General features: G+C 57.8%; 57 protein-coding genes, 1 tRNA gene and 1 pseudogene (1 of these 59 only partly in view). 34 read left to right on the top strand and 25 right to left on the bottom strand.

The features are described 5' to 3' along the window. Window positions 1-70: 70 nt before the first annotated feature. From B9P63_RS13235 to B9P63_RS13210, 6 genes and pseudogenes are all read right to left on the bottom strand, one after another. Complete coding sequence (locus tag B9P63_RS13235) at window positions 71-1,063, bottom strand: nuclear transport factor 2 family protein (RefSeq protein WP_085309554.1); 993 nt, start codon at window positions 1,061-1,063, stop codon at window positions 71-73. Beyond that, complete coding sequence (locus B9P63_RS13230; RefSeq protein WP_245830670.1) at window positions 1,060-2,064, bottom strand: ester cyclase; 1,005 nt, start codon at window positions 2,062-2,064, stop codon at window positions 1,060-1,062. The genes B9P63_RS13235 and B9P63_RS13230 overlap by 4 nt, the downstream gene beginning before the upstream one ends. A 4-nt stretch (window positions 2,065-2,068) precedes the next feature. After that, the gene (locus B9P63_RS13225) at window positions 2,069-3,037 is read right to left on the bottom strand and encodes a nuclear transport factor 2 family protein (RefSeq protein ID WP_085309549.1); all 969 of its coding nucleotides are present in this window, start codon (window positions 3,035-3,037) and stop codon (window positions 2,069-2,071) included. Window positions 3,038-3,042: 5 nt separating this feature from the next. Continuing rightward, window positions 3,043-3,927 (bottom strand): carbohydrate ABC transporter permease, encoded by an 885-nt coding sequence (locus tag B9P63_RS13220; protein ID WP_085309547.1) that lies wholly within the window; start codon window positions 3,925-3,927, stop codon window positions 3,043-3,045. A gap of 4 nt (window positions 3,928-3,931) precedes the next feature. Next, window positions 3,932-4,957 carry a carbohydrate ABC transporter permease gene (locus tag B9P63_RS13215; RefSeq protein ID WP_085309545.1) on the bottom strand — a complete coding sequence of 342 codons (1,026 nt, stop codon included), beginning with the start codon at window positions 4,955-4,957 and terminating at the stop codon, window positions 3,932-3,934. A gap of 123 nt (window positions 4,958-5,080) precedes the next feature. Beyond that, a pseudogene (locus tag B9P63_RS13210) lies at window positions 5,081-6,328 on the bottom strand (ABC transporter substrate-binding protein). A 264-nt stretch (window positions 6,329-6,592) separates the two neighbouring features. On the opposite strand from B9P63_RS13210, the gene B9P63_RS13205 reads away from it, so the two are divergent. Together B9P63_RS13205 and B9P63_RS13200 are read left to right on the top strand one after the other, a co-directional pair. Beyond that, window positions 6,593-7,645, top strand: a complete 1,053-nt coding sequence (locus B9P63_RS13205; RefSeq protein ID WP_085309608.1) for an ABC transporter ATP-binding protein — start codon at window positions 6,593-6,595, stop codon at window positions 7,643-7,645. 189 nt (window positions 7,646-7,834) lie between these two features. Next, entirely contained in the window at window positions 7,835-8,668 is an 834-nt protein-coding gene (locus tag B9P63_RS13200; protein ID WP_085309606.1) for a 3-oxoadipate:acetyl-CoA acetyltransferase, read from the top strand. An 81-nt stretch (window positions 8,669-8,749) separates the two neighbouring features. Here the strand turns inward: B9P63_RS13200 and B9P63_RS13195 are convergent. The 4 genes from B9P63_RS13195 to modA all read right to left on the bottom strand — a co-directional run bounded on the left by B9P63_RS13195 (window position 8,750) and on the right by modA (window position 11,416). After that, window positions 8,750-8,826, bottom strand: a tRNA-Met gene (locus tag B9P63_RS13195). A 69-nt stretch (window positions 8,827-8,895) separates the two neighbouring features. Next, window positions 8,896-10,011, bottom strand: a complete 1,116-nt coding sequence (gene modC / locus B9P63_RS13190; protein WP_085309543.1) for a molybdenum ABC transporter ATP-binding protein — start codon at window positions 10,009-10,011, stop codon at window positions 8,896-8,898. Next, window positions 10,008-10,700 carry a molybdate ABC transporter permease subunit gene (gene modB / locus B9P63_RS13185; protein WP_085309540.1) on the bottom strand — a complete coding sequence of 231 codons (693 nt, stop codon included), beginning with the start codon at window positions 10,698-10,700 and terminating at the stop codon, window positions 10,008-10,010. Before modB ends, modC begins: the two co-directional genes overlap by 4 nt. Beyond that, window positions 10,697-11,416 carry a molybdate ABC transporter substrate-binding protein gene (gene modA, locus B9P63_RS13180; protein ID WP_176219161.1) on the bottom strand — a complete coding sequence of 240 codons (720 nt, stop codon included), beginning with the start codon at window positions 11,414-11,416 and terminating at the stop codon, window positions 10,697-10,699. Before modA ends, modB begins: the two co-directional genes overlap by 4 nt. A gap of 157 nt (window positions 11,417-11,573) precedes the next feature. Here modA and B9P63_RS13175 point away from each other — a divergent pair, with 157 nt between their 5' ends. From B9P63_RS13175 to ptsP, 6 genes are all read left to right on the top strand, one after another. Then, complete coding sequence (locus tag B9P63_RS13175) at window positions 11,574-12,809, top strand: 3-deoxy-D-manno-octulosonic acid transferase (protein WP_139816260.1); 1,236 nt, start codon at window positions 11,574-11,576, stop codon at window positions 12,807-12,809. Between the two features lie 4 nt (window positions 12,810-12,813). Next, window positions 12,814-13,356 (top strand): NUDIX hydrolase, encoded by a 543-nt coding sequence (locus tag B9P63_RS13170; RefSeq protein ID WP_245830668.1) that lies wholly within the window; start codon window positions 12,814-12,816, stop codon window positions 13,354-13,356. 58 nt (window positions 13,357-13,414) lie between these two features. Beyond that, a complete protein-coding gene (locus tag B9P63_RS13165; RefSeq protein WP_085309600.1) occupies window positions 13,415-13,888 on the top strand; it encodes a DUF1178 family protein in 474 nt (157 codons plus the stop codon). Further along, window positions 13,888-14,532, top strand: coding sequence for an SDR family oxidoreductase (locus B9P63_RS13160; RefSeq protein WP_085309536.1), 645 nt, complete (start codon window positions 13,888-13,890; stop codon window positions 14,530-14,532). The genes B9P63_RS13165 and B9P63_RS13160 overlap by 1 nt, the downstream gene beginning before the upstream one ends. 90 nt (window positions 14,533-14,622) lie before the next feature. After that, window positions 14,623-15,861 carry an aspartate kinase gene (locus B9P63_RS13155; protein ID WP_085309534.1) on the top strand — a complete coding sequence of 413 codons (1,239 nt, stop codon included), beginning with the start codon at window positions 14,623-14,625 and terminating at the stop codon, window positions 15,859-15,861. Window positions 15,862-16,148: 287 nt separating this feature from the next. Further along, complete coding sequence (gene ptsP, locus B9P63_RS13150; RefSeq protein ID WP_085309532.1) at window positions 16,149-18,395, top strand: phosphoenolpyruvate--protein phosphotransferase; 2,247 nt, start codon at window positions 16,149-16,151, stop codon at window positions 18,393-18,395. Here the strand turns inward: ptsP and B9P63_RS13145 are convergent. Beyond that, on the bottom strand, window positions 18,392-19,135 hold the full coding sequence (locus tag B9P63_RS13145) for an EcsC family protein (protein ID WP_085309530.1): 744 nt from the start codon (window positions 19,133-19,135) through the stop codon (window positions 18,392-18,394). The genes ptsP and B9P63_RS13145 overlap by 4 nt on opposite strands. Window positions 19,136-19,166: 31 nt before the next feature. Beyond that, a complete protein-coding gene (locus tag B9P63_RS13140; RefSeq protein WP_085309528.1) occupies window positions 19,167-19,652 on the bottom strand; it encodes a GNAT family N-acetyltransferase in 486 nt (161 codons plus the stop codon). Window positions 19,653-19,727: 75 nt separating this feature from the next. Between B9P63_RS13140 and B9P63_RS13135 the strand changes: the two genes are divergently transcribed. Further along, window positions 19,728-20,333, top strand: coding sequence for a flavin reductase family protein (locus B9P63_RS13135; RefSeq protein WP_085309525.1), 606 nt, complete (start codon window positions 19,728-19,730; stop codon window positions 20,331-20,333). Between the two features lie 86 nt (window positions 20,334-20,419). Here B9P63_RS13135 and B9P63_RS13130 read toward each other — a convergent pair whose 3' ends face one another. Beyond that, window positions 20,420-22,054, bottom strand: coding sequence for a SulP family inorganic anion transporter (locus tag B9P63_RS13130; protein WP_085309523.1), 1,635 nt, complete (start codon window positions 22,052-22,054; stop codon window positions 20,420-20,422). 174 nt (window positions 22,055-22,228) lie between these two features. Between B9P63_RS13130 and B9P63_RS13125 the strand changes: the two genes are divergently transcribed. From B9P63_RS13125 to B9P63_RS13110, 4 genes are read left to right on the top strand one after another with little or no spacing between them, the layout of a single operon-like run. After that, entirely contained in the window at window positions 22,229-23,104 is an 876-nt protein-coding gene (locus tag B9P63_RS13125; protein WP_085309521.1) for an S-methyl-5'-thioadenosine phosphorylase, read from the top strand. Further along, complete coding sequence (locus tag B9P63_RS13120) at window positions 23,104-23,730, top strand: LysE family translocator (RefSeq protein WP_085309519.1); 627 nt, start codon at window positions 23,104-23,106, stop codon at window positions 23,728-23,730. Before B9P63_RS13125 ends, B9P63_RS13120 begins: the two co-directional genes overlap by 1 nt. Further along, complete coding sequence (locus tag B9P63_RS13115; protein WP_085309517.1) at window positions 23,727-24,380, top strand: DUF2927 domain-containing protein; 654 nt, start codon at window positions 23,727-23,729, stop codon at window positions 24,378-24,380. The genes B9P63_RS13120 and B9P63_RS13115 overlap by 4 nt, the downstream gene beginning before the upstream one ends. A 28-nt stretch (window positions 24,381-24,408) precedes the next feature. Continuing rightward, a complete protein-coding gene (locus B9P63_RS13110) occupies window positions 24,409-24,939 on the top strand; it encodes an adenine phosphoribosyltransferase (RefSeq protein ID WP_085309515.1) in 531 nt (176 codons plus the stop codon). Between the two features lie 136 nt (window positions 24,940-25,075). On the opposite strand, the gene B9P63_RS13105 is transcribed toward B9P63_RS13110, so the two are convergent. The 10 genes from B9P63_RS13105 to coxB all read right to left on the bottom strand — a co-directional run bounded on the left by B9P63_RS13105 (window position 25,076) and on the right by coxB (window position 34,844). After that, entirely contained in the window at window positions 25,076-26,494 is a 1,419-nt protein-coding gene (locus B9P63_RS13105) for an FAD-binding oxidoreductase (protein WP_085309513.1), read from the bottom strand. Window positions 26,495-26,517: 23 nt separating this feature from the next. Next, the gene (locus B9P63_RS13100; RefSeq protein WP_085309511.1) at window positions 26,518-27,342 is read right to left on the bottom strand and encodes an MBL fold metallo-hydrolase; all 825 of its coding nucleotides are present in this window, start codon (window positions 27,340-27,342) and stop codon (window positions 26,518-26,520) included. A 49-nt stretch (window positions 27,343-27,391) separates the two neighbouring features. After that, window positions 27,392-27,976 carry a GNAT family N-acetyltransferase gene (locus tag B9P63_RS13095; protein WP_085309508.1) on the bottom strand — a complete coding sequence of 195 codons (585 nt, stop codon included), beginning with the start codon at window positions 27,974-27,976 and terminating at the stop codon, window positions 27,392-27,394. After that, complete coding sequence (locus B9P63_RS13090) at window positions 27,976-29,238, bottom strand: M16 family metallopeptidase (protein WP_085309506.1); 1,263 nt, start codon at window positions 29,236-29,238, stop codon at window positions 27,976-27,978. Before B9P63_RS13090 ends, B9P63_RS13095 begins: the two co-directional genes overlap by 1 nt. Beyond that, the gene (thrC, locus tag B9P63_RS13085) at window positions 29,235-30,629 is read right to left on the bottom strand and encodes a threonine synthase (RefSeq protein ID WP_085309598.1); all 1,395 of its coding nucleotides are present in this window, start codon (window positions 30,627-30,629) and stop codon (window positions 29,235-29,237) included. The genes B9P63_RS13090 and thrC overlap by 4 nt, the downstream gene beginning before the upstream one ends. Continuing rightward, complete coding sequence (locus tag B9P63_RS13080) at window positions 30,629-31,309, bottom strand: SURF1 family protein (protein WP_095533046.1); 681 nt, start codon at window positions 31,307-31,309, stop codon at window positions 30,629-30,631. The genes thrC and B9P63_RS13080 overlap by 1 nt, the downstream gene beginning before the upstream one ends. A gap of 115 nt (window positions 31,310-31,424) precedes the next feature. Next, a complete protein-coding gene (locus B9P63_RS13075) occupies window positions 31,425-32,225 on the bottom strand; it encodes a cytochrome c oxidase subunit 3 (protein WP_085309503.1) in 801 nt (266 codons plus the stop codon). Between the two features lie 20 nt (window positions 32,226-32,245). Further along, window positions 32,246-32,827, bottom strand: coding sequence for a cytochrome c oxidase assembly protein (locus tag B9P63_RS13070; protein WP_085309501.1), 582 nt, complete (start codon window positions 32,825-32,827; stop codon window positions 32,246-32,248). 160 nt (window positions 32,828-32,987) lie between these two features. Beyond that, window positions 32,988-33,926 (bottom strand): heme o synthase, encoded by a 939-nt coding sequence (gene cyoE / locus B9P63_RS13065; protein ID WP_085309500.1) that lies wholly within the window; start codon window positions 33,924-33,926, stop codon window positions 32,988-32,990. Window positions 33,927-34,001: 75 nt separating this feature from the next. Continuing rightward, window positions 34,002-34,844, bottom strand: a complete 843-nt coding sequence (gene coxB / locus B9P63_RS13060; RefSeq protein ID WP_085309498.1) for a cytochrome c oxidase subunit II — start codon at window positions 34,842-34,844, stop codon at window positions 34,002-34,004. A gap of 209 nt (window positions 34,845-35,053) precedes the next feature. Here coxB and tldD point away from each other — a divergent pair, with 209 nt between their 5' ends. Together tldD and dprA are read left to right on the top strand one after the other, a co-directional pair. Further along, complete coding sequence (gene tldD, locus B9P63_RS13055) at window positions 35,054-36,475, top strand: metalloprotease TldD (protein WP_085309496.1); 1,422 nt, start codon at window positions 35,054-35,056, stop codon at window positions 36,473-36,475. An 89-nt stretch (window positions 36,476-36,564) separates the two neighbouring features. Then, window positions 36,565-37,728: a DNA-processing protein DprA gene (gene dprA, locus B9P63_RS13050; RefSeq protein WP_085309596.1), complete on the top strand. Its 1,164-nt coding sequence runs from the start codon at window positions 36,565-36,567 to the stop codon at window positions 37,726-37,728. A gap of 25 nt (window positions 37,729-37,753) precedes the next feature. On the opposite strand, the gene B9P63_RS13045 is transcribed toward dprA, so the two are convergent. Further along, the gene (locus B9P63_RS13045) at window positions 37,754-38,197 is read right to left on the bottom strand and encodes a hypothetical protein (RefSeq protein WP_085309494.1); all 444 of its coding nucleotides are present in this window, start codon (window positions 38,195-38,197) and stop codon (window positions 37,754-37,756) included. A 184-nt stretch (window positions 38,198-38,381) separates the two neighbouring features. Between B9P63_RS13045 and topA the strand changes: the two genes are divergently transcribed. From topA to B9P63_RS13025, 4 genes are all read left to right on the top strand, one after another. Further along, window positions 38,382-41,006 (top strand): type I DNA topoisomerase, encoded by a 2,625-nt coding sequence (topA, locus tag B9P63_RS13040; protein WP_085309492.1) that lies wholly within the window; start codon window positions 38,382-38,384, stop codon window positions 41,004-41,006. Window positions 41,007-41,094: 88 nt separating this feature from the next. Next, window positions 41,095-41,667 (top strand): L,D-transpeptidase, encoded by a 573-nt coding sequence (locus B9P63_RS13035; protein WP_085309489.1) that lies wholly within the window; start codon window positions 41,095-41,097, stop codon window positions 41,665-41,667. Between the two features lie 86 nt (window positions 41,668-41,753). After that, a complete protein-coding gene (locus B9P63_RS13030; protein WP_085309487.1) occupies window positions 41,754-42,467 on the top strand; it encodes a CoA transferase subunit A in 714 nt (237 codons plus the stop codon). Next, window positions 42,468-43,094: a 3-oxoacid CoA-transferase subunit B gene (locus B9P63_RS13025; RefSeq protein WP_085309485.1), complete on the top strand. Its 627-nt coding sequence runs from the start codon at window positions 42,468-42,470 to the stop codon at window positions 43,092-43,094. 39 nt (window positions 43,095-43,133) lie between these two features. Here the strand turns inward: B9P63_RS13025 and B9P63_RS13020 are convergent, their stop codons facing one another. Next, a complete protein-coding gene (locus B9P63_RS13020; protein ID WP_095533044.1) occupies window positions 43,134-43,970 on the bottom strand; it encodes a lytic transglycosylase domain-containing protein in 837 nt (278 codons plus the stop codon). A 258-nt stretch (window positions 43,971-44,228) separates the two neighbouring features. On the opposite strand from B9P63_RS13020, the gene B9P63_RS13015 reads away from it, so the two are divergent. From B9P63_RS13015 to B9P63_RS12945, 15 genes are all read left to right on the top strand, one after another. After that, a complete protein-coding gene (locus B9P63_RS13015; RefSeq protein ID WP_085309480.1) occupies window positions 44,229-44,411 on the top strand; it encodes a hypothetical protein in 183 nt (60 codons plus the stop codon). A gap of 311 nt (window positions 44,412-44,722) precedes the next feature. Next, window positions 44,723-44,926 (top strand): hypothetical protein, encoded by a 204-nt coding sequence (locus tag B9P63_RS13010; RefSeq protein WP_085309478.1) that lies wholly within the window; start codon window positions 44,723-44,725, stop codon window positions 44,924-44,926. Between the two features lie 265 nt (window positions 44,927-45,191). Next, window positions 45,192-45,395, top strand: a complete 204-nt coding sequence (locus B9P63_RS13005; RefSeq protein ID WP_085309476.1) for a hypothetical protein — start codon at window positions 45,192-45,194, stop codon at window positions 45,393-45,395. 310 nt (window positions 45,396-45,705) lie between these two features. Then, entirely contained in the window at window positions 45,706-45,909 is a 204-nt protein-coding gene (locus B9P63_RS13000; RefSeq protein ID WP_085309478.1) for a hypothetical protein, read from the top strand. Between the two features lie 310 nt (window positions 45,910-46,219). Continuing rightward, on the top strand, window positions 46,220-46,423 hold the full coding sequence (locus tag B9P63_RS12995; protein ID WP_085309478.1) for a hypothetical protein: 204 nt from the start codon (window positions 46,220-46,222) through the stop codon (window positions 46,421-46,423). A 253-nt stretch (window positions 46,424-46,676) separates the two neighbouring features. Next, window positions 46,677-46,874: a hypothetical protein gene (locus tag B9P63_RS12990; RefSeq protein ID WP_085309474.1), complete on the top strand. Its 198-nt coding sequence runs from the start codon at window positions 46,677-46,679 to the stop codon at window positions 46,872-46,874. A gap of 188 nt (window positions 46,875-47,062) precedes the next feature. Continuing rightward, window positions 47,063-47,926, top strand: a complete 864-nt coding sequence (gene cpaB / locus B9P63_RS12985; RefSeq protein ID WP_176219158.1) for a Flp pilus assembly protein CpaB — start codon at window positions 47,063-47,065, stop codon at window positions 47,924-47,926. A gap of 230 nt (window positions 47,927-48,156) precedes the next feature. Further along, entirely contained in the window at window positions 48,157-49,581 is a 1,425-nt protein-coding gene (locus B9P63_RS12980; protein WP_085309594.1) for a type II and III secretion system protein family protein, read from the top strand. A gap of 2 nt (window positions 49,582-49,583) precedes the next feature. Continuing rightward, window positions 49,584-50,243 (top strand): OmpA family protein, encoded by a 660-nt coding sequence (locus B9P63_RS12975; RefSeq protein WP_085309470.1) that lies wholly within the window; start codon window positions 49,584-49,586, stop codon window positions 50,241-50,243. 210 nt (window positions 50,244-50,453) lie between these two features. After that, the gene (locus B9P63_RS12970; protein WP_085309468.1) at window positions 50,454-51,698 is read left to right on the top strand and encodes a CpaE/TadZ family protein; all 1,245 of its coding nucleotides are present in this window, start codon (window positions 50,454-50,456) and stop codon (window positions 51,696-51,698) included. A 13-nt stretch (window positions 51,699-51,711) separates the two neighbouring features. Beyond that, the gene (locus tag B9P63_RS12965; protein WP_085309467.1) at window positions 51,712-53,157 is read left to right on the top strand and encodes a TadA family conjugal transfer-associated ATPase; all 1,446 of its coding nucleotides are present in this window, start codon (window positions 51,712-51,714) and stop codon (window positions 53,155-53,157) included. A gap of 5 nt (window positions 53,158-53,162) precedes the next feature. Beyond that, window positions 53,163-54,131 carry a type II secretion system F family protein gene (locus B9P63_RS12960; RefSeq protein ID WP_085309465.1) on the top strand — a complete coding sequence of 323 codons (969 nt, stop codon included), beginning with the start codon at window positions 53,163-53,165 and terminating at the stop codon, window positions 54,129-54,131. Window positions 54,132-54,141: 10 nt separating this feature from the next. After that, window positions 54,142-55,116 (top strand): type II secretion system F family protein, encoded by a 975-nt coding sequence (locus B9P63_RS12955; protein ID WP_085309463.1) that lies wholly within the window; start codon window positions 54,142-54,144, stop codon window positions 55,114-55,116. A 15-nt stretch (window positions 55,117-55,131) separates the two neighbouring features. After that, on the top strand, window positions 55,132-55,716 hold the full coding sequence (locus tag B9P63_RS12950; protein ID WP_085309461.1) for a hypothetical protein: 585 nt from the start codon (window positions 55,132-55,134) through the stop codon (window positions 55,714-55,716). Between the two features lie 37 nt (window positions 55,717-55,753). Beyond that, window positions 55,754-56,339 carry the 5' portion of a tetratricopeptide repeat protein gene (locus tag B9P63_RS12945; RefSeq protein WP_085309459.1) on the top strand. 263 nt of this gene lie beyond the right edge of the window, so the window shows 586 of its 849 coding nt (coding positions 1-586); the start codon lies at window positions 55,754-55,756; its stop codon lies beyond the right edge, outside the window.

Raw genomic sequence — 56,339 nt, 5'->3', positions numbered from 1 at the left:
CGGATCCGACCGGCGTGGGGGCCAGCCCCCACACCCCCGAGGTATTTAAAGACCGAAGAAGCGGGCAGGTTCAGGGATGTTTAAGCCGCTCGAGGACTTCGACGCCCTGCATCTTCAGGAAATGGAGGATGTCGATAAAGACCCAGTTTTCAGCGAGCTTGTCGCCCTCGCGGCGGTATAGATCGACGATGCGCATCTGCGCATCCACAGACGAGGCCGTTAGGCCAAGAAAGCCGCCCGCATTGCGCATGGTGAGGCTGGGATAGCCGAAGAAGCCACCATAACGGCCCTCGGCGAAGCGGCATTGATGGCCATTGTGGCGGATAAATTCGAGACCGTTCTCGAACGCGTTGGTATGGCCGCGTTTGTAGCCGTCACGCCACGCGCTCGCACCGATGCCTGCGGGGCCGAACCAGCACATATCCTCATGCCAGAAGCGCGCAAGATGCTCGTGCGGGCTTTGAACACCCTCGCTCACAAGCTCTGCTACCATGGCATTGATCAACTGAAGCGTTTGCGCGCCTTGCTCTGGCGGCTGCACTTCGAGCAGATTTCCATCCTGCGTGCGCGGTGCGGGCGTCATGATTTCAGCGCCTGTGGAGATGGGCAAAGGGCGCAGTCCCGCTTGGTGGATTACGCCCAGAATATCGCAGAAGGCGGCGGTCTCGGCGATGACGCCATTCTCTATGCGGTGAAACTCTGCATAGCGCAGGAACGTCATTTTTCGCGTCGCTGGAATGGTCAGCCAATCAGCGTCGAAATTACCCAGAAGGTGGCCCATTTGCACCACCCAAACGCTATCGCCTGCATCGATGAAATTGTCCCCAGCGAGCAACATATCCGGGCGGCGCTGGATCGGGGTTAGCGCAGATTTAAGCGGGGTCCAGAACGCCTCTGCAACTGCCTGCGCGCCGCGCAGTTCATTGAACGGGTGCATGCCGCGCCACAGAAAATCGGGGGCGCAAAACTCTGCCAAGACTTTTGCGCAGTCCTGCGGGTTTGCCGCATCAAGCGCCGCATAAAATGCAAGCACATGGGCTTTGGCAGCTTGAAGATCGCTCATGAGTGCGCCTCGCGCATGCGGGCCAGCACATCGAGGCCCTGCTGGTTCAAATAGTGCAACATGTCGATGAATATCCAGTTTTCCGCCAGCTTGTCACCCTCGCGGCGATACATGTCCACCACGCGCATTTCGGCCTGCACATCGTTTTTAGGCTGGCCCATATAGCCGCCCCCATTTTGCACCGACAGGTTCGGCCACCCGAAGAAACCACCGAAATTGCCTTCGGCAACGCGCGACAGATGCCCAACAAACTGACGATTCTCCAAGCGCGTGCGAAACGGGCCGGAGTGCTGTTCGATATAGCGCGGAATCGTATAGCTGGCACCGATACCAGTGGGACCGGACCAGGTCATATCGCGCGTCCATGTGTCGGCAAGCTCGTCCTCGAAACTGGCAAAGCGCGTGCGGTTCACGTTGATATTGTCGCACATGCGATCGATGAGGTAGAGCGTCTGCGCACCCTCGCCCGCATCCTGCGCGTCATAAAGTAAACCGCCACCGCCGCGCGGGCCAGGCGCAATCATGAACTGGCCAGTCTGGTGCGGCACGGCGATGATGCCCGCTTGGCGCATCATATGCAGGATGTCGCAGAAAAACGCGCTTTGCACGATTTGGCCGTCCTCGACGCGGTTAAATTCAGCATAGCGCAGGAAGGCCAGTTTGCGCGTAGCCGGAATATCCAGCCAAGGCTGCATCCAGTTGCCCATCAACTGACCCATTTCCACAACCCAGACCGCGCCCGCATCGCCCTTTTCGCTTTGTCCTGCGATAAAGATATCGGGGCGGCGTTGCAGCGGCCCCATCGCGCGTTTCAACGGATCCCAGAAAAGTTCTGCAACCGCCTGCGGTCCAGCTTGCTCATGAAACGGGTGCATGCCGCGCCAATCCAGATCGCGCACCATGAAAGGCGCGATCGCCTGCGCACTTTGGCCCGCAGGACTTGTGTCCAGCGCAGCCTGATAGGCGCGCACAAGTGTTTTTTGCTCTTGAAAGGCGCTCACGCCGTTATCCTTTTTGAAGAAGAATTTGCTTCCAAACCGAAGTTTCATCTAGAACCACGATTTCCTCGCGCAAGCCCCATGGACCGAAATAGGCATGCGCGAAGCCCATGACATAGACCTCTGCGCCCGTTGGAGCGCCAAACATGCCAAGCCCGTCGTGCGCGCCGTGCAATGCAAAGCGGATCGCCGCGCGCGGACTAAGATCATTGCCATCCATGCCGATCTGATGCTCGATGGTGAAATCCGCATTCGGAAAGGCGCTGCGCAGCCCGATCCAGAACCGCTCTGCCTGTGCATGGCCGCGTGCCTCGGCGCCGCCGGGATAGCTAAGGCGGCACGCGCGATCATAGTCGCGCTGCACCGTCGCCACATCGGCGCGCATCAGGTTTTGCAGAATGTCCGCGTAGCGCTGTCCGGCCTCGTGAGCGTTGCCGCACCCCTGATAGGGACCGGCGATATCCTGATCTGGCGTAAAGGGTCGTTTGGCGTACTCGACACCGCCCTCGCGCGCTATCGCAGCGCGTGCGAACTCTTCAGGGGATATCCCGAGTTGGCGGCAGATCGCACCTTGATCGCGCGCAAGCCATTCATCATCGATCTGGTTATTCTTGGCGTGGCAATCTGCAATCGCGCGAAAAGTCACCGGCTGGTTCGCCGCGACGCCGAACTGGCCCTCGTTCATGTAATGTGCGGTGCACAGCGAGCGGTGCGAGGACAGCATCCCGGCCTCGGGCGTGCCGGACCAGATCACATCCTCGGCCAAAAGCACGCGGTCGGGAAATTCGTGCAAGGTCGCGAGCGTACCGTTGCGCACCTCTCCCCGTCCGACCCCGATACCGGAGGACAAACGGAATATCAGGTTTTCACCGTACCAGTCATCGAGGCGAGCGATGCCGCGCCCTTCCCAAATATCATGGGTGATCTGGATGATGTAATCGGGGAAATCGGCGAAACGATCTTCAAAACCTTGCATCTAATCTAGCCTTTCACAGCACCTGCAGTCAGACCTGAAACGATCTGGCGCTGGAAAAACATTACGAGGATGAACAGCGGCGCGGTGGCGGACACGACCGCTGCAACGGCAAACATCACATTGCCCTCGGTCTGCGTCGTGCCAAGAAAGCTGGCAATTTTCGGCACCATCGTCTGGTTCTCTTTGTTGAGCAGCATCGTGGTCACGGCAAAATCGTTGTAGGCCAGCAGGAAGCTGAACAGACCCGTCGTGATCACGCCAGGCCACATCACGGGAATGATCACATGGCGGAAAGCCTGGAATTGCGTACAGCCATCGACCTTGGCGCTTTCGTCCAAGTCCTTTGGGATCTTCATGAAAAAGCTGTGCAGCATCCAAAGCGTGAAAGGTTGGTTGATCGCGACAAGCACGATAATCGCTGTGGGCAGGTAGCCCCAGACGTTGTATTCAAAGAAGGGCGGCAAGTAGCCCGAGACCAGCGTGATCGGCGGCATCGCGCGGAAAATCAGCGCCGTCATCAAGAGCCAGAACGTATAGCGGTAGCCCGAGCGCGACAGTGCGTATCCGCCAAGCGTGCCAAGCGTCAGCGAGATGCAGACCACGAACACGCAAACGATAGCCGTGTTCATGAAGGCGCGCCCGAAGTTCTCCTGCACCCACGCGCCCTCATAGCCTGCACCGGTGAAAGCGGAACCGTGGACTGCAATTGTGCGATCGCCGGTGATCGCATTGGTCCAGTCGGCGATAGAGAAGAAATCAAGTTCGACCTTGAAAGAGCCCCAGAGCGTCCACAGGAACGGAAACGCGGCCATCAAGAGCCAGATGATGATGAAGCCTGTCGAGAAGATGCGAAGACCCGTCGACTGGCGGTTCAAAACAGATGAGGACATGGGATCAGGCCTTCTGATTGAAGTCGCGCCAAGTGCGAACCAGCACGGGCGACAAGAGGATTGCGACGCAGATGATCGTCAGAACAGATGTGGTCGCGGCAGAGGCGAGAAGCTGGGTTTCACCGCTGAGATCATTGAAAATGATCCAACTGAGCGAGGTTGCATGCGCTTCGGCGTTGAAACCGACGATCGGCTCGAAGACGCGAAAATTATCCATGATCTGAATGAGCGCCACAAAGGTCACAAGGGGCATCAGATGCGGGATGGTCACATATTTGATCTGTTGCCAACGCGACGCACCGTCGATGCGGGCCGCTTCCAGCGTTTCGCTCGGCAAGGTTTGCAGGCCTGCATAGAAGACGACGAAGGCGAAGGGTGCCGAGCTCCAGATGCCGTAAACAATCAGCATGACCCACGTCAGCCCCGTCGAGGCCTTAAGTGAAAGGTCCGGATCCCCCGCGGCCCACTGGATGAATGTGCCGATAATTCCGCGGCTGTCAATCATCCAGAACAGGATCAGCGAGCCAATCAGCGGTGTTACGATCATTGGCAGCAGTGAGAAGAAAATCACGAAGCCTTTGAGATATTTATTAAGAGAATTGGCCCCGATTGCGATGGCGAAGCCAAGGATGATCAACATGGGCGTAACCGTGAACGTGTAGGTTAACGTGAAAGCCATGGCGCGGTAAAAGGGCAAATTGCCCAGTTTCTTGCGAAATTCGCCGAATGTCGCGCTCTCGCGCCAAGCCTGCACCACTTCGGAAATCGCAAGGTGGCCACGATCAAAGTAAATATCGAGGCCGACGAATTTGCCCAGCGGTGCGGCTTCTTTGAGCGCAGCGCTCGCATCTTGATCAATGGTGGTCTCTTCCTTGCAGCCGAAGGGGCCGCAATTTTCGACGATGCGGAAGACCTGATCGTGCGGCGTGTGAACCGACTGGATGATGACGGAAATAATTGGAAGTGCGATGAACAACAACATCGCGATGGCGGTCGGTGCGAAGAAGGCAAGGAATGTCTTGTGGCGCATGGGGTTTGCCCTTCAATTCGCGGGTTTGCTCGGGGGAAGGGCAAGGCAGAGCAGCTTGCGCCCATCTTGAGCGATATGAGTAGGAAACGGCGGGCCCGAAACAGGCCCGCCGCATGAGATGGTTTACTTGAGGAAACCGGATTCTTTCGCAGCTGCCGTGTAGGCCGCTTCGACATCTGTCAGAGCTTGCTCTGCGCTTTCCTTGCCTTGCATGAAGTCGGAAAGCTCAGCGCCAAGTGCCGTGTGCAAAAGGCCCTGGTAGGGCAACATCGGATATGGCACCGCGCCGGAGGCTGCTGTAGCGAACACGCCCGCAGCTGCTGGTGTCGGCTCGTAGCCGTCGATCAGCCAAACCGCTTCCTTGGATGTGGTTTCATCCAAAATAGCAGGCGAAATACCGTTCTTCATCGCGATGAACGTCGCTTCCGCATCTTCGTCAGAGATGTTCTTGGCCACTGTCCAGCCGTCCCACCAGAGCGTTGTCGCTGGTGTTTCACCGCCACCGACCGTCAAAGGACCGCCGAGCATCGTCGCATCTAGGATGTCCTGCGGAAAGCCGTCTTCGGCATTCCATGCACCCGCGCGCGAGCCCCACATGTTCATCAGTGCGGCATTGCCCGCTTTCCACTCTGCGCCAGCGGCGTTGGAGTCGTGCGTGAGGAAGTCGGGGTTCATGTACTCCGAAAGCGCCTTCATCATTTCAAGAGCGGCAACGCCGGCCTCGTTGTTGACGGAAACTTCGGCTGTACCTGGCTTGAAGAACTCGCCGCCGTGGCCGATGTACATGTTGTTGAACTCTTGCGCGAGGTTCCAGCCCGCCTTGTAAGAACCGCTGATGGGGTTCTCGAGGATGCCCTGCTCGCGAATCATTTTCGCGGCAGCAAGCATTTCTTCATATGTCGTAGGCGCTTCGACGCCGATCTGCTCCAAGATGTCGGAGCGCGCGACGAGGTGCTGCGCGTTGGCCATGAAGGCAACTGCCATGACTTTACCGTCGACCGTGATCAGCTGGTTTTTCTTCAGATCAGCGCCGTGCTTGGCGACCAGATCATCGAGCGGGCGAATCACGTCTTCGTTGATCAGCGCCACGATGGATGAGTTCGCGACGATCGCAGCCGTGTACTCTGCGGGCGTGCCCTGCATGCCGGCCAGATTGATTTTCTGGTGATCCGCCGTGAGGTTGGATTTGACCTCGACCATTTCGTTGCCGCAGGCCTGAGCGTTGCGCGCAACAGTCTAGATTGCCGGAAATTCGTTGCCGATAATGCTGACACGGCCGTTTTCCAGCTTGCAGCCATGGCCATCGGCCATTGCGATCGAACCGACTGCGCACAACGCTGTCGTCAGTGCGATTTTGTTAATGAGTGACATCTCGTTCTCCCTATCGTCATTTGGCTTTGTTTGTAGCCTATTCCGCAACGTGTCACGAAGTATGCACACACGCCACGTCTTCTTTGGCAGTCACCACAGACAGGCTACCGCTTTGCATACCTTTGCAATCCTTGCGGCATTGCGCAACAGAAATTTTTTGAACGCCATATGGGAATTTCTGTTATTTCTAGAGAAACACAGCAGTTGCAATGCAAGCCAATGCTGGCTAGCGTTTGCAAACGTATTCAAAATGAGGCAGGCGATATGGCTGAAATTCAACTGAAAAGTGTCGGCAAGCGCTGGGGCAACTTTGTCGGTGTCAAAGATTTCAACCTGACGATCGCAGATCAGGAGTTCCTTGTTTTGCTTGGACCTTCAGGCTGCGGCAAGACCACGACGATGCGCATGATCGCAGGCCTTGAGGACGTCACAGAGGGTGACATTCTGGTGGATGGCAAGCGAATCAACGACCTTGATCCAAAAGACCGCGACGTGGCGATGGTGTTCCAGTCCTACGCGCTCTACCCCAATATGAACGTTTACGAGAATATTCGCTTTCCTTTGAAGGTGCGCGGCATACCCAAAGACCAGCATGATGAAAAAGTGCGCCGCGCCTCTGCAATGGTCGAACTTGATGAATTTCTGCACCGCAAACCTGCCGAATTGTCCGGCGGCCAGCGCCAGCGCGTCGCCCTTGCCCGCGCGATCGTGCGTGAACCCAACGTGTTCCTGATGGACGAGCCGCTCTCGAACCTCGATGCGAAACTGCGCGTCTCTACGCGTGCGCAGATCAAGAACCTCAGCCATGAATTGAAAGTCACGACGATCTACGTCACGCACGACCAGATCGAAGCCATGACCCTCGCTGACCGCGTCGTCGTGATGAGCAAAGGCATCGTGCAGCAGGTCGGCACACCGACTGATATCTACGATCGCCCCGCCAATGCGTTTGTTGCAGGCTTCATCGGCTCACCCGCCATGAACCTTGTGCACGGTGATCTGAGCGGCGGCACTTTCACTGCGGACCGCCTTACGGTCACCGGTCTGAACAAAGATCTGAGCGGACGCGTGACCCTGGGCTTTCGCGCCGAAGATGCCGCGATTGCAGACGGATCTGCCGAATTAAATGCCAAGGTCTATTCGCTCGAACTCCTTGGGGACGCGACGATGGTCACTGCAAAGGTCGCAGATGGTACTTTGGTTTCGGTCAAAGCGCATAAGGACTTCCGTATCAAGATTTCCGACCCCATTTCGGCAAGCATTCCGGCAGATATTTGTCATCTGTTCGATGCCGAAACCGGCGATCGGATTGATTGAAACTGCCAGCCGACAGGTATCTTCTGAGGTTTTGAAAAACGCACGTTCGCAAGGGCGCGCGTTTTTTATATGAGCCCATCCGCCCTGCCACCTCCCAAGCGCTTGCCAAGCCTGACGCTCAGCGCCACACTTGGCCTATCCATGGAAAAAATAAGCACAATTTTTCAGCGCACCGACAAAGAGGCCCAAATGAGCACAGCTTGCATTTTATGCGCCGCGATAACCGGCTCCGTGCCCACCAAGTCAGACAACCCCGCCGTGCCGATCAGCGTTACCCAGCAAGTGGAAAGCACGCACGAAGCCTTTGAAGCGGGTGCAAGCATTTGCCACGCACATGTGCGCAACGATGACGAAAGCCCAAGCTCCGATCCTGAAAAATTCGCCCGTCTGAAAGAGGGTGTTGAAAAGCACTGTCCAGGCATGATCATCCAGTTTTCTACCGGTGGGCGTTCCGGTGCGGGCCAGGCGCGCGGTGCAATGCTCTCGCTGCGCCCCGACATGGCCTCGCTTTCCGTCGGTTCGAACAATTTCCCAACGCGGGTTTACGAGAACCCGCCAGCACTGGTTGATTGGCTTTGCGGCGAAATGCAGACCTACGACATAAAGCCAGAAATCGAGGCTTTTGACCTTAGCCATATTTTTCAAGCCGCTTTGCTGTTCGAACGTGGGCGCATCAAAGCTGTGCCTTATGTGCAATTCGTTATGGGCGTGAAAAACGCGATGCCCGCAGATCGCGCCGTCTTTGACTTTTATCGCGCAACTGTCGCGCGATTATTTGGCGCGCAGGCACCTTGGTGCGCTGCTGGTGTTGGAGCAAATCAGATCGTGCTGAATGAATGGGCGATTTCCACAGGCGGCCATGCACGTGCAGGTCTCGAGGACAATGTGCGCCTTGATCGCGGCAGGCTCGCCCCGTCCAACGCCGCCCTGATCAAGCGCGCGGCCGACCTATGCGAGAAATACGAACGCCCCGTCGCCTCGCCTGCTCAGGCACGCGCCATTTTGGGCCTCAGAACCTCTTAGCCCTCAGCGCGGCGAAGTCGCATGCAAGGTCCAGCACCACGCCTCGAAAAGACGAAATAACAAACCGAATAGAAGGGGTTTTGGTGGCGGTGCAGGGATTTGAACCCCGGACACGCGGATTATGATTCCGCTGCTCTAACCAACTGAGCTACACCGCCAACAGGGCTGCGAGATACTGCAGAGCAAAACCCCCGTCAAGTTAGAAAAACGCAGCTTCGACGAATAAGCTAGGCACTGGAATGTCTGCTGCTGGACGCGCGTGCGATTGCGGCGGGGGGAAGGGCGTTGGCTTTCACGATCGCCCAGATTTTCTGACCGATCTGAAGCTGCATTTGTGTTAATGCCCGCCCTGTCACACGCGCAATCAGACGGTCCGAGCCAGAGCGCAGCGCAACCGCAACGCCCGGCCCCGTACCGACGTGAATGCCCGTGACTACTGCCTCAAGTGCATTTTGCGATGACAGGCCCACAGGGGCGGAAAGGGACAGAATTACATCCTGCGCGCGCACGCGCATGCGGACCTGCCGCCCGATCGACGCATCGACGCGGGGCACATGCAACAGCCCCGCACTCAGCCGGATCGCGCTTAGTCCGTCCTGCGCATGGCTTTCGATCACCCCTTGCAAAAGCGAGCCTGCATCTTGCACGCCAATCAGTTTGACATTCTCCGGATCCGCCAGAACATCTTCGGCCACCCCTTGCACCGCGCAATTGCCATCGCGCACGATCACCAATGTATCGGCCAGCCGCACGATCTCGGACATATCATGAGTGACGTAGATCATCGGAGGTCCGCCTTGCGCACGCAGTTGCTCAAGATAGGGCAGGATCTCTTCCTTGCGCTCCAGATCCAGCGCCGCAAGTGGTTCGTCCAATAGCAAAAGGCGCGGGTTGCTGAGCAAAGCGCGGCCCAGCGCCACGCGTTGCTTTTCGCCTCCCGACAGGGCAGCAGTGCGCCGGTTCAGCAAAGCGCCAATCCCGAGAACCTCGATCAGATCACTGCGCCTTGTTGCACCAAGCGGCCCGTCGACGGCAAAGCGGGCGCCAAAATCAAGATTGCGGGCAACGCTAAGGTGCGGAAACAAACGCGCATCCTGAAACACATAACCAATACGCCGCCTGTGCACCGGCTGGTTGACCTTTTGCGTGCTGTCAAAGAGCACGGTATCATCAAGCGTGATGCGTCCGCCCTGCGGGGTTTGCAGCCCTGCAATCATATTGATCAGCGTTGTTTTCCCGCTGCCGGATCGCCCGAACAAAACGGTAGTGCCCACAGCTGCGCTCATTCTTGCGTCGAGCGCAAAGGCACCGAGTTGGCATTGGATATCCACCTCTAGCTTCATGCGCCGCTCACCCGCGTTGCCGCGCGCCGCACAAGCGCTTCGGAGATCGCCAGGGCCGCGATTGAAATCGCCACTGAAAGCAGGATCAGGCGAAGCGCTGCACTTTCTCCGCCGGGCACTTGCAAAAGCGTGTAAATCGCAGAGGGCAAGGTTTCGGTTTGCCCCGGGATCGAGGCGACAAAGGTGATCGTTGCTCCAAATTCGCCCATCGCCTTGGCGAACCCCAGAACCGTGCCCGCCAGAATGCCCGGGCTGATCAGTGGCAAGGTGACATGCCAGAACACCGCCATGCGCGGCGCTCCAAGCGTTGCTGCGGCCTCTTCGAGTTTGCGATCTACTGCTTCGAACCCGAGCCGGATCGCGCGCACCATCAAGGGAAATCCCATCACTGCCGCGGCAAGCGCAGCGCCGCTCCAGCGAAAGGCAAGCGTAATCCCGAAAACATCGAAAAGCATCGCGCCAATCGCGCCTTGCTTGCCGAACAGCAAAAGCAGAGCGTAACCCGTGACGACCGGAGGCAAGACCAGCGGTAAATGCACCGCGATGTTCAGCAGTGCCTTGCCTTTGAACGTGCAGCGCGCCAGGAGCCATGCCACAAAAATAGCGATTGGAAGGCTTAGCAATGTCGCCGTGACCGCCACTTTAAGCGAAAGCGCGACGATCGTGATCTCCGCTGCGGTCAAACTCATTTGCAGCGCTCTTTTTGTGCTGCGGGTACAGGGGCAAAGCCACTGCGCTGGAAAATATCACCGGCCGAGGCAAGGGCCAGCGCAACGCTCTGCACATTTTGCCCATCAGCACCATCAAGGCGCGCCATGTGATACCGGATCACAGGGTACGCGCCCAGAGGCGGGGTAAACAACGCACGCACGCGCGGCTCGGCAAAAACATCGCTGGCATAAACAAACCCAAGCGGTGTTTCGCCGCGCGCAACCAGCGCCAGCGCCAGGCGCACATTGGAGGTTTGCGCCATATGCGGCGTCAGCTGCGCAAGCCAGCCCTGCCCCTCCAGATAGGCTGCTGTATATTGACCCGCAGGCACCGTTTCCAATTGCCCCACTGCAAGCCGCCCACCTGCAAGCGCAGCGATGATATCCTCGGCGCTCTGGATCTGTATGTCGCGGGCTCCGCTCGCCCCCGCAAGAACCAAAGTGTTCGCAAGCAAATGGCACCGTGTATCCTTGGCAAGCAAATCCTGCGCAGCCAGCCAGTCCATCCACTCGCCATGCGCGAGGATGACGATATCCGCACGCGCACCCTGCGCCACCTGCCGCGCAATTGCAGCGCTTCCACCATAGGCAGCGACCGCATCCAGCTTACGGGTTTCGATCACCTCGTCCAACGCGCTCTTCAGGCTGGACGCAGCAAAGATCGCGACAGGCTCCGCCCGAAGTGGCAGAGCCATTAGGAGCACGCAAAAGCCGGCGCCAAAAATATTGCTAAATCCTGTCATAGCGCGAGTATTTAGAAAGCGCAGGGCACGTGCAAGCGCCGCTTGCGTGCGTGCGGCCTGCGCGCTAGGCCTGCGCGTGAAGAAACTGCGCCGGAGCCGCTTTCGCGCTATGCTGATATACCGCATTCTCATAACGCTGCTTGCGCCCTTGCTCGCCGTTGCTCTGGCGATGCGCGTGCTGGCCAAAAAGGAAACCATAGATGATTTGCGCGAACGCTTGGGGCTATGGAAACGCCTACCAAACGGCAAAGTCATCTGGATACACGGGGCATCCAACGGCGAGCTGCGCGCGGCGCAAACGCTGATCCAAGCGCTTGGGGCGCGCCACGCCGGCACAACAATTTTGATCACCTGCAACACGACGACGGCGCGCCGCATGGTGCGCAATTGGGGTTTGAGCCGCGTGGATGCACGGCTTGCGCCTTTGGATTTGCGCTGGATTTACAGTCGGATGGCTGCGCGCATAAATCTGCAGCAATTTATCCTGTTGGAGGCGGATTTCTGGCCAAACCGCATTCTTGCCTTCAAACACAAAGGCATTGCCACCGCGCTGGTCGCCGGGCGATTGTCCCGCAAAAGCGCAGCCGGTTGGGCGCGTTTCAGCGCAATCTCCGAAGCAATGTTCCGTGCGTTCGATCTGATCTGCGCACAGGATGATGCTTCTGAAAAAAGCCTGCTGGCGCTTGGTGCAAGGCCCGGCGCAATTGGCACTCAGATCACGCTCAAATCATTTTATCACGCCGATACTGTCCCTTTGCCACATACGCAACGTCGCGAGGTCTGGCTTGCCGCATCAACCCATGAGGGCGAGGATGAAATCCTTTTGAACGCCCATCTCGAGGCGCGCAAAACAATTCCCAACCTGCGTATGATCCTGGCACCGCGCCACCCCAAACGCGCCCCGCACATTGCACGGCTGGCGCAAGGTCTCGGGCTTCGGATCGCGCTGCGCAGCGAGGGCGCGCAATTGGACGATCCATGCGACGTTTTTCTTGCAGACACACTTGGCGAGATGGATCTCTGGTACCGCGCCGCAGGTGTGTGTTTCGTCGCCGGTTCGCTCGTTGCCAAAGGGGGGCACACGCCGTTCGAGCCCGCCTTTCACGAGTGCGCGCTGCTACACGGCGCGCATCTGGAAAATTTTGCACAGCCCTATGCAGACCTTGCGAAATGCGGCGGTGCACAGCTTTGTACGAACAAGCACGAAATAGCCCAAGCGCTTCTTGCATTGACGCACCAAGACGCCGCGAGCGTGCAACGTGCAAATGCGCACACAGCATTGGCGCAGACCCACCAAGACCTCGATGCGGTGCTAAATGCGCTAGATCAACTGTCAAAGCCTTGATAGAATGCACAAATCCAAGCCGAAACTCCAAAAGAACACATCTGCAAACCACATTGCGAAATCGATGAAAGAACAGCGCTCTCACAGCAAACCTTTTGCACCCATCGACATGCAGGGGGCCAAAAAGACCGGACTGCGCACGCAATTCGCTGCGCTGTGCTATCGCATGCGTAAGGGAAAGCCCGAGATCCTGCTTGTTACCAGCAGACGCACGCGGCGCTGGATCATTCCCAAAGGCTGGCCGCAAGACGGCATGCGCCCGGCCCAAAGCGCCGCAATCGAAGCGCTGGAAGAAGCAGGGGTCGAGGGCAAGACAAACGATGTGACCCTCGGTTCGTTTTCCTACACCAAACAGCATATTTCGGGTCGCGCGCTGCCCTGCGTCGCATTGGTCTATCCTTTGAAGGTCAAGACGGTCCATGAGCGCTATCGCGAAGTAAAACAACGCAAGCGCAAATGGTTTTCACCCGCTCAGGCCGCCCGCAAAGTGAGCGCGCCCGAGCTTGCGCATATTATTCGTAGCTTTGATCCGGGCAACCCAACCTAATTGCGCGTACGGCATGATTTATGTCGACGTGAAACACTCGGGGCGATACTCTTATACCATGATCCAATACTCTCTTAAATGTAGCGATGGCCACCGTTTTGACAGCTGGTTTCAATCAGCCTCGGCCTTCGACAAGCTCAAAAGCGCAGGGCTGGTTACCTGTGCGGTTTGCGACGTATCGCAGGTCGATAAGGTGTTGATGGCCCCCGCAGTGCGCCCCGCGCGCAAAAGCGAAGGCAGCGCCGCGAGCACCAAGGGCGAAAAGAGCGCGCCTGCGGCCGCCAAACCTGGACCATTGTCCGCCCCCGCCAGCCCTGCAGAGCAGATGATTGCGGAAATGCGCCGCAAGGTTGAAAGCAGCAGCGAATACGTGGGCAAGGATTTTGCATCACAAGCCCGCGCCATGCACGACGGCGACACGCCGGAAAAAGCGATCTACGGCGAAGCTAAACTAGATGACGCACGCAAATTGCTGGAGGATGGCATCCCCGTGTTGCCGCTACCCTTCCGCCCGAGCGGAAAGGACAATTAATGCAGGTCATCATCACAGGAGCCAATCGCGGCATCGGCGCGCGCATGGCCGAGCAGCTAAGCGCGCGCGGCGACAGCGTTCTGGCCACCTCGCGCAGCAGCGGGGGAGCCGGCGCTACGCTCGATGTCAGCCAGCCTGCACAAATCACCGCGTTTGCCCAGCGTTATGACACGGCGCTCGATCTGCTGATCTGCAACGCAGGGGTTTATCTGGACAAGGGGCATGATACGGAGAGCGGCTATGATCCGCAGCTTTGGGCCGATACATTTGCCGTCAACGTCACCGGCGTTTTTCTGACCGTACAGGCGCTTTTGCCAGCGCTTGCGCGCAGCAAAGCGCCAAAGGTGGCGATCATCGCGTCGCAAATGGGCTCCTCCGAGCGCGCGGGCGGCAATGGGTTCATCTATCGCGCCTCCAAAGCGGCGGCGGTCAACCTAGCTTGCAATCTGGCGCTGGAATTGAAACCCAAAGGCATCGCCGTGGGGGCCTATCACCCCGGCTGGGTGCAGACAGACATGGGCGGCATAGATGCTGATATCGACGCGGCCACCTCTGCCGCAGGATTGATCGCCCGCTTTGATCGTCTCAGCCTCGATCACACGGGCGTCTTTGAAAACTACGACGGCGCGATCATCCCTTTTTAGGGGCGAAAGATCGCAGCTGCGCCTGCCCTCTTGCCCTTGACCGCGACGCCACGTAAACGCTGCGCAACCTTTCCTAACCGAGGCGCAGCTATGCCCGTTCTCGTCATGAAATTCGGCGGAACTTCCGTCGCCAATCTGGACCGCATCAAGCGGGCTGCAAAACGCGTCGGCGTCGAAGTGGCCAAGGGCTATGATGTGATCGTCATCGTCTCGGCAATGTCGGGCAAGACCAACGAATTGGTCGGCTGGGTCAACGAGACCTCGCCGCTTTATGACGCGCGCGAATATGATGCGATCGTCAGCTCGGGCGAGAATGTCACGGCGGGCCTGATGGCGCTTACCTTGCAGGAAATGGACGTGCCTGCGCGCAGCTGGCAAGGTTGGCAAGTGCCGGTCATGACCACCTCCGCGCATTCCGCCGCAAGGATCGAGGAAATTCCAAGCGACAACATCAACGCGAAATTCGCCGAAGGCATGCGCGTCGCCGTTGTCGCAGGCTTTCAGGGCGTCAGCCCCGAGGGACGCATCACGACGCTGGGGCGCGGCGGATCGGACACCACCGCCGTCGCCTTCGCCGCCGCTTTCAACGCCGAGCGCTGCGATATCTACACGGATGTGGACGGCGTCTATACAACCGATCCACGCATCACCGACAAAGCACGCAAACTCGACAAGATCGCGTTTGAAGAAATGCTGGAACTTGCCAGTCTTGGCGCAAAAGTTTTGCAAACCCGCTCGGTCGAGCTGGCGATGCGCTACAAAGTCAAACTACGCGTTCTCAGCTCTTTCGAGGAGCAATCAGACACAGCAGGCACGATGGTCTGCGCCGAGGAGGAAATCATGGAATCCAACGTCGTCTCCGGCATCGCCTATAGCCGCGATGAAGCGAAAATGACCCTTGTATCGGTCGCGGACCGTCCCGGTATTGCCGCCGCCATTTTCGGGCCTTTGTCCGACGCGGGCGTAAACGTCGATATGATCATTCAGAACATCGCCGAAGACGGGCGCACGGATATGACGTTCTCTTGCCCCACCGATCAGGTGAAACGCGCGGAAAAGGCGATGCAGGATGCGAAAACTTCCGGCGAGATCAATTTCCACGATCTGATTGCGGACACGAATGTCGCCAAGATCTCCGCCGTTGGCATCGGCATGCGCAGCCAATCGGGCGTCGCGGCAAAGATGTTCAAGACCTTGAGCGACGAGGGCATCAACATAAAAGTCATCGCCACCTCTGAGATCAAGATTTCCGTACTTGTGGACCGCAAATATATGGAGCTCGCGGTGCAGGCCTTGCACGACGCCTTCGAGTTGGAAAAACCGGCCTAAGCTGCACGCGCGTTTACAAAGAAAAGTAGGCCAGCCACCAACCCACTATCACACGGGGGCCAGCCCACACACGCATCATAAAGTGGGGGCCAGTTCCCACACCCCCGGGACATTTTTAGCCAGGAACAAAAGCCCGAAAATCGGGCATGTTTCCGCACGAACGCATTTGCATTGCTTTGCGAGCGTCTTTGCCTCTCCCCTTCCCGGACCGCATCGCATATAGGTTGCATCGAAATAGGGCGGCGCAGACGCACCGCCGTAGTTCTGCCGGAGGGACGGGAACAGCAATGCCGCATGGACGTGAAACCGAAAGCCGTAAATTGCTTGGCAGATTGCGCGACGCCCTTGCAGAAGAAGGCGACGGCCAACAGCGGCTAGACAAAGTCACCAAACTCATCGCCACCTCGATGCAGAGCGAAGTCTGCTCGATCTATCTGTTTCGCGACCCCGAAACGCTGGAGCTTTGCGCCACCGAGGGTCTGAACGCAGGCGCCGTGCATCAAACCCGTATGAAACTGGGAGAAGGCCTTGTGGGGCGCGTCGCCAAGACCTCCAAGACCGTCAACACGGCAGACGCCCCGAACGAGCGCGGCTTTCGCTTCATGCCTGAAACGGGCGAGGAAATCTATTCCTCCTTCCTTGGCATTCCGATCCAGCGGCTTGGCGAGAAGCTGGGCGTCTTGGTGGTTCAATCCAAGGCCTCGCGGCTGTTTTCGTCGGACGAACTCTACGCGCTCGAAGTGGTCGCGATGGTGCTGGCCGAAATGACCGAGCTTGGCGCCTTCCTTGGCGAGGGCGAAGCGCTGTCCGCGCGCCATAAGCAACCGGTTTTGCTCCGCGGTACCACAGCGCAGGAAGGCACGGCGCAGGGCCATGTCTGGCTGCACGAGCCACGCGTCGTCGTCACCAATGTGATCGCGGAAGACCCAGAAACCGAGACCCAGCGCCTGCGCGAGGCGGTCGACACGTTGCGCGTCAGCGTCGACAAGCTGCTTGCAGGCGCAGCGGGGGGCGACGGAGAGCAACTGCAAGTGCTCGAAGCATATCGCATGTTCGCCAACTCAAAGGGCTGGATGCGCCGCATGGAGGAGGACATCAACAACGGTCTCTCTGCCGAGGCAGCCGTCGAAAAAGAGCAAACTCAGGCGCGCACGCGCATGGGCCAGGTTAGCGATGCCTATTTGCGCGAGCGTCTGCACGACCTTGACGATCTGTCCAACCGCCTGCTGCGTATTCTTACCGGCCAAGGGCGCGAAACGGGCGCTGACCTGCCTGCCGATCCGGTGCTGGTCGCGCGTAACATCGGACCGGGCGAGTTGCTGGAATACGGGCGCTCCCTAAGGGGCATCGTGCTCGAGGAGGGCTCTGTCGGCAGCCATGCGGCGATCATTGCGCGCGCCCTTGCGATCCCGCTCGTGGTGCATGCAGAAAACGTTACGCGCGAGGCATTGAACGGCGATCATATTATGGTTGACGGCGATCAGGGCATCGTGCATCTGCGCCCCGATGATACGGTCGCGGCCGCCTTTCGCGACAAGATGGCAATGCAGGCGGACGCGCAGGAACGCTATTCAGCGATCCGCGACAAGCCCGCGACAACCGCCTGCGGCACCACGATCGAGCTGTGTATGAACGCCGGGCTCATGGCCGATCTGCCCTCGCTCGAGAGTTCCGGAGCCAGTGGCGTGGGCTTGTTCCGCACGGAGCTTCAGTTCCTTGTGCGCAATCAAATGCCGAAACGATCCGAACTGAGCGCGCTCTACAGCCGCGTTCTGGACGCGGCCAGCAACAAGCGTGTGGTGTTTCGCACGCTCGATATCGGGTCGGACAAAGTGCTGACCTATATGAAGCCCAATGACGAGCCGAACCCCGCGATGGGCTGGCGCGCAATCCGCGTCGGGCTTGATAAACCGGGCGTCATGCGTATGCAGTTGCAAGCGCTTTTGCGCGCTGCGGCAGGCCGGTCCTTGACGGTGATGTTCCCCTTCGTCGCACAGTATAGCGAATATGTGGCGGCAAAGGCCGAAATGGAAAAGGCGCTTGAGCGCGAACGCCGCCTTGGTCATCCCATGCCCTCCAAGCTGGAAATCGGCGCGATGCTGGAAACCCCCTCGCTCGCGTTCGCGCCGCAAGCCTTTTTCGACGAGGTGGAGTTCCTGTCGATCGGCGGCAACGATCTGAAACAGTTCTTCTTTGCAGCGGACCGTGAAAACGAGCGGGTGCGCCGACGCTACGACACCCTCTCGATTCCCTTCCTCAGCTTCTTGCAGGGAATCGTGGCGCGCTGCGAGGCCTCCGGCACGCCGCTGTCGTTTTGCGGCGAAGATGCAGGGCGCCCGATAGAGGCGGCATGTTTCGCGGCAATAGGTCTGCGTACGCTTTCCATGCGCCCTGCCTCGATCGGGCCGGTCAAGCATTTGCTGCGCCGCGTCGATCTTGGCAAGCTGCGCGAAATCATCGAAGAGTGCCACGAGAAAGGCGAGCAAAACGTGCGCGCGCCCGTTGCAGCCTATTTGAAAACCGTCGCGCGCTAGGCCTTTACCGCGCGCGACAGGCGCAGCACCAATTGATCCCGCGGTATGCCGTGGCGCTCGCCCGCGCGCATCAACCCGAAGTGCACATGGGCCATTTCCTGATAGTAGCTGGTGTAGGCATAATTCGTCGCCGCCCCCGCCACGGCCCCAATGATCGGCACTGCTTGGGCCGCAAGTTTCTGCCCCATAGCTGCGCTGAGGCGCGGCGCGATACGCGCTATCATGCTACTCACCGCAGGTCCCGTGAGGGTAACGCGCGCACTTAGGAACCCCATATCCGCACCGTCGTCATCGGCCAAAGGCCCCGCAGCCGCGAAGACCTGCAGGCATTCCGCCTCGATTAGCGGATCAGCGGTATCGAAGCCGTATTCCCCCGCAATCCCCTGAATCGCACGCAAAAGCACGGTGGTGGTCACGGGCAATTCTGCAAGCGCCGTGGGCAAACCGCCTGCGCCCCCCGCCGCGCCCATCGCCGTCGCAGCGACCGTGTTGAGCCAGGTGCTTTGATCGGGCACCACAGCCCTGCTGCGCGACGCGGCTTTCAGCGCGATTTGCAGCGCGCGCGTCGTCGCGTCTTCGAGGCTGTCCTTCACACCTTGTGGCAAACGCTCCAGCAGGTTTTCCGCCTGCCCGCCCACAAGGTTGAGAACTTGGATACCAAGCCCTCCCGCTTTGCGATAACGCTGCGCGATCAGGGCAATATCGCGCTCCAACGCGGCGGGAATGATATCTGTGCTCATGCGCTCAAGATCGGCGCTGCACGCGCAAGTTTCAAGCGTAGCGTGTCACATCGCCTGCAACGTCGTCCCAAGCCCCCTCGCGCAAGGCCAGCCCAAGCACGCGCTCGGGGTTGGTCGGGGGCGGCATGTTCACACCGCTCAAACGGTGAAAGCCGAACTTCGCGTAATAGGGCGCATCGCCCACCAGCATGACCCGCTCCCAGCCACTCTCCTGCGCGCGCGCAAGGCTGTCGCGGATCAATGCGCCGCCAAGGCCCTCGCCCTGGCGCGTGGGATGCACAGCCACTGGGCCAAGCAGTAACGCCTCTGCCTGCGCAATGCGCACTGGCCAGAACCGGATCGCACCGGCCAGAATACCACCCCCGTCGCGCGCCACGCAGGTCAACTCCGCCACCGGTGCAACCCCGTCACGTAAACGATACGAGGACAGCGCTTCGCGCCCGGGCGCAAAGCACAGATCATAGAGCGCCTCGACCTCCCACCAATCGCTTTCTATCTCGCGCTTAAGTTCGTACACGCCACTGCCTTTTCCATTTTGGCTGGCATCGCCCGTAGCATGGCGTTAGCCATTGGGCAAACAAGGAGTTACCAGATGTTCTATCGCCCCGAGGACGGCCATGGCCTGCCACACAATCCGTTCAACGCCATCGTCACGCCACGCCCGATCGGCTGGATCTCGACGCGCGACAATAATGGCCGCGACAACCTTGCGCCCTACAGCTTCTTCAACGCCGTCGCCTATGTGCCGCCGCAAGTGATGTTTGCCTCAACGGGCACCAAAGATGATCGCGCAGGCACCAAAGACAGCGTCGCAGTGATCCGCGAAACCGGTGTGTTCTGCGTGAACGTCGTTTCTGCCGCTTTGCAAGATGCTATGAACACCACAAGCAAAGCCTTGCCCGCGGGCACAGATGAATTTGCCCATGCTGGCCTTACCAAAGCGGAATGCAACAGCATCGACGCCCCGCGCGTCGCAGCTGCACCTGCTGCGCTAGAGTGCAAACTCACCCAGATCATCACGCTGCAGGGCGAGGCGAATTTTCTCGTTCTGGGGGAAGTTACAGGGGTTCATATGGATGACGCCTGCCTAAAGGATGGCCGCTTTGACGTGACCAGCTTCCAGCCGCTCGCACGCCTAGGATACCGCGATTATTCTGTCGTCAAAGACCTGTTCGAATTGAACCGCCCCGACGACTAAGCCAAATCAGCTTCTCTGGTCCTGAAATACCTCGGGGGAGTCGATCTTCGATCGGCGGGGGCAGCGCCCCCACCCACCTCGTTCACTCAGTGACTGCCAAGAATACCCGTGCGCACCTGATAATCGACCGCAATCTCGTAATCGGGATCATCGTCACTATCGATCATCAAATGTCCCGCTTTACTAAGCAGCTTGTGGCAATCGCGGCTGAGGTGACGCAGCTGAATCCGCTTGCCCGCATCCTCATACTTGCCTGCCACCGCTTCAATCGCCTGCAAGGCAGATTGATCCACAACGCGGCTTTGCGCGAAATCGACGATAATCTCGTCGGGATCGCCTGCGATATCAAACAATTCAATGAACCCGTCGGACGAGCCGAAGAACAAAGGTCCTTGGATTTCATAGACCTTCGCACCGTTTACGGTTGCCGATGGCCGCTCGATCGCATGAATGCGCCGCGCGTTGTTCCACGCATAGGCCAGTGCCGAGACGATGACGCCGACGACGACGGCCACCGCAAGGTCAGCATAGACCGTGACCGCAGTGACCAGAATGATCACAAAGGCATCGGTCATCGGTACGCGGCGCAAAATCCTCAGTGAGTTCCATGCGAACGTGCCGATCACCACCATGAACATTACGCCCACCAATGCCGCGAGCGGGATCAGCTCGATGATCGACGAGCCCGCGACGATGAACAGCAACAGGAATACCGCAGCTGCAATGCCTGCAATGCGCGTGCGCCCGCCGGATTTCACGTTGATCATCGATTGCCCGATCATCGCGCAGCCGCCCATGCCGCCGAAGAAGCCGGTGACCGTATTGGCGATGCCCTGCGCGATACATTCTTGCGAGGCGCCGCCGCGCTTACCGGTCATTTCACCCACAAGGTTGAGCGTCAGAAGGCTCTCGATCAGCCCAATCGCGGCTAGAATAACTGCATAGGGCAGAATGATCTGGAAAGTTTCCCAGTTCAGCGGCACCATCGGAATATGCCAACTGGGAAGGCCACCCTGGATCGAGGCCAGATCGCCCACGCGCGGCACTTCGAGGCCAAAACCGATGACAACAGCCGCGACGAGGCCGATGCCAGCCAGCGGCGCAGGGATCACTTTGGTGATGCGCGGCGTGACCCATATGATCGCCATGGTGCAGCCAACAAGCATCAACATCATAAACAAAGGCATGCCCGACAGCCACTCGCCCCCCGACATGCCATGGCCTGTGTTCACGACCGTGCCCGGCACTTTGAACTGCGTCAGCTGCGCAAGGAAAATCACGATCGCAAGGCCGTTCACAAAGCCAAGCATCACCGGATGCGGCACCAGCCTGATAAATTTCCCCCAATGCATCGCGCCTGCAAAAATCTGGAGCATGCCCATCAGAACCACGGTAGCGAACAGATATTCGACCCCGTGCTGCGCGACAAGAGCGACCATGACCACCGCCAACGCGCCCGTGGCTCCGGAAATCATCCCAGGACGGCCACCAATCAGCGCTGTGATTAAACCCACGAGGAAGGCCGCGTAGAGGCCCACCAGCGGATGAACACCCGCGACAAAGGCAAAGGCGACCGCTTCGGGCACCAGCGCCAGAGCGACCGTGAGCCCCGAGAGCAACTCGATGCGCAACCGCGAGAACGTGAAGCCCTCGTCAGGCATCCAGCGCAAATCCGGCGGAGTAATATGATTGGCGAATGCGCCGAGAATAGCACGTTTCATGGCAGAACCTGTCTATCGGGGGGTTATTTTGTTAGCGCTGCCTAACTCAAGCATCGCCCAAAGAACACCCCTGCCCGCACAGCAAATTGAGCGACATCGCCATTTCGCCCGTTTTCATTGCACCTGCGCCCCGTTAGCCTGACTGCAAATTAGCATAACACAGGATGGATAGGCATGGGCGAGACGATGATTGCCGTGATCGGCGGATCGGGAATTTACGATATCGACGGACTTGAGGGCGCGGCGTGGCAAGCGGTGGAGACCCCGTGGGGCGATCCATCCGATGAAATCCTCACCGGGGCTCTGAATGGCGTCAAAATGGCCTTTCTGCCGCGTCACGGACGCGGGCATGTGCACTCGCCGACCACCGTTCCCTACCGCGCCAACATCGACGCGCTCAAGCGGATCGGCGTGACCGATGTGATCTCCGTCTCTGCTTGCGGCAGTTTTCGCGAAGAAATGGCACCGGGGGATTTTGTGATCGTCGATCAGTTCATTGACCGCACCTTTGCGCGCGAAAAATCCTTTTTCGGCACGGGCTGCGTCGCGCATGTGTCCGTTGCGCACCCAACCTGCCCTCGCCTGTCGCAGGCCTGCCACAGCGCGGCCAAGGATGCAGGGATCAACGTCCACATGGGCGGCACTTACCTCGCGATGGAAGGTCCGCAGTTTTCCACGTTGGCCGAGAGCAAAATGTACCGGACCAGCTGGGGCGCAGACGTTATCGGCATGACCAATATGCCGGAGGCGAAGCTCGCCCGCGAGGCAGAGCTTTGTTATGCTTCCGTCGCGATGATCACCGATTATGACAGCTGGCACCCCGATCACGGCGAGGTCGATGTAACGGCGATTATCGCCACGCTCATGGGCAATTCCGAAAAGGGACGCGATCTGGTGAAACGCCTGCCTGCTCTGCTTGGCACCGCGCGCGTGGACTGCCCCCATGGCTGCGACAAAGCGCTTGAGTTCGCGATCATGACAGCGCCTGAAAAGCGTGATCCTGCGCTGCTCGCCAAGCTCGATGCGGTCGCGGGCCGGGTGCTGAACTGATGGATGTCTCGCTCTGGCTCGCCTTCGTTGCCGCCTCAACCGCGCTCTTGCTGATCCCCGGCCCAACCATTTTGCTGGTGCTCAGCTATGCGCTTAGCCAAGGGCGCAAAGTCGCACTGGCCACGGCCTCTGGCGTCGCTTTGGGTGATCTGATCGCGATGAGCGCATCGCTCATCGGGCTTGGCGCGCTCATCGCGACCTCGGCGCTGGCGTTCACTATCGTGAAATGGGCTGGTGCGCTCTATCTGCTCTTTCTTGGTGTCAAAATGCTGCGAAGCGCCCCGAAGAACGGCGCAGGATTGGTCGCGACCGATGCACAGGCCACACCGCGGCAGGTCTTCTGGCACTCTGCCTTCGTGACTGCCCTCAACCCCAAGAGCATCGGATTTTTCATCGCCTTCGTGCCGCAATTCATCTCGCTCGAGGCGGCCTATGCCCCCCAAGCGAGCATCCTGATCGCCACCTTCGTCGCCCTCGCCGCGCTTAACGCGCTGGCCTACGCGCTGCTTGCGGACCTGATGCGCAGGCAAATCTCGCAGCCCAAGGTCATCCGCCGTTTGACCCAAGCGGGCGGCATCACCTTGATCGGCATGGGGGCCGCCACCGCTATGCTACGCCGCGCATGATTTGGCGTGCGCTGCTTCTTTGGGGCGCATTTGCCAGCGCAATGCAAGCGCAGGAATATCTCAGCGCCGAAACCGCACTGAACGACGCGCAATTCTATCGCCTCGTGTCCTGCGCCGCGCCGCCCGGCGGCGCCTGCCAGAAGCCTGAGGTGCGCTGGCCCAGAACCGATCTGAGCGTCGGCATCACGCGCATGGACGCCGCCTATCTTGGCGGCAAAAAGAAGCGCGCGGAAGCCGCCTTGGTGCGCGCCATTCAAGAAATCAACGCCGCTGGCAGCGCCATTCGCCTAACGCGCAACGATACAGCCCCCGACATTCCCATCCTGTTCCTTGATATGCCCGCACGCGGCACGATCCAGAATTCAGGTTTCAAGGCGCTCGACGGCAGGTCCATTTCCGCCGCTGGCGTGCGTGTCTTTACCAAGGACGGCATGATCGAGAAATCCGTCATCATCTTCACCACAGGCCTTCAAATGCGCGCCTACGAAAGCGCGATTCTGGAAGAAATCACCCAAGGCCTTGGGCTGCTCACCGACATCGGCGGCAGCTACTACGAGAGCCGCTCGATCTTTTCACAAACCAGCAACGCGCGCGTTAAACTCGGCAAACAGGACATCATGGCCCTTGGCCGCCATTATCCCGCGCGCTAGAGAGCGTTGAACCTATAAGGATGCCCCGATGAAAACCGTCAAAGACTACATTCGCACCATCCCCGACTTCCCACATGAGGGGATCATGTTTCGCGATGTGACCACGCTGTTCGCCGATCCACGCGGGTTTCGCATGGCGATCGACCAGCTTTTGCACCCCTATGTGGGCGTGAAGATCGACAAGGTCGTCGGCCTCGAGGCACGCGGTTTCATCCTTGGCGGGGCGATTGCCCATCAGCTCAGCATCGGTTTCGTGCCTGTGCGCAAGGCTGGCAAACTGCCCGGCAAGGTGATCTCGCAGGACTACACGTTGGAATACGGCCAGGCGACGGTAGAACTGCATGATGATGCCATTCAAGCGGGCGAGAAAATTCTGGTGATCGACGATCTGCTCGCCACAGGCGGCACCGCCGAAGCGGGGATCAAACTGATCGAACGACTGGGCGGCGAGATTGTCGGCTGCGGCTTCGTGATCGACCTGCCCGAACTTGGCGGGCGCAAACGGCTTGAAGCGCTTGGCATGGACGTGAAGGCGCTTTGCACTTTCGACGGATTGTAAGCAATTCGTTTACCATTTGCAGAATATACCATCGGCAATCAAGGTTGGGAGCCTTGAGAGGCTTGCACCTAAGGCTGCGTTCCCCGCGCAGCGCCTTTAGCGCCCCACCTTAGCAGCAGGTGGGGCGCATCGCAGCTCAGGATTTCAGCGCCAGAACCGCGCCGGGGTTCATGATGCCATTCGGATCAAGCGCCGCCTTGATCGCACGCATAGCCGCGAGTTTCGCGGGATCGCCGTATTTTTCCAGATCACCTGTTTTGAGGCGGCCAATCCCGTGCTCGGCGCTGACCGATCCTTCAAGCGCGTGCACCAGATCATGCACTGCCGATTTGACGATATCGCGCTCTTGCAGATAATCGGCGCGGGTTTTGCCCGCATCGGGGAAGATGTTGTAATGCAGATTGCCGTCGCCTAAATGGCCGAAGCAATTCACCCTGAACGGGCCAAGCCGCGCAACCACCTCGCCCGCCCGCGCGATGAATTCGGGCACGGCGCTGATCGGCACGGAAATATCATGCGAGGAGACCGAGCCGATACGCCGGTTCGCCTCAGGAATATGCTCGCGCACGGACCAGAAATCGCGGCGCTGCTGCGCCGATTGCGCGATCAGCCCGTCGCTGGCCCAGCCTGCGTCAAGGGCCGTTTCAAACAACGTCTCCAACGCACCCTGCGGATCTAGCCCGCGGGCAAGGCCCACCTCGATCAGCACGCACCATTCAGGATTATGTGCAAAAGGCAGGCGAATATCTGGCAGACATTCGGACATAAAATCAAGGCCTTGGCGGTGGATCAACTCAAATGCACTAATCCCGTCGCCAAGCTCTGCGCGCGCGGCGCTAAGCAAGGAAATCGCCGCTTCGGGGTCTTGCACGACGATGAACGCCGTGCCTTCACCAGCGGGCCGCGGGCTAAGTTTAAGCGAGGCCGCCGTGATGATCCCGAGCGAGCCTTCCGCGCCAATCAGCAAATTGCGCAGATCATAGCCCGTGTTGTCTTTGCGCAGTCGTGACAACCCGTTCCAGATGGTGCCGTCAGGCAAAACCGCCTCCAAGCCAAGGCACAGATCGCGCGCGTTCCCGTAGCGCAGCACGTTCACGCCGCCTGCATTGCTCGCAAGGTTGCCGCCGATCCGCGCGGTCCCCTCGGAGGCGAGCGAGAGGGGGAACAGACGCTCCACCACCTCTGCCGCCGCTTGAACATCGGCCAAAATGACGCCCGCTTCGGCGATCAACACGTTTTCTTGCGCATAAACCGCGCGGATCGCGTTCATCCGCTCAAGCGACACGATCAATGGCGCAGGACCATCCGGCGCGACCTGCCCGCCGACCAATCCGGTGCCGCCGCCGTAGGGCACGATCCCGACGCGCGCGGCATTTGCGAGGCGCACGATCTGCGCCACCTGCGCTACGTTTTCAGGCAAGGCCATCAGGCCGCTCTTCACTTCGTACCGCCCACGCGGCTCTTCGAGGTAGCGCGGCTCTGCCGCCTTGATCACATGGGGCGGCAGCGCTGCGCGCAGGCGCGCTTCGAAAGCATCACAAACAGGGTTAAGCATATGGGGCGCTCCAGATTGATTGCCTATTCCCTACCGCGCAGCCACGCGGGGCGCAGCAGAAAAATCGTCGGCCGCTTTGGCAAAGTGGCCAGAGAAACCTCTATCGAGGGGCCGCCGACACGTATCACGTCAAAACTTTCGCTCATCCCATCTACGAATGTGCGCAGCCCCAAATCGGAAAACCAGTGCATCGGGATTACCACCGATGATTTAAGCCGTTTCAAAATGCGGATCATCGTCGCTTGCGGCACCGTATAGCCACCGTCCACAGGCGCCATCACAACGTCCAAACGGCCAATGGCGGCATATTGCGCGTCATTGGGTTCATGGTGCAAATGGCCCAGATGCCCGATGCACAGGCCCGCAACCTCGAAGATAAAAATCGAATTGCCGCGCGTTTCCTCACCGCCAAACTGGCTGCGGATATCGGTCGAAACATTGCGCACCAGCATTTCGCCAAGATCAAGATGATGATCCGCGCCTTGCCCGAACGCGCCCCAACCTTTGAGCGCATGGGCAATCGCCGGATCGGGATTGGCTGTCCAATGGGTGTCATGCGCGTGGTTCATTGTGACCACGTCGGGGATCAGATCAGTGTTGCCAATGAAGCCGGTGAAATCCGTCACTGCGTTAAGCCCGCCTTGGGTCTGGATCAGGAAACTGGCATGGGCGATATAATGCAGGCGCACGGTATAATCCGGCAAAGGCTCGCGATAGCTGGCGCGGTGCAAATACTTTAGCCCCGGCGCGGCATCCGCGATGGCGATGCAATGGCTCGGCCTTCGATCTTGCGCGCTCGCGCTTGCGGCGATCAGGATCAACAGGCTGCTCAACAGAAAACGGATCATGGCTTTCTCCCTTTATGCAAAAGAGAAGATAGCGCATTGGCGCGAAAAGTCAGCCCGCGTCGGTGCGCCCGCGTCGATCCATGCGCAGTGCAGAATAGAGCACATGGGTGCGCCAGCGCCCGTCGATCTGCAAATAGGACTGCGCAACGCCTTCGTATTTGAAGCCCGTGCGCTCGAGCAGACCGCGCGACGCCTTGTTTTCCGGCAGGCAGGCCGCTTCAAGGCGTGACAGGTCCAGACGTTCGAAAGCAAAATGCACCATGGCAGCGATCGCTTCGCTCATGTAGCCGTGGCGCGCATGTTGCTGTCCGACCCAATAGCCTAGCGTACCGGTTTGCGCAGGACCGCGGCGAATATTGTCCAGTGTGATCGCGCCAAGCAACGCACCATCAATGCGCCGTTCAAGGAAAAGTGGCACAGCAGAATCCGAATTGATCGAGCGCTGCGCCCAGTAAACGCGGTTGGTGAAGGCTTTGCGCGTCAGGTGATCCGGCGACCAGGTTGGCTCCCATTTGGTCAGGAACTCCACGCTCTCGTAGCGCAGATTGGACCATGTGCGAAAATCGGAATGGATCGGCGCGCGCAGCGTCAGGCGCTCGGTCTCGAGGCGAATTTTGCGCCGTATCCGGAGCATTACGCGGCGCGGCTCGCAAGCAGTTGGCCAAGATCAGGTGCGCCATCCACAGGACCGTAGAGAGCAAGCGCGGCAGGTGCCTGCCCTGCCAGATGGGCCGCGAAATCGCGCACACCTGCGGTAGTGACCGCATCAATCCGCTCCACGGTTTCTTCCAGCGGGGGAATCCGCCCCCAAATTTGCATCAGGCGCGCAAGGCGCTCTGCGCGACTCGACGGGCTCTCAAGCCCCATGAGCATGCCCGCTTTCATCTGCGCTCGCGCGCGCGCGATTTCTGCATCGTTCATATCATCCGCCGCGCGGGCCAGTTCCTGCATCGTCAGATTGGCCAATTCGGGCAATTGCTCCCCGCTGGTGCCTGCATAGATCGTCGTCATGCCGGTGTCCGAATGCGCGCCGGTTTGCGCAAAAATCGTGTAACACAGCCCGCGCTTTTCGCGCACTTCCTGAAACAGACGGCTCGACATGCCGCCGCCAAGCGCGACTGAATAGACCTGAGCAGTATAAATCGCATCGTCGCAATAGCCCGGCCCCTCGAAGGCCAGCGCGAAGTGCGCCTGCTCGAGCGTTTTACTCACGCGCCGTTCGCCACCTTTAAAAATCGCACCACTCGCCGCTTCGGCGAGGCGGGTTTCAAGACCACCGAACAAATCCTCAGCCAAGCGCACGATCGTGTCATGATCCACATCACCCGCAGCAGACAGGATCATCTGGCCCGCACCATAATGCTCGCTAACAAAGCGGCGCAAATCCTCGCGGTTGAAACTGCGCACGCGCTCTTCGGGGCCTAAAATGGTGCGCCCGATGGGCTGCTCTGGATAGGCTTCATCCTGAAGCCAATCGAAAATAACATCGTCAGGCGTATCGAGCGCTTGGCCGATCTCTTGCAAGATCACGCCACGCTCCACTTCGATCTCGTCTTCATCGAACACAGGATTCAACAAAATATCTGCGATCACGTCCAGCGCCAGCGGCACATCAGCCCCCAGAACGCGCGCATAATAGGCAGTAACTTCGCGGCTGGTGTAAGCATTTATATAGCCACCCACATCCTCGATCGCCTCGGCAATTTGCAAAGAGCTGCGCGTTTTCGTGCCCTTGAACGCCATATGTTCGAGGAAATGCGCTATGCCATTCTCCTCGAGGCGCTCATCGCGCCCGCCTGCCGTCACCCAAATACCGATAGAAGCCGATTTCAGCCCCAGCATCTTCTCGGTGACGATACGAAAGCCATTAGGCAATGTGTGGGTTTGCACGCTCATGCTACGATACGCTCGCGGATCAGGGATTGCAGGGCGGCCAAATCATTGGGCGCGCGGGTCACGCGTTCTTCGCGTTCAAACAGATCGGCCATGCGCTCCGGCAGCGCGGGGCGCGTGCCTGTCGCCGCCTCCACCGCGTCGGGGAATTTGGCCGGATGGGCGGTGGCAAGCGAAATCATCGGCGCACTATGCGCTTGGGCCTCGGCCTCGGCCACAGCGACGGCGATCGCGGTGTGGGGGCACAGCACTTCACCCGTATCGGCCAGCGCCGTTTTGATCATCGCGGACGTGCCCGCTTCAGTGACCATGCCGCTGTCGTAGTGCGCCTTGAGCGCACCCATAGCATTTTCAGAAATCGTGAACCCGCCTGTTTGGGACAGATCGTCCATCAAACCCTTGATCGCCGCGCCGTCCTTGTCGTGGGCAAAGAACAGCGCGCGCTCGAAATTAGAGGAGACTTCGATATCCATAGAGGGGGAAATCGACGGCTTTACACCAGTCTTGGTATAAGCCGAGGTCGCGATGCAGCGGTGCAAAATATCGTTCTGGTTGGTTGCGATCACCAGCCGTTCGATCGGGAGGCCCATCTGTTTGGCGATGAAACCTGCGAAAATATCGCCAAAGTTGCCTGTCGGCACCGTAAAGCTAATCTTGCGATCCGGCGCGCCAAGCGCAATCGCCGAGGTGAAATAATAGACCACCTGCGCCAGAACACGTGCCCAGTTGATCGAATTGACACCCGCTAGCTGCACGCCATCGCGAAACTCGAAATCATTGAACATGTCTTTCAGGCGCGCTTGGCAATCATCAAAATCGCCGTCCATGGCGATTGCGTGCACATTGCTCTCAATCGGCGTCGTCATTTGGCGGCGCTGCACTTCGGACACGCGGCCATGCGGGTAAAGGATGAAAACATCAACCGCATCAAGCCCGCGAAACGCTTCGATCGCGGCAGAGCCGGTATCGCCAGACGTCGCGCCAACGATCGTGACCCGCTTGCCCGAGCGTTTCAGCGCCACTTCGAACATCTGACCAATCAACTGCATGGCGAAGTCCTTGAACGCCAGCGTAGGGCCGTGAAACAGCTCCATCAGGAAATGATCCGGCCCGATCTGCACCAGCGGCGCGCGCGTTTTATGTCCGAAGCCCGCGTAGGCGCGTGTGATGCAGGCTTTGAATTCTGCATCCGTAAAGGTGTCGCCAACGAAGGGGCGCATCACGCGAAAGGCCACGTCCTCATAGCTAAGACCGGCAAGGGCGCGCATGTCTGCTACGCTCATCTGCGGAATGGTTTCAGGCACGTAAAGACCGCCATCGCGCGCGAGGCCAGTCAGCATCGCCTCTTCAAAGGAAAGAACCGGGGCGGTGCCGCGCGTGGAAATATACTTCATCAAGAACCCTTCTGCACGCCGCGTGCGCGCCATAGGAAAGCCAACGTCATCACCATCCAGATCAAAGCGAGCGAAAACCAGGTGAGCGCGTATTGCAAGTGGTCGTTCGGGATGCTGGCGCTATCGACCGGTAGGGGCGCGACGGGATCATCAGCCAGATCGACATTGCGAGCGATGATCAGAACCGGCTCCGTGTTCAGATGCGCCGCAAGCGCGGGGACATCGCGGGCAAACCAGATTTCCGCCTTGAGGTCAGGTTCGGGAATGGAGCTGCCTTTCTCGTCAGGCCAGTGCAGGTTTCCGACGACCTGTGACATACCCGTTGGGCGCATCGCCTTTTTTTGCTGCACTTTAACGAAGCCGCGATCCAGAAGTACGCGGCGGCCATCCAAGAGTTCGAACGCAGCAATGATCCGGTAGCCGGCACCGATCTGCTTTTGCGAAACCAGTACATGCACTTCGTCGCCCGTGATTTCGCCGCGCGCAGTCACGGGAAGGTATTTATCCGCGACGGGATCGGGCATCGCCGGAATGGCGACGGGCGCGGCGGTAATGCGCGTCTCAATATCGGCCAAAATCGCCTCTTTCCAGGTCAGGCGCTGCATTTGCCAAACCCCAAGCGAGATAAGAATGGCGCTTCCCATCAATCCAAATAGTAAAGGCACGATCATTCGCTTCAACATGCGTATTTAACACCCATCAAATGAAAAGGCGCGCAGGCATTCACCTTGCGCGCCTTGGCTTTTGTCGTGTTGCAGCGCGGGTTTCAAGCCGCAACTGCATCACTTTGGCGGTTTAGGCACCCCAGACGTAGATCGCTGCGAAAAGAAACAGCCAGACCACATCAACGAAGTGCCAGTACCACGCTGCCGCTTCAAAACCGATGTGCTTTTCTTGTGTGAAATGCCCACGGTTCAGACGCAGCAAACAGACGAACAAGAAGATCGTACCGATGATCACGTGAAGGCCGTGAAAGCCCGTCGCCATAAAGAAGTTTGCACCATAAATGTTGCCCGAGAAACCAAAGGTCGCATGGGTGTACTCATAGGCCTGGAAACCTGTGAACAAAACGCCAAGTCCAACCGCTAGGATAAGACCCCATTTGACATCTTGACGGTTGTTTTCATGAACAAGTGCATGGTGCGCCCAAGTCGCCGCTGCACCAGAGCACAAAAGGATCAACGTGTTGATCAGGGGTAAATGCCAAGGATCAAATGTCTCGATGCCCGCAGGGGGCCAGACGCCATCAACCGCTGGCGAGAGTGGACCCATAGGGTACATTGCGTGCTTGAAAAAGCTCCAGAACCAGGCCGCGAAGAACATCACTTCGGACATAATGAACATGATGAAACCATAACGTAGACCGATGCGCACAACAGGCGTGTGATCGCCAACGTGGCTTTCATCGACCACTTCGGCCCACCAGCCGTACATGACGTAAAGAACGGCCGCAAAGCCGATCAGGAACATCCACGGACCATTGCCGTGCATCCAGACTACAGCGCCAAAGAGCATGACGAATGCGCCAACAGAGGCAAGCAATGGCCAGAGTGAGGGGTTAAGAATGTGATAATCGTGATTTTTTGCGTTTGCCATGGGTCCCTCGTCGGATAGGCTTAGTTATTATTTGTTTCAGCGGGCTGCACAAGAGAGGCCTGTCTGGCCTCCTCAGGCAAATCGATTTCGTAGAATGTATACGAAAGCGTGATCTCTCTGGTATATTTCGCGTCGCGGTCTGTGACAATCTCGGGATCGACGTAAAATGTCACAGGCATTTCGACGCGCTCACCGGGTTGCAAGACCTGCTCTTCAAAGCAGAAACACTGAATTTTATTAAAGAAAAATCCAGCCTGATATGGCGCTACATTATAGCTTGCAGAGCCTGCGATCGGACGATCCGTCGGGTTATAGGCCTCATAAAAGACCAATCCGGTTTCACCGATGCGCATTTCGATTTCACGCACCATAGGTTTGAATTCCCATGGCATCTCGTGATCTTTGGACGCGTCAAAGCGTACAATGATCGTCTCGTCCAGGATTTCTTCGTTAGCGACATCTGACACATTGGTCACGCCGCCAAAACCAGTCACCCGGCAAAACCAATCATAAAAGGGCACAGAGGCCCAAGCCAGCGCCCCCATAAAGACGACCAAAGAAACCGCCTGAACAACTGTTTTTTTCTTCGGATCCATAGACATTAGTATGTGGTCTCCCCTCGTGGCGGCTCATAGTCGCCGCGCGTTACCTTAACTACAGTCAGGCCGAAAATGATCGCGATGAACCCGGCTAATAGAAGGCCAACGCCCAGATTGCGACCAAACCGGCGCGTGTGAATTTCGTGAAGTTTATTGATCGCCATTACCAGCCACCCAATCCGAAACGCTGCAAAACGGCTTCGATCAGGATCGCGCCGAAATGCAAGAAAAGATAGAGCAACGAGAGTTTGAAGAACCCGCGCTCTGCTTTGAAGTCATCCGCTTCGCTCATCACTTCGTCGCGGCGGAAAATGTCCCATGCGCCTTTGATGAACAGTGCGTTCAGCACCACTGCCGTGAGCAGATAGACTGGTCCCCCAATAGAGGTGAAGCCCGCGCCAATCGCCAGAGCGGCCAGCAGCAGAGTGTAGACCAGAATGTGTACGCGCGTCGTACGTCGCCCGTGTGTCACGGTCAACATCGGAACACCCGCATTGTCATAATCCTTGCGCATGAACAGCGCCAGCGCCCAGAAGTGCGGCGGCGTCCACATGAAGGTCAGACAGAACATCAGCACCGATTCGATGGAAATTCCGCCCGTCGCTACAGCCCAGCCGATCATCGGAGGAAAGGCACCAGCTGCTCCGCCAATCACGATATTCTGAGGCGTCCAGCGCTTCAGCCACATCGTGTAGATCACAACATAAAAGAAGATTGTAAAACCAAGTAGAGCACCCGCAACCCAATTGGCCGCAAGGCCCAGCATGATCACGGAAAGCCCCGACAAAGCGACGCCGAACGAGAGCGCCTCGCTCTCGGTGATCTTACCTGCAGGAATGGGACGTTTCTGCGTGCGCTTCATGACCGCGTCGATATCCGCGTCCCACCACATGTTGAGCGCGCCGGAAGCGCCGCCGCCAATGGCAATGAACAGAATCGACGCGAAAGCGATCATTGGATGAACGGGCGTCGGCGCAGCCAGCAGGCCGACAAGAGCAGTGAACACTACGAGTGTCATTACGCGCGGCTTCAACAGCGCAAAGAAGTCGCCGAAGCTGGCCTCTCTCTCGACACTGACGCTGTTCAGACTTGCGTCGCTCATCTTGCTCTCCCCAAAAACTTTGAAAGGCTGCGCAGTGGGGATTTCCCCCGACTGCACAGCCAGTGAACTAGATCGTTATTCGGCAGCGGCCACAGCAAAGGGCTGCGGTACGCCGGCGAATTCTTCGATCGCACCTTTTAGCCACTCTTCATAAGCCTCTTCGCTGACCACTTTGACTGTGATCGGCATGTAGGCGTGGTCCTTACCGCAAAGCTCAGAGCACTGACCGAAGTAAATGCCTTCCTTTTCGGCCGCGAACCACAGCTGGGCAAGGCGGCCGGGGATAGCGTCCTGCTTTACGCCAAAGGCGGGGATGGTCCAGGAATGGATCACGTCTGCGCCAGTAACGTTCATCACGATAGTCTTGCCAACGGGCACGACGACGGCCGTGTCTGTCGCCAGCAAATACTGCTCGGGACCATAGCCATTTTCTTCCAGCTCGTCCTTGGCCAGCATGAAGCTGTCAAAGGCAAATTCATGATCCACATACTCATAGCCCCAGTACCACTGGTACCCTGTAACTTTGATCGTGATGTCGGCCGGTGGAATTTCCTGCTGTTTGAACAGAATAGGAAGCGAAAACGCACCGATGAACACAAGAATTACGATCGGGATAACCGTCCAGGCGACCTCTACAGGGGAATTGTGTGTGAATGTACCGGGCGTCGGGTTGGCGCGGCGATTGTAGCGCACGATGCAGTAAAACATCAACGCTGTTACGAAAATCGTTACGGCGGTAATGATTACTAGAATCATCCAGTCCAGCCACTGCAAGTCACGCGCCAGCTCGGTCGCTGCGGGCTGAAAGCCTATGCCACGCGGAAGCGGCTGGCCGATGATTTCAAGACCCTCTTGCGCCATTGCCGGCACGGCGGAAAGTGTGGCCAAGAGGCCATAAAGTGTTGTTTTCAGTCGCATATTACACCCTGATCGATTGCGGCGATACGCCAGTCTTTTCGGTTATGGTCGGTCTTTGTAACTCAAACGAAACCAGCATGGCGTTACGGCACACCTGCCCCGTTGTTATTGCGTCGTGTAAAACCATATTCTTACTAGTAGATAAAGACTAAGCGTTGCGGCAAACGGACGCTTTTTTGATTTATGTCAAATTAGGAAGAAAAATCCGCATGACCCAGAGCCCTTTCCGCCCCTTTCAAAGCCATTTTGCCCGCGAGGACGCGCTCGGGTTGCTGCAGCACGCCTGCGGGGGCGCCGATGACGGTGAACTTTTTATTGAACGGCGCACCTCCGAAGCCTTGGTGTTTGACGATGGCAAGCTCAAGACCGCATCATATGACGCCTCCGAGGGCTTTGGCTTGCGCGCAGTTCTGGGCGAGGTGGCAGGTTATGCCCATTCGACGCAGGTCAGCGAATCCGCACTAAAGCGCGCTTGCGCCACTGCGCGACTTGCGGTGGGCGCAGGCGGCGGGACGCTAGCCCCAGCGCCAAGCCCAACGAACACGCGGCTTTACCGCGACACCGATCCTATCTCAGAGGTCGCATTCTCCGCCAAGATAGAGACCCTGCGCGAAATGGACGCCTTCCTGCGCGATCTTGATCCGCGCGTGGTGCAGGTCAGCGCTTCCATCGCGGCCTCCTTGCAAGAGGTCACAATTTTGCGCCCCGACGGATATGAGGTCAGTGACATACGACCGATGACCCGCGTCAACGTTTCTGTCATTGTCGAGCACAATGGCCGGCGCGAAAGCGGATCGGCGGGCGGCGGCGGGCGTATTGCGCTTGGCGGTCTGATCGAGGCAAGCGATTGGCAACCCAAAGCCCGCGAAGCACTGCGCATCGCGCTGGTCAACCTTGAAGCGGTCCCTGCACCAGCGGGTATGATGGACGTGGTCCTTGGCCCCGGCTGGCCCGGCATTTTGCTGCACGAGGCCGTGGGGCACGGGCTCGAGGGTGATTTCAACCGCAAAGGCTCCAGCGCGTTCTCGGGGCGCGTCGGTGAACGGGTCGCCTCCAAAGGGGTGACGGTGCTTGATGACGGCACGATTCCTGATCGTCGCGGGTCGATCAGCATTGACGATGAGGGCACACCCTCGGCCAAGAACGTGCTGATCGAGGACGGTATTCTGGTAGGCTATATGCAAGATCGCCAAAATGCGCGCTTGATGGGCGTTGCGCCCACGGGCAACGGGCGGCGTGAGAGCTATGCCCACCCCCCGATGCCGCGCATGACCAACACCTATATGGTGGGCGGGCAGTCTGATCCTGCGGATATTCTGGCCGATCTAAAGGACGGGATTTATGCGGTTGGTTTCGGCGGCGGGCAGGTGGATATCACCAACGGCAAGTTCGTGTTCTCCTGCACCGAGGCTTATCGCGTTGAAAACGGCAAAGTCGGTGCGCCTGTAAAAGGCGCGACCCTGATTGGCGACGGCGCGACAGCAATGCAGCAAATTCGCGCGCTCGGCAATGACATGGCGCTTGATCCCGGAATGGGCAATTGCGGCAAGGCGGGTCAATGGGTGCCTGTGGGCGTGGGCCAGCCTACAGTGATGATCGGCAGCCTGACTGTCGGCGGCGCGGGCAGCTAAAACTACCGCACTGCGATATTTCCAACGGGGTTTACGCGCTGTTAACCCCGTTGCTGATAGATGTGATTCTGCAAGCAGACGGAGCCACAATGAGCGAGCAGACCCCTTCTTCCACTCACCCCCTACTCCCACCCACCACGGAAGATGAACGCGCAACGTGGCTCCGTCTATTGCGCTCCCGCCGCGTCGGCATCTCGACGTTCTACCGCCTGCTGTCAGAGCACGGCAGCGCGGCGGCGGCCTTGCAGGCCTTGCCCGATATCGCCGCCAAGGCGGGGCTAACCAAATACCAGATATGCTCAGAGCAACAGGTCCAGAGCGAATTGGCAGCGGCGGCGCGCGCGGGCGCACAGCTGGTCTGCCGCGGCGAGGCGGCCTACCCAAATCTGTTGGCAGAAATCCCCGATGCGCCGCCGATGCTTTGGCTGCGCGGCACGGCGGGCGCGCTGACGCGGCCAATGATTGCCCTTGTCGGGGCGCGCAACGCGTCGTCGCTGGGAACGCGCATGGCGCGCGCGCTTTCATCGGAATTGGCCGAAGCAGGCTATGTGATCGTTTCAGGCCTTGCGCGCGGTATCGACACCTGCGCGCATTTGGCTGCCGCCAAGCAAGGCTCCATCGCCGTGCTCGCAGGCGGGGTGGATGTGATTTACCCGGTTGAGAACGGCGCGCTGGCCGACTCGCTTCTGGAAAACGGCGCGTTGATTTCCGAGCAGCCCATGAGAATGGCCCCCATCGCGCGGCACTTTCCAATGCGCAACCGCATCATTTCAGGCCTTTGCGCCACAACCGTCGTCGTGGAAGCCGCTGGCAAATCAGGCAGTTTGATCACTGCGCGCGGCGCACTTGATCAAGGGCGCGAGGTGCTCGCAGTGCCAGGCCATCCCTTCGATGCACGTGCCTCTGGGTGCAATATGCTGATCCGCGACGGCGCGAGCCTTGTGCGCGGCGCAGCGGATGTCATCTCGGTGCTTGCGGACATCGCGCACGTTGGGCAGCCCCCTAGCCTTGGGCAAATGCCGCTTCCGCTCGAACCTGAACCCGCAACGACCCAGAACCCAAAGCCGAGCCTGCGCGATATGAACGCGCTGCATCAACGTATTCTGGACCGCCTCGGCCCCAGCCCCATCGCCGAAGATCAATTGCTGCGCGACATGGGCACGCAAACCAGCGCAATGATTCCCGTGCTTACGGATCTTGAACTGAGCGGCCAAATTCGCCGCGCACCGGGAGGGCTGATTTCACGCACATGATGCCTCGCAGATGTGCATTTCGCGCTTAATTCACACCTTCGCAATAATCACCGATCACCGCGCGATAGCGGCGGCAGAAAGGCCCATAGGCGAACCAAACATCCGTCGCCCCGATTGCCCAATGCACCGCCACCCAAGTGTCCCCCGAGCGGCGCAGCAGTGCCTGCATCGAGGTGCCGTCCATAGACGAGGGATCAAACAGCCCCTCGCGAAAGCCCGGCGTCTGGTAGAGATCGATCGCGCCGCCGCCGGGGCGCTGCGCCACGACCGATGCAAATCCAAATATTCCATCAACACGCAGTTCATGGACGATGAATTCGACGGGTGCACCGAGTTGCTCGTCCGCATGCGCGCGCAGCGCATCAAGCATGGCCGCGCGTACCGCGCTGCCACGTTCAGGTTCAACGTATTGCGCCATAAGTGGTCCGCACAGAACAGCCACCAACATAAAAGACATCAAAATCCGCATTAAAATCACCTTGCTCAACCTAATATGAAACGATCCTAAACGAGGCCTGCGGCCTTTGTCTTGCGCCAATTTTAAAGCGACACCCCCTGCGCTCATATGGGCCGATTGACATTGCGGGCTTTCCGCACACATGTAACAGGCCCATAAGAAAAGAACTTCTTGAGACGAGTCGTAAGGAAATCAAATGCCCGTTGTCGTTGTCGAATCCCCAGCCAAAGCCAAGACGATCAACAAGTATTTGGGGCCGAACTATACTGTTTTGGCCTCCTACGGCCATGTTCGCGACCTTCCCCCCAAGGACGGATCGGTCGACACGGAACATGATTTCGAGATGAAATGGGAGATCGGCGCAGACAGCCGCAAGCACGTCAAAGCCATCGCCGATGCGCTGAAAGACGACAATGAACTTATTCTTGCGACCGACCCCGACCGCGAGGGCGAAGCGATCAGCTGGCATCTTCAAGAGGCCCTGACCAAGCGCAAATCGATCAAAAAGGACACGCCCGTCAGCCGCGTGGTGTTCAACGCGATCACCAAAGCCGCCGTCACCGAGGCGATGAAAAACCCGCGCCAAGTGGATCAGCCGCTGGTCGAGGCGTACCTTGCCCGCCGCGCGCTAGATTATCTGGTGGGCTTTAACCTATCTCCGGTGTTGTGGCGCAAATTGCCAGGCGCGCGATCCGCTGGACGCGTGCAATCTGTTTGCCTCCGCATCATCGTCGAGCGCGAAGAAGAAATCGAAGCGTTCAACGCGCGCGAATATTGGTCCGTCAAAGCCTTGCTCGCCACGCCGCGCGGTCAGGAATTTGAAGCGCGCCTGACGGTTTTAGGTGCTAAGAAGCTCGATAAATACGATCTGGCCAATCAAACCGCAGCGGAGCTTGCGGTTCAGGCTGTTACCTCGCGCGCACTTACCGCCGTGTCGGTTGAAGCCAAGCCCGCTGCGCGCAACCCCTCTGCGCCCTTCATGACATCGACCTTGCAGCAAGAGGCCAGCCGCAAATTCGGCTTTGGCGCACGCCAGACCATGAACGTTGCACAGCGTCTTTATGAGGCGGGTCACATTACTTACATGCGGACCGACGGCATCGACATGGCGCCAGAGGCGATTACCGAGACCCGCGATGCGATCAAGGCTCGCTATGGTGCAGATTATCTGCCCAAAGAACCGCGCATCTATAAAAACAAGGCCAAGAATGCCCAAGAGGCGCACGAGTGTATTCGCCCCACAGTGCTTGAAAAAGACGCGGCCAGCCTGAAACTTTCAGAGCCGGATCAACGCAAACTCTACGATCTCATCTGGAAGCGCACGATTGCCTGCCAGATGGAAAGCGCCCGTATGGAGCGCACGACGGTCGATCTTGGGTCGGACGACGGTCAGGTGCAAATGCGCGCCACGGGTCAGGTCGTGCTTTTCGACGGCTTCATGAAGGTCTACGAAGAAGGCCGCGACGACACGGTCGTGGACGAGGATGACAAACGCCTGCCACAGGTCGCCATGGGCGATAAGATGGACAAACGTTCGATCAATCCAGAGCAGCACCACACCCAGCCGCCCCCCCGTTATACAGAGGCGACCTTGGTCAAACGCATGGAAGAGCTCGGCATTGGCCGCCCCTCCACATACGCCTCCATCGTGACCACGATCCAGGACCGCGAATATGTGCGCAAGGACAAGAACCGCCTGTTTCCGGAGGACAAAGGCCGGATCGTTACGATCTTCCTGATGAATTTCTTCCGCCAGTATGTCGGCTATGATTTCACCGCTGATCTGGAAAGCCAGCTTGATGATGTCTCTGCGGGTGAGGCCAATTATAAGGATATTTTGTCCAAGTTCTGGCGTGATTTCCACGCAGCGATTTCCGAGACGTCCGAGCTGCGCATATCCGAAGTGCTGGATGTACTTGATGCTGCGCTTGCACCGCAGCTTTATCCGCCGCGCGATGACGGATCTGATCCGCGTGTCTGCCCCAAATGCGGCAAGGGTGCCTTGCACCTGAAAACCTCCCGCACGGGCGGTTTCGTAGGCTGTGGCAACTATCCCGAATGCACCTACACGCGCCCCATCGCGGGCGAGGGCGCTGATGGCGACGAACGGGTGCTTGGCGAGGACGGCGGCGATGAAATCTGGCTGAAAACCGGTCGCTTTGGCCCCTATGTTCAGCGCGGCGAACCTACGCCAGAGAACAAAAAACCCCCGCGCGCTTCCCTGCCGCGCGGCTGGGAAAAGGACGACATGGACCTCGCCAAGGCGCTGACATTGCTAAGTCTCCCGCGCGAGATTGGCGATCACCCCGAAGGCGGGATGATCAAATCCAACTTTGGCCGCTTTGGTCCCTACATCATGCACCAAGGACCCGAGGACGCGAAACCGGTCTATGTGAACGTCAAAGACCCCAATGATGTTTTCGAGATCGGTATGAACCGCGCTGTTGAATTGCTCGCTGAAAAGCGCGCGAACCCCGGTCGTCGCGGCGGCGGCGCAGCGGCGAAACCGCTCAAGGAGCTTGGCGAGCATCCAAGCGATGGTGGGCCTGTTAATGTCATGGAGGGGCGTTATGGTCCCTACGTGAAATGGGACAAGATCAACGCAACTATCCCAAAGGGCACAGAGCCTGCAGATGTGACCATGGAAATGGCCATTGAATTGATCACAGAGCGCGCCTCAAAGAGTGGCAAAAAGAAAGCGCCAGCCAAGAAAAAGGCACCTGCAAAAAAGGCGGCGGCGAAAAAACCGGCTGCCAAGAAGCCTGCTGCGAAGAAAGCTGCGCCTAAAAAGGCCGCTGCTGCGAAGAAAGATGCCGATTAGAGCCACTAACCGAAATGTGAGTGGTAATTGAGCGAAAGTTCTGGAAAGGCTGCATCAATTGCAGCCTTTTTCAGTTGAGGGTCCCGTTATGAACCACAAATTTACCCGCCGAAGCATCCTATTGGGCGCAGCCAGTACGCTTGCAACGCCAGCATCGCTCAGCGCGCAGCAATATGTCCCCTCCCAACCCGCGCCTTCGCGGCGCAATTCCTCGAGCTTTGTGACGCAGGATTGGCGCGATCACTTCGAGCGACTGGGCAAAGGCGTGATCGTCGCCGACACCACCTCGCGTGCGCTGCATTATTGGAACGCGGATGGTACGGATTATCGGATCTACCCCACCTCCGTTCCAATGACTGACGAGCTCACCAAACGCGGTTATACCGAAATCGTGCGCAAGAAGGTCGGCCCGACCTGGACGCCAACCGCCAATATGCTTGAGCGCGATCCGACATTGCCCAAATTCATGGAAGCCGGCGCCGACAATCCACTTGGCACCCACGCAATGTACCTCGCTTGGCCCGCCTATCTGATCCACGGCACGCATGACACGCGCAAGATTGGGCGGCGCTCTTCTTCGGGCTGCATTGGCCTATATAATGAGAAGATCGCAGAGCTATTCGAGATTACACCAATCGGCACACAGGTCCGCGTTCTCTAGCGCGCGCCGCAGCGCAGCATAAAGATTGACTCTCCCACAGGGCTTCGTCACAAATCACGGTGACATTCAAGCAGGGGAGTATTTACATGAAAAAGGTCTATGGCAGCGCTGCCGAGGCTCTGGAGGGTGTGCTGCATGACGGCATGTTCATCGCGTCTGGCGGCTTTGGCCTTTGCGGCATTCCCGAACTGCTTTTGCAAGCGATCAAAGACGCTGGCACCAAGGATCTGACCTTCGCATCCAACAATGCGGGCGTTGATGATTTCGGCATAGGCATCTTGCTGCAAACCAAGCAAGTGAAGAAAATGATCTCCTCATACGTTGGTGAAAACGCGGAATTCATGCGTCAGTATCTGTCGGGCGAGTTGGAGTTGGAATTCAATCCTCAAGGCACTTTGGCCGAGCGCATGCGCTCCGGAGGCTGCGGCATTCCCGGGTTTTACACCAAAACAGGTGTCGGCACGGTGATCGCCGAGGGCAAAGAGCATAAGGATTTCCCAACCGGTGCGGACGGCGCGATGCAGACCTATATCATGGAGACCGGCATTTTCGCCGACCTCGCCATCGTGAAGGCTTGGAAGGCGGATGCAACGGGTAACCTCGTGTTCCGCAAGACCGCGCGCAACTTCAACCCACCAGCAGCCATGTGCGGTAAAATGTGCATCGTCGAGGTTGAGGAAATCGTTGAGACCGGATCGCTTGATCCCGACAATATTCATTTGCCGGGCATCTATGTGCACCGCATCATTCAGGGCGATCATGAAAAGCGCATCGAGCAGCGCACAGTACGGGAGGCGTAAATCATGTGGGATCGCAATCAAATGGCGGCGCGCGCTGCGCTCGAGCTGCAAGACGGCTGGTACGTTAACCTTGGCATCGGCATTCCGACGCTGGTCAGCAACTACATTCCCGAGGGCGTTGAAGTGACGCTACAATCGGAAAACGGCATGCTCGGCATGGGTCCGTTTCCTGTCGCAGGCACGGAGGATGCGGACCTGATCAACGCAGGTAAGCAAACGATAACCGAACTGCCGCAGACGGCCTATTTCGATTCAGCGCAAAGTTTCGGTATGATCCGCGGCGGCAAGATTGCCATGGCGATCCTTGGCGCAATGGAAGTGGCGGAAAACGGCGATCTGGCGAACTGGATGATTCCGGGCAAGCTGGTCAAAGGCATGGGCGGCGCGATGGACTTGGTCGCGGGCGTGGGCCGCGTGGTTGTTGTGATGGATCACACCAACAAGCACGGTGTCAGCAAGGTTCTGAAGGAATGCACATTGCCACTGACGGGTCAAAAGGTCGTGGACCGCATCATCACCAACTTGGGTGTCTTGGATGTGGTCGAGGGCGGACTTCGCATCGTCGAATGTGCGAGCGGCGTTACCGAGGATGAACTTCGAGCCGCGACAGAAGCCACTATCGTCTAAGCAAACGTAAGGTGCGTGATATCGCGCACCTTACTTTAATTAACCGCCCAGTTTTTTGAACACGCAGCCATCGCTCGCCAATTGCGGCGGCGTCACGCATAAATCTCGTGCAACCTGAAACGCGGCCAGCACCTTTGGCACATAGTCGCGCGTTTCCGCATAAGGCGGCACACCGTCGTTCTTACGTACCGCGCCCTCGCCCGCATTATATCCAGCGAGTGCCAGTACGGGATCATTGTCAAATTCCCCCATGAGCCAATGCAGATAAGCCACGCCGCCAGCGATATTTTGGGCGGGGACATTCACATCCTCAACCCCGAAACGCGCGGCGGTGGCGGGCATCAATTGCATCAAACCTTGCGCCCCTGCCGAACTGATCGCATCGTTCTTGCCCGCCGATTCCACGGCGATCACCGCAAGCACCAAAGCAGGCGAGACGTTCTTGCCGATGGTCGCTCTCAAAATTTCAATGCCGTGGGTTTGACTGATCGTGTAAAGCGTCTGCAAGCGCGGCGCACTGACACCGCTGCCCACAGGTGGATTGGCAAGGCGCGTCAGCGCCGCTTGATAGCGCCCCGCGCTTTGCTCCAGATCGGTTGAGACGGTTTCCCAGAACCACCCGTAAGAGGCCGAGCGCGGCGCGGCGTTCGCGCCATCCTTTGGCGCGCCGCTGACGATCGCGCCTGCGCGCGGGCCTTGTGGAGTGATCTGGATCGTGATGCGATTGCGACTTCCCGCTTTGGGCGGTTTCTGGCGTTTAGCGGAAAAATCGGGAAACGGCTTGGGCGGCGGTGTTTGCGCCTGTGCAGAGCCGACCAGCAGCACGGCTGACATCAAAACCAGACATCTCAACACTTCAAATGGGCGGTATATCATGCTCGATCCTAAAAACGTCTTAAGCGCTTTTTCCCAGTATCTGGTATTTCTCGAAGAAATGCACTTAAAACTGTTGGCCAAGCGATCTGTGCATGCCCGACTGTGTTTGCGCGGATGCAACCCTATAGCGGCAATTTTCCCCCATCCCGCCATCTTCCGGCCCAGATTGTAGGCGACACAGAGCGCAGAAGCCGTTTGGCTTCATCACATTACAGCCACCTCGGCCTTGCGCCGAAGCATTAACAGGAAAATTTCCATATGAGAAAGCTGATTAAGTTTTTCGGTAAAAGCGAAGCCGGAGCGGTCACCACGGAGTTTTTGGTTCTCGCCGCAGCTATTGTTGGCATGGGTGTCGTAGCCTTCGCGGGCATGGGCGGCGAAGAAAATGTCGTCAACGTCGAGCCCGACGGCGGACTTGAAAAGTTCGTCGCCGGCTTTTAAGCGCGCCAGCGATCAGGCTTTGCGCCATCGAATTAGCCGCGAATTACCAAGGGCCGATCTGGAAACAGGTCGGCCCTTGGGCTTTGTTCTATGCCATGGCCCAAACCGCCGCCTAAGCGAGTTGCAACTTTCTCCAACATCTTCACGAAATATTAATATATCCAAAATTGTCATTATCGTGCCCAACTCGTGCCCGATTCCCCCCCGATACAGGTTTCATCAAGTAACGGGCCGCGGCGCACCTAGAGGCGGAGCAAACAACCCAAGGCTTGGGACGAATATTGCAAACTGATCCTTGGAAGGACATTACTATGACAAACTTTATCAAAGCATTCGCACAAGACGAAAACGGCGCAGTAACAGTTGACTGGGTTGTTCTGACCGCCGCTGTCGTCGGCCTGGCCGTTGCAGCCTATGGCTCCATCCAGTCCGGTGCATCCAACCTGACGGCATCCACCAACACAACCATGTCCGGCATGACAGTTGGTAACGTATCGCTGCCAGCAGCTGAGTAATCAGCGAATACATCCACGCGACAGCGTGATGCAGGGCGATCTGGAAACAGATCGCCCTTTTTCGTTTCATTGTTTCGATAAGCTTTATCTACGCGACAGAACTCCTCAATTTAAGACAAAAATGGCCCCATAGCCGCCCAACTCGCGCCTCATTTGGATCGAATAACGGTGACATCAAGTGTCGGTCAGCGACGAGGTGAGAGGCGGAGCTGAACATACCGGGACTTGAAGCAAACCGAACATAAATCCTGGGAAGGAATTTACTATGACAAAATTTATCAAAGCATTCGCACAAGACGAAAACGGCGCAGTAACAGTTGACTGGGTTGTTCTGACAGCCGCTGTCGTCGGCCTGGCCGTTGCTGCATACAGCTCCATCCAGTCCGGTGCATCCAACCTGACGGCAGCCACCAACACAACCATGTCCGGCATGACAGTTGGTAACGTATCGCTGCCAGCAGCTGAGTAATCAACGCCGGGATCGCCGCACGCGGCGATTTGCTAGGAAGGGTCGATCTGGAAACAGATCGGCCCTTTTCGCATTGAGCGCATGTCCAAAGCCATGCACCAGAAACTCGCCTTAAAGTTGTTCACAATCAATACGTTACTAAAATTTTCCTCGAATTTATCCCGACTTCACCCCGATCGCACCGCAATCGTGCCCCATTCAAACGCCATAACAATTTCATCAGACGACGGGCAGTGCCGAGGTGAGAGGCGGGGCTGAACAAACCGAAGTTGATAGCAAACTGAAAACTGATCCTTGGAAGGACATTACTATGACAAACTTTATCAAAGCATTCGCACAAGACGAAAACGGCGCAGTAACAGTTGACTGGGTTGTTCTGACAGCCGCTGTCGTCGGCCTGGCCGTTGCAGCCTATGGCTCCATCCAGTCCGGTGCATCCAACCTCACAGCATCTACCAACACAACCATGTCCGGCATGACAGTTGGTAACGTATCGCTGCCAGCAGCTGAGTAATCAACGCCGGGATCGCCGCACGTGGCGATTTGCTAGGAAGGGTCGATCTGGAAACAGATCGGCCCTTTTCGCATTGAGCACATGTCCAAAGCCATGCACCAGAAACTCACCTTAAAGTTGTTCACAATCAATACGTTACTAAAATTTTCCTCGAATTTATCCCAACTTCACCCCGATCGCACCGCAATCGTGCCCCATTCAAACGCCATAACAATTTCATCAGACGACGGGCAGTGCCGAGGTGAGAGGCGGGGCTGAACAAACCGAAGTTGATAGCAAACTGAAAACTGATCCTTGGAAGGACATTACTATGACAAACTTTATCAAAGCATTCGCACAAGACGAAAACGGCGCAGTAACAGTTGACTGGGTTGTTCTGACCGCCGCTGTCGTCGGCCTGGCCGTTGCAGCCTATGGCTCCATCCAGTCCGGTGCATCCAACCTCACCGCATCTACCAACACAACCATGTCCGGCATGACAGTTGGTAACGTATCGCTGCCAGCAGCTGAGTAATCAACGCCTACACAACATGTGTAGATATTCCAGCGATCCGCCTTTCCTATCGAGGGGCGGATCGTTTCCGTGAAGGGCACAACTGCGCGACGCGCTCGATACGTTGAATGCGCTGGAAGCGTCTTCAAAGCCGCCTAGTTCCGCCCCACTCGCGCCCCAATCCGAACCTACCACCTATCTTGCACACCATCCCGCAACCACAGTTGCAGCCCCCTTAACTTGCACCTCCTTTTACGGAGACCTGGAGATATAAATGTTGAAATCCCTTTTGACCTTCACATCCGATGAAAACGGCGCCGTCACTGTTGACTGGGTCGTTCTGACCGCCGCGATCGTCGGCCTGTCCGTCGCAGCCTATGCTACGATCAGCGCCGGTACAGGCAACTTGACCGGAAACACCACGACGACCCTGAGTGGTATGAACGTCGGGAACGTTACGATTGCCGAATAGGCCATTTTCAAGCCAACACAGCAGCGCGCCGCGCCTCGCGGGCGCTGCTGAAATTTCCTGGCTTTGCCGTGCTAAGCGCACATCCGCGCCGTCTTTCAGCCACAAACGAATGCCAGTCTGATTTCGAGATAGAACCAGCCGGGGCCTTGCGATGACAGCGAGACTTCGATCAGAAATAGGGGAACAACATGCGAATGATATTTGGTGTCGTCTTGCTCATCGGGATTGCCCTTGCCGGCTTCGCGGTGCATCTGACACAAAACTACGTGAACCAGCAAAAGGCGGCCTTGGCGGCCGCTCAAGCCAACAGCGCGCCTGCGGTTCCCACTGTCCCTGTTTTTGTCGCAAATCGCAAATTATCCTACGGCGAAGAATTAAAGTTGAAAGACATCGTCGTCGCCCAGTGGCCACAAAACGCCCTGCCCGAGGGTATCTTCCAATCTGTCGAACAGCTGTTTCCCAAAGACCAGCCCGGCAAACGTTACGTGATGCGCGCGACCGAAAGGTTCGAGGCCGTTCTCGCCGTGAAGATCACAGAGCCTGGCAAAGTCGTCGGGTTGCAGTCCAGACTTGAAGCTGGGCAAAGCGCTTTCACGATCAAAGTCGATGGCACTTCGGGCGTTTCTGGCTTTCTGCGCCCGGGTAACATTGTGGATGTCTACTGGACTGGTATGGTTCGCGCGGCGCAGGGGCAGAAACAGCGCACCGTGACGCGGCTTATCGAAGATGGTGTGAAGATTATTGCGATCGATCAAAGCTCCAATGAAGAGGTGCACAAAGCCTCAATCGCACGCACGGTCACAGTTGCGGTCACGCAGCTGCAAGGTGCCTCCCTGACACAGGCGCAGAGCACCGGAAAGCTCAACCTGTCCTTGGTCGGTCAGCGCGACGAGTCGATTGCGGAATTTATCGAAGTGGACCAGAAACAGTTGCTTGGCATCGAAGAGGCACAACCTGTAGCGCAACAAGAGGCGGAACGTGTTTGTACGATCCGGCAGACCAAAGGTGCAGAAAAGGTGAATATCCAGATCCCCTGCCCCGACGGTTCTTGATGCAACGCGCACAGATCATGCTCCAAATTTCGAATGGCATCGCCCGCGCGATGCCATTCGCGTTTTCGGCTGGCATCAATGGCACACTCGAGCCCCCTGTTGCTGAAGTCACACAGCAAGGACGCATCAGAACCCTTTGATTCTTGCAATAAAATTTAAAGTGGCGCATGTTTCACTGTAAAGCGGGCAATAGACCTGCACACGAGGCCGTGATCGGAGAGGCAGATCACATGAAAAAGTTGAATACACTCAAGGCCACCCTTTTGGGCTGTGCTGTATTGTTCACCGCATCCGTCGCACCAGCGTATTCGGATACCTTGCGCATCGTGCGCTCGGGCAGCAGTTCGACCCTTCCCATTCCCATGAACCGCGCGGTCGTGGTCGAAAGCGACGTTCCCTTCGCAGAGCTGAGCATCGCCAATCCGTCCATCGCGGATATCTCGACCCTGTCGGATCGCACTGTTTATGTGCTTGGTAAATCCCCGGGCCTGACCACGCTCACCCTTCTTGATGACGCAGGCCGTTTGATCACCAATGTCGATGTGCGCGTCTCTGCGGATGTGAGCGAATTCAAGGAACGTCTGAAACAAATCTTGCCCGGCGAAAAGATCGAAGTGCGCACGGCGAATGACGGCATCGTGCTGTCGGGCACAGTGTCCAGCGCGGGCAAGGTCGACCGCGCCATGGACCTTGCACAGCGCTATGCGCCCGAGCGGGTGACGAACCTATTGTCTGTCGGCGGCGTGCAGCAGGTCATGCTCAAAGTGCGCTTTGCGGAAATGCAGCGTTCTGTCTCCAAATCTCTGTCTTCCTCGCTTGCCCTTGGTGGCAGCGCGCTGGGCGGTAACCTTGGCATTTCCGGCGGCACAGGCACGCTCACCGCGTCCGAAGCCGTCAGCTCAGCCTTGAATGGGACGACACCAACATCCAACGCCAACAGCGGCGCAACCTTGTTCGGCTTCAACGCCGGCGGCCTCGAAGTGGGCATCCTGCTTGAAGCACTTGAGAGCAAAGGCATGGTGCGCACGCTTGCAGAACCAAATCTGACTGCCCTCTCCGGCCAAGAGGCCAAGTTTCTTGCCGGCGGCGAATATCCGATCCCCGTCTTGGGGGACAACGGCGTTCGCATCCAGTTCAAGCCCTTCGGCGTACAACTGTCCTTTATTCCGCGCGTTCTGGATGACAAGGTGATCAACCTCGAACTGAACGCCGAGGTGTCCTCGCTCGATTCCGCCAACGGAATCGTCAGCGACGGTTTCGCGATTTCCGGCCTAAAAGTGCGCCGCACCTCGACCACGGTCGAGATGCGCGATGGCGAGAGTTTCGCGATCGCAGGGCTTTTGCAGGACGATTTCACTGATCTTTCCGGTCAAGTGCCGTGGCTGGGAGATGTTCCAATCCTTGGCGCACTATTTCGCAGCGCCGATTATAAGCGAGAGCAGTCCGAGCTGGTGATCATCATCACGCCCCATCTTGTAACGCCGACGCGCGGCGAAGCGCTCGCGCTTCCTACCGACCGTGTGCGTCCGCCAAGCGAAAAGGACCTCTTCCTCTTTGGACGGGTGACAGGCGACTCGCGACGTCCTAAGAAGGGTGCAGCCGGAGAAATCGCCAAGCAGGACTTCACCGGTTCCTACGGATACGTAATGGACTGAATATGCTAAAGCGCAGCTCACAAAGATACGCAGCCATCCTGATCAGCTCAGCCGCCCTTCTGGCGGGCTGTAACTCAGGCGACCCTGTCTATAGCAGCTTCGGGAATGAAGCAGGTTCGATGCTCGATACGGGCACCTTCGGCAATGCGACGATGAATAACGTGCAAATGATGAATGGCGAAAAGCAATACGCCTATGATTTATCTTCACGCTTTGCCTCTGAAGTGTTGACTACAGTCAACTTTGCCTTCGGTAGCTTTGATCTGGATGCAGGCGCGCGCGATACGCTGCGCGAGCAAGCGGCCTGGATCCGCCAGTTCCCCGAAGTCCGTTTTCGCGTCTATGGACATGCGGATGCGGTCGGCAGCAACGGCGCGAACAAGGCGCTCGGCCTACGCCGCGCACATGCGGTCGTGAACTATCTTGCCACCCAAGGCATTGGAAAATCGCGCCTCGAGGCGGTGTCCTCCTTCGGCGAAGAGCAGCCTCTTATCGTGACCGAGGGCCGCGAGCGGCGCAACCGGCGCACCGTGACCGAAGTAAGCGGTTTCGTGGGAAGCCATCCGATGATCATGGACGGCAAATATGCGCAGGTCGTTTACCGCGAGTATGTCGCAAGCGGCACAGCCGTATCGGCCGTAAACCCGCGAACACCAAACTAAGACCAGATTAACCTCGTGACTATTCAGGCGGCCCCAGCGATGGGGCCGCTTGTTTTTTGGCTTCGTATAATCGCGCCCATTCGGCCCTAATGTTGCCCAGATTGCCCCCGATACATGACGGAGCGGGGCACCTGTGTCCTGCAAAAACAAAAGAGAGCGCAAAGGTCAGCACAGAATGTGCAGAGCCATAACGCCACACAGGATTTAGTTATGTCGGGTAATGACACGCAACATGTAGACGAAAGCCCCCTTAGGGCCTGCACCATCAGCCGGGATGTGCAAAATTTCGATCTGTTGATCGAAGACATGGAAGCCGTGATGGGCGATTCTTGGGGGGATTTGGGGTTCGCGGATTCCATTGCCTTTATCGAACAACTTCAGCCCAAAGGGCTCGAATTCATTGCCTTGACGATTGATTACGAGGACGAGGAAAACCTCGGTCTGCTTGAAAACGTCATCACCGCAGCCAAATCGCGTGACATCAAAGTCATCGTGATCGCCGAAGATGTAACCCCCGCTTCCTTGCACCAGCTTTTGCGCGGCGGAGCGGATGAGTTTATCCCCTACCCGCTTCCTGAAAACGAACTGCGCTCTGCCGTTGAACGTTTGCGTAAACCTGCGCCCGAGCCAGCCCCCGCAACAAGCGAAGGGCGCGCGAACCTGCAAGGGAGTGGTGGGCGAAACGGTTCTATCATTGCGGTGCACGGTCTTGCCGGCGGCACTGGTGCGACGACGCTCGCGGTCAACCTGGCTTGGGAGTTGGCGACGCTCGGCAAGGATAAATCACCCAAAGTCTGCATCATCGACTTGGATCTGCAATTTGGCTCCGTTTCAACATTCCTGGATTTGCAACGCCGCGATGCGGTGTTCGAGCTGCTCACCGATACCGAAAACATGGACGGTGAAAGTTTCGCACAGGCACTTTTGATGCACGATGACGTGCTACACGCATTGACATCGCCTGCGGATGTCATTCCGCTCGACATGATCCGGCCCGAGGATATTCAGGCCATTCTCGATCTGGCCAAGACGCATTTTGATTATGTGATCATCGATATGCCGACCACACTGGTGCAATGGACCGAAACGGTCCTGAACGCCTCGCAAATCTATTTCGCAACGCTGGAGATGGATATGCGCTCGGCGCAGAATGCGCTGCGCATGAAACGTGCTCTGCAATCAGAGGGCCTGCCCTTCGAGAAAATGCGCTTCGTTTTGAACCGCGCCCCGAAATTTACCGATCTAACCGGCAAGACTCGTGTCAAACGCCTAGCGGAAAGCCTTGGTATCACTATCGAGGTGCAATTGCCCGATGGTGGCAAGCCGGTCGTGAACGGTGCAGATCACGGCCAACCTCTTGCCATCACTGCCGCGAAAAACCCGCTGCGCAAAGAAATTCACAAACTCGCGACTTCACTTCACGAGCTTAACCAGCTTGCAGATTCAGCCGCTTAAGGAAAGACGACAGATGTTTTCCAGATATAAAAAATCCGAGGCAGCAACACCTGCGAATGCAGCGACAAATGCGGCGCATACTGCGCCATCAACCCCGCTGGAAGCACCTCTAAATCCCTCGATCCGGCGTGCGGCCCCCACGGTGCCTGCGCAAAGCGTGAATTTCGACAAGGACAAGAAACGCAAAGAGCGTTTGTCAGAGATCAAGCTGGAGCTGCACCGCGAATTGCTCGACAACCTGAACCTTGCCGCGCTCGAGCATGCCTCCGAAGCGGATTTGCGATCAGAGATCAACGCAATCGCCGCCGAAGTCTTGCAAGAAAAGGGCATCGTGCTGAACCGCGAAGATCGCACCACGCTAAGCCAGGATCTGTTCGACGAGGTCACAGGCCTCGGCCCGCTGGAAACCTTGCTTAAAGACGACGACGTGAACGATATTCTGGTAAACGGCCCGCATCAGGTCTTTATCGAGAAGCACGGCAAACTGACGCTGAGCGATGTGACGTTCAAGGACGAAAAGCATCTTTTGCGGATCATCGACAAGATCGTATCGGCGGTCGGGCGCCGCGTCGACGAAAGCAACCCATACGTTGACGCCCGTCTCAAGGACGGCTCGCGTTTCAACGCAATGGTGCCGCCCGTTGCGGTTGACGGCAGCCTCGTTTCCATTCGTAAGTTTAAGAAAGACAAGCTCGGGATCGACGATCTGGTCGCTTTCGGTGCCTTCTCCGAAGAAATGGCTGCCTATCTGCAAGCCGCTGTGGCGACGCGTCTCAACATCATCGTATCGGGCGGTACGGGATCTGGTAAAACCACCACGCTCAACGCACTGTCATCCTTTATCGACAATGACGAACGCATCCTGACGATCGAGGATACTGCGGAACTTCAACTCCAGCAGACCCATGTGGGCCGCATGGAAAGCCGCCCCCCCAACGTGGAGGGCAAAGGCGAGGTTTCCCCGCGCGACTGTTTGAAAAACGCCCTTCGCATGCGACCGGATCGCATCATCGTCGGCGAGACACGCGGAGAGGAAGTCATCGACATGCTGCAGGCGATGAACACTGGCCATGATGGCTCGATGACCACGATTCACGCCAACTCTGCGCGCGATGGTGTGTCGCGCCTTGAAAATATGATCGCAATGTCGGGAATCGAAATGCCCCTCAAAGCGATGCGCAGCCAGATCTCGTCGGCTGTGAACCTGATTGTGCAGGCGAGCCGACTGCAGGACGGCTCGCGCCGGATGACCTCGATCACAGAAATCACAGGGATGGAGGGCGAAGTTATCTCCATGCAGGAACTGTTCAGATTTCAGCGTGTCGGACTGACGCCAGAGAACAAGATCATCGGTCATTACACCGCGACGGGCGTGCGCAGCCACTACGCCGAGCGTTTTCGCATGTGGGGCTATGATCTGCCAACCAGCATTTACGAGCCGACGAAACTCGAAGGATAAGTGTCATGAACCTCACTGCCGAACCCATTATCTACGGTCTCGTCTTTATCGGCGTGCTCGTTCTTGTCGAGGGCATTTACCTAACGATGTTCGGACGCTCCATTTCTCTGAACAACCGGGTGAACCGACGGCTCGAGATGCTGGAAAAGGGCGGCAATCGTGAAGAAGTGCTGGAAAAACTTCGTAAGGAGATGAACCAGCACATCAAGGGCCGTTCTATCCCGCTCTACTCCATGCTCGCGGACAAGGCCAACAAGGCCGCAATTGCCTTTACGCCCAAACAGCTAATGGGGATCATGGCCGGGCTTTGCGTTTTTGCCTTTCTTGGTTTGACCGTCGGCACCGAGACAAGCCTTTCGGTACGCATCGTCGCTTCGATCGGGATCGGAGTTGGCGGCGTTTTCATGTGGATCGGCCATAAGGCCAAAAAGCGCATGTCGCTGCTGGAAGAGCAACTTCCCGATGCTGTCGAGTTGATGGTGCGAAGCCTGCGCGTGGGGCATCCATTTACCTCGGCGGTCCAGATCGTAGCAAAGGAAGTTCAGGATCCGCTTGCCTCCGAAATGGGGATTATCGCAGACGAAAGCGCTTATGGGCGCGACGTTGGCGAAGCGCTCAAATCAATGGCCGAACGGCTCGACAACCAGGATTTGCGCTTTCTAGCGGTTGCCGTGACGATCCAGCAGCAATCGGGGGGTAACCTTGCCGAAATTCTGGCTGGCCTCGCGCAGGTGATCCGCTCGCGCTTTCGCCTCTTTCGCCGCGTTAAGGCGATCACAGCAGAAGCACAATGGTCGGGCAAATTCCTGTCCAGCTTTCCGTTGCTGGCATTGGTCGCAATCAATCTGGGTGATCCCGATTACTACGATCCTGTGCTGGATCATGAGTGGTTTATTCCGGCGTGCTTCATCGTCGCAGCCTTTCTGGGCGTCAATCTGATTGTCATGCGCATTCTCGTCAACATCAAGGTGTAGGGTCCAAACTATGGAATTCTTCAACAACTTCATGGACATGATGTTCGCCACTTTCGGCGCTCAGGCCCAAATCGTGCTTTTGATCATTCTTGGCGGCATGCTCGTTTTGTTGGCTATCCCCTTTGTGATGTCCAAGGAAGTTGATCCGCTTGAAAAGCTCAAGGAACAGGGCAAGCAGAAATCAGGCGCAGGCGATGAAACGGCCAGGCTTCGCCAGGCGAAGGGGAACAAACAGCTCGGCAAATACGCCAAATTGCTCGAACCCAAAAGCGACGAAGAATATTCCGCTATTCGCCTAAAGCTGATTCAGGCAGGGTATCGCGACAAGGATGCGGTACGCCTGTTCCACTTCATGCAATTTGCGCTTGGCATCGGCTTTCTTGTCGCCGGATTGCTCTATTATACGTTGGTGATCAGCGGCGAAAACACCACAACAAAGCAAATGCTTATGTATGTTCTCGGGCCAGGCGGTGCGGGATATATGTTGCCGAAGTACTGGGTCACTCGGCGGATCGAGACGCGTAAAGAACAGATCGAGGGCGGTTTTCCCGATAGCCTCGACATGATGCTGGTCTGCGTTGAAGCTGGTCAGTCGCTTGATCAATCAATCGTGCGCGTCGCGAAAGAGCTGCATCACTCCTATCCGTTTCTCGCGGATGAATATGAAATCGTGGCGCAGGAAATGAAGGCTGGCAAGGACAAGATATCCGTTCTCAACGATATGTCCGAGCGCTGCGGCGTGCAGGACGTGGCCAGCTTTGTGACGGTTTTGATCCAATCGACAAGTTTTGGTACGTCCATCGCAGAAGCCTTGCGGGTTTATGCCGCTGAAATGCGTGACAAACGCGTGATGCGCGCCGAAGAGAAGGCAAACAAGTTGCCAACCAAGATGACCCTTGCCACAATGATGCTAACGGTACCGCCACTGTTGATCATCCTTGTGGGACCATCAGCCGTCGGCATCACCGAATTGGGCAATATGTAAAAAAGGGCGAATGACATGGCGCAACTGCGCGGGGCTTGTGCCCTGCTCTGCACCATCGCGAGTTTAAGCTTGGCCGCCTGTTCCTCGGGCGGCCTTGGCACGTCCTTTGATGCGCCCAAGGATAGCCCCTTCGCACCAGCCGTCGATCGCGATGCAGAGGCGGAAAACCCTTTGATCGTCGGCTATCGCCTTGGCGCTGTGGGCGAGCATGAACTTGCCCTCAAGTCCTTTCGCCGCGCGGCTGCGGATCAAGGTCTGAGCACGGAAATCATTTCTGCCATGGCCTCTTCCAACCTCGGACTGGGTCGTCTCGGGCAGGCCGAAGACCTGCTGCGGCGCGCAACCAAGGCCGAGGATGCCACGCCAGAGGATTGGAATAATCTGGGTGTCGTATTGATGGAACGAGGCAAAACCGCCGAGGCTACGCAGGTTTTTCGCAAAGCCTTCGCCGTGGACAATGGCAGAAGTGACTCAATCCGGGATAATCTCAGAATTGCGCTCGCAAAATTAGAAAATGTTGACTATGGTGAAACAGAAGAACAAGACTACAAATTGGTGCGGCGGGGGACGAGTGACTTCCTAATCCGTAAGACACCGTAAAAAATTTGAGGCAAGAGCAGTAAAAGGACGCAGAAAAATGCGCCACCCTTTCCTTGTTTCGCTTTGCATGTTTGGCCTCGTTGCGACTGCAGCGTGCGACAAAGCTGGCGAACAGAACGCCGATCGCAAGATTGGCGGCATAAACGTAATCGATGAGAGCAATCTTAGCGATGTCATGCTGACCGTCGCCGATCCGAATGAGGCCGTCGCCTATTTCCAACGCGCGACAAGCGAAGATCCCGACCGGATTGATCACTTGCGCGGCCTTGCTAGTTCGCTGATCCGCGCAAAGCACGTGACCGAAGCAGTCGGCGCATGGGACGAGGTCACGAAACACCCCGGTTCGAGCGAAACTGACAGTGTCGATTTGGCCGATGCCAAAATCCGCGCGAACGACTGGAAAGGCGCCGAAGCAGTTCTGGACGCCATCCCGCCGACCCACGAGACCTACAAACGCTATCGTTTGGAAGCGATGATCGCGGACAGCAATCGCGAATGGAAAAAGGCTGACAGCTTCTATGAAACCGCCGCCGGGCTGACGACAAAGCCGGCAGGCGTGATGAACAACTGGGGGTATTCCAAACTGACGCGCGGTGAGTTCAAAGCCGCCGAACGCCTGTTCG

The organism is Planktotalea arctica (assembly GCF_002105285.1).
Lineage (GTDB): Bacteria > Pseudomonadota > Alphaproteobacteria > Rhodobacterales > Rhodobacteraceae > Planktotalea > Planktotalea arctica.
The sequence above is the reverse complement of the archived record's forward strand: the minus strand, read 5'-3'. Positions and strand labels throughout refer to the sequence as shown.

What these genes read in the sequence shown, in the direction of transcription:
- B9P63_RS13120 (WP_085309519.1), top strand. Translation starts at nt 23,104, where the DNA reads ATGGATGTCTCGCTCTGGCTCGCCTTCGTTGCCGCCTCAACCGCGCTC.
- B9P63_RS13165 (WP_085309600.1), top strand. Translation starts at nt 13,415, where the DNA reads ATGATCCAATACTCTCTTAAATGTAGCGATGGCCACCGTTTTGACAGC.
- B9P63_RS13155 (WP_085309534.1), top strand. Translation starts at nt 14,623, where the DNA reads ATGCCCGTTCTCGTCATGAAATTCGGCGGAACTTCCGTCGCCAATCTG.
- B9P63_RS12980 (WP_085309594.1), top strand. Translation starts at nt 48,157, where the DNA reads ATGAAAAAGTTGAATACACTCAAGGCCACCCTTTTGGGCTGTGCTGTA.
- B9P63_RS13135 (WP_085309525.1), top strand. Translation starts at nt 19,728, where the DNA reads ATGTTCTATCGCCCCGAGGACGGCCATGGCCTGCCACACAATCCGTTC.
- B9P63_RS12975 (WP_085309470.1), top strand. Translation starts at nt 49,584, where the DNA reads ATGCTAAAGCGCAGCTCACAAAGATACGCAGCCATCCTGATCAGCTCA.
- B9P63_RS13105 (WP_085309513.1), bottom strand. Translation starts at nt 26,494, where the DNA reads ATGCTTAACCCTGTTTGTGATGCTTTCGAAGCGCGCCTGCGCGCAGCG.
- B9P63_RS13200 (WP_085309606.1), top strand. Translation starts at nt 7,835, where the DNA reads ATGAGCACAGCTTGCATTTTATGCGCCGCGATAACCGGCTCCGTGCCC.
- B9P63_RS13020 (WP_095533044.1), bottom strand. Translation starts at nt 43,970, where the DNA reads ATGATATACCGCCCATTTGAAGTGTTGAGATGTCTGGTTTTGATGTCA.
- B9P63_RS12960 (WP_085309465.1), top strand. Translation starts at nt 53,163, where the DNA reads ATGAACCTCACTGCCGAACCCATTATCTACGGTCTCGTCTTTATCGGC.
- B9P63_RS12965 (WP_085309467.1), top strand. Translation starts at nt 51,712, where the DNA reads ATGTTTTCCAGATATAAAAAATCCGAGGCAGCAACACCTGCGAATGCA.
- B9P63_RS13170 (WP_245830668.1), top strand. Translation starts at nt 12,814, where the DNA reads ATGCACAAATCCAAGCCGAAACTCCAAAAGAACACATCTGCAAACCAC.
- B9P63_RS13090 (WP_085309506.1), bottom strand. Translation starts at nt 29,238, where the DNA reads ATGAGCGTGCAAACCCACACATTGCCTAATGGCTTTCGTATCGTCACC.
- B9P63_RS13235 (WP_085309554.1), bottom strand. Translation starts at nt 1,063, where the DNA reads ATGAGCGATCTTCAAGCTGCCAAAGCCCATGTGCTTGCATTTTATGCG.
- B9P63_RS13205 (WP_085309608.1), top strand. Translation starts at nt 6,593, where the DNA reads ATGGCTGAAATTCAACTGAAAAGTGTCGGCAAGCGCTGGGGCAACTTT.
- B9P63_RS13030 (WP_085309487.1), top strand. Translation starts at nt 41,754, where the DNA reads ATGAAAAAGGTCTATGGCAGCGCTGCCGAGGCTCTGGAGGGTGTGCTG.
- B9P63_RS12990 (WP_085309474.1), top strand. Translation starts at nt 46,677, where the DNA reads ATGTTGAAATCCCTTTTGACCTTCACATCCGATGAAAACGGCGCCGTC.
- B9P63_RS13070 (WP_085309501.1), bottom strand. Translation starts at nt 32,827, where the DNA reads ATGTCTATGGATCCGAAGAAAAAAACAGTTGTTCAGGCGGTTTCTTTG.
- dprA (WP_085309596.1), top strand. Translation starts at nt 36,565, where the DNA reads ATGAGCGAGCAGACCCCTTCTTCCACTCACCCCCTACTCCCACCCACC.
- B9P63_RS13145 (WP_085309530.1), bottom strand. Translation starts at nt 19,135, where the DNA reads ATGAGCACAGATATCATTCCCGCCGCGTTGGAGCGCGATATTGCCCTG.
- cyoE (WP_085309500.1), bottom strand. Translation starts at nt 33,926, where the DNA reads ATGAGCGACGCAAGTCTGAACAGCGTCAGTGTCGAGAGAGAGGCCAGC.
- cpaB (WP_176219158.1), top strand. Translation starts at nt 47,063, where the DNA reads ATGCGAATGATATTTGGTGTCGTCTTGCTCATCGGGATTGCCCTTGCC.
- B9P63_RS13005 (WP_085309476.1), top strand. Translation starts at nt 45,192, where the DNA reads ATGACAAAATTTATCAAAGCATTCGCACAAGACGAAAACGGCGCAGTA.
- B9P63_RS13125 (WP_085309521.1), top strand. Translation starts at nt 22,229, where the DNA reads ATGGGCGAGACGATGATTGCCGTGATCGGCGGATCGGGAATTTACGAT.
- B9P63_RS12955 (WP_085309463.1), top strand. Translation starts at nt 54,142, where the DNA reads ATGGAATTCTTCAACAACTTCATGGACATGATGTTCGCCACTTTCGGC.
- coxB (WP_085309498.1), bottom strand. Translation starts at nt 34,844, where the DNA reads ATGCGACTGAAAACAACACTTTATGGCCTCTTGGCCACACTTTCCGCC.
- B9P63_RS12950 (WP_085309461.1), top strand. Translation starts at nt 55,132, where the DNA reads ATGGCGCAACTGCGCGGGGCTTGTGCCCTGCTCTGCACCATCGCGAGT.
- modA (WP_176219161.1), bottom strand. Translation starts at nt 11,416, where the DNA reads ATGGCTCTGCCACTTCGGGCGGAGCCTGTCGCGATCTTTGCTGCGTCC.
- modC (WP_085309543.1), bottom strand. Translation starts at nt 10,011, where the DNA reads ATGAAGCTAGAGGTGGATATCCAATGCCAACTCGGTGCCTTTGCGCTC.
- ptsP (WP_085309532.1), top strand. Translation starts at nt 16,149, where the DNA reads ATGCCGCATGGACGTGAAACCGAAAGCCGTAAATTGCTTGGCAGATTG.
- B9P63_RS13215 (WP_085309545.1), bottom strand. Translation starts at nt 4,957, where the DNA reads ATGCGCCACAAGACATTCCTTGCCTTCTTCGCACCGACCGCCATCGCG.
- B9P63_RS13100 (WP_085309511.1), bottom strand. Translation starts at nt 27,342, where the DNA reads ATGATCCGTTTTCTGTTGAGCAGCCTGTTGATCCTGATCGCCGCAAGC.
- B9P63_RS13175 (WP_139816260.1), top strand. Translation starts at nt 11,574, where the DNA reads ATGCTGATATACCGCATTCTCATAACGCTGCTTGCGCCCTTGCTCGCC.
- B9P63_RS13130 (WP_085309523.1), bottom strand. Translation starts at nt 22,054, where the DNA reads ATGAAACGTGCTATTCTCGGCGCATTCGCCAATCATATTACTCCGCCG.
- B9P63_RS13160 (WP_085309536.1), top strand. Translation starts at nt 13,888, where the DNA reads ATGCAGGTCATCATCACAGGAGCCAATCGCGGCATCGGCGCGCGCATG.
- modB (WP_085309540.1), bottom strand. Translation starts at nt 10,700, where the DNA reads ATGAGTTTGACCGCAGCGGAGATCACGATCGTCGCGCTTTCGCTTAAA.
- B9P63_RS13110 (WP_085309515.1), top strand. Translation starts at nt 24,409, where the DNA reads ATGAAAACCGTCAAAGACTACATTCGCACCATCCCCGACTTCCCACAT.
- B9P63_RS13220 (WP_085309547.1), bottom strand. Translation starts at nt 3,927, where the DNA reads ATGTCCTCATCTGTTTTGAACCGCCAGTCGACGGGTCTTCGCATCTTC.
- B9P63_RS13035 (WP_085309489.1), top strand. Translation starts at nt 41,095, where the DNA reads ATGAACCACAAATTTACCCGCCGAAGCATCCTATTGGGCGCAGCCAGT.
- B9P63_RS13010 (WP_085309478.1), top strand. Translation starts at nt 44,723, where the DNA reads ATGACAAACTTTATCAAAGCATTCGCACAAGACGAAAACGGCGCAGTA.
- B9P63_RS13115 (WP_085309517.1), top strand. Translation starts at nt 23,727, where the DNA reads ATGATTTGGCGTGCGCTGCTTCTTTGGGGCGCATTTGCCAGCGCAATG.
- topA (WP_085309492.1), top strand. Translation starts at nt 38,382, where the DNA reads ATGCCCGTTGTCGTTGTCGAATCCCCAGCCAAAGCCAAGACGATCAAC.
- B9P63_RS13015 (WP_085309480.1), top strand. Translation starts at nt 44,229, where the DNA reads ATGAGAAAGCTGATTAAGTTTTTCGGTAAAAGCGAAGCCGGAGCGGTC.
- thrC (WP_085309598.1), bottom strand. Translation starts at nt 30,629, where the DNA reads ATGAAGTATATTTCCACGCGCGGCACCGCCCCGGTTCTTTCCTTTGAA.
- tldD (WP_085309496.1), top strand. Translation starts at nt 35,054, where the DNA reads ATGACCCAGAGCCCTTTCCGCCCCTTTCAAAGCCATTTTGCCCGCGAG.
- B9P63_RS13225 (WP_085309549.1), bottom strand. Translation starts at nt 3,037, where the DNA reads ATGCAAGGTTTTGAAGATCGTTTCGCCGATTTCCCCGATTACATCATC.
- B9P63_RS12970 (WP_085309468.1), top strand. Translation starts at nt 50,454, where the DNA reads ATGTCGGGTAATGACACGCAACATGTAGACGAAAGCCCCCTTAGGGCC.
- B9P63_RS13000 (WP_085309478.1), top strand. Translation starts at nt 45,706, where the DNA reads ATGACAAACTTTATCAAAGCATTCGCACAAGACGAAAACGGCGCAGTA.
- B9P63_RS13095 (WP_085309508.1), bottom strand. Translation starts at nt 27,976, where the DNA reads ATGCTCCGGATACGGCGCAAAATTCGCCTCGAGACCGAGCGCCTGACG.
- B9P63_RS13045 (WP_085309494.1), bottom strand. Translation starts at nt 38,197, where the DNA reads ATGCGGATTTTGATGTCTTTTATGTTGGTGGCTGTTCTGTGCGGACCA.
- B9P63_RS12995 (WP_085309478.1), top strand. Translation starts at nt 46,220, where the DNA reads ATGACAAACTTTATCAAAGCATTCGCACAAGACGAAAACGGCGCAGTA.
- B9P63_RS13075 (WP_085309503.1), bottom strand. Translation starts at nt 32,225, where the DNA reads ATGGCAAACGCAAAAAATCACGATTATCACATTCTTAACCCCTCACTC.